This window comes from Alteromonas sp. ABM1_013 (assembly GCF_056160505.1).
The window spans coordinates 115,344-173,014 of sequence record NZ_JBSWXH010000005.1 but is presented as its reverse complement, the minus strand read 5'-3'; the positions used below and the strand labels follow the sequence as shown (position 1 = coordinate 173,014).

Here is a 57,671-nt window from a genome sequence, read left to right as displayed (position 1 = left end):
GGGTGTTAGGTTTTATTTTTAAAACCGAAGGCTCATGCTACCGCAAAGCAGGCGCCATGATGCTGTTTAGTGATGCAGGGCATCAGCTAGGTATATTAAGCGGCGGCTGCTTAGAAAGTGACATCGTTAAAAAAGCCCAGCGCGTAATGACCGACGGCGTTAGCCGTACTGCAGTTTATGACGATGAAGATGAAGAAGATATTGCGTTTAAGCTAGGTGTTGGATGCGGCGGTGTAGTGCACCTAGCACTCGTGCCAGTTAATGAAAATAATAGTTATCTATCTTTGGATGTGGTTAGTAAAACCTTATCAAGCGGAAAGGCGTGTGAGTGGCGCTGCGCTGTAGACGGTACCTTGGGTGAGTGTACGGAATTGGAAGACCATACTGCTACACCTAGAAAAGCCGTGCTAGATACTGTTAATGGCGAGCGCACATTGTCGGTTTTGATGCTGCCACCTATCCACCTACTTGTTGTTGGAGGTGGGTACGACGCTACCTTTATGACCAAACTGGCTAGTTTACAGGGTTATCTAGTAAGCCTTTGGGATCCAAGGCCCGCACAAGCAAGACTTGAACACTTTCCCGAGGTAAATTACTTGATTGAAGACCCGTCTACGGAAGGCTTACGTCTTCACATGGGCGAACATAATATTCAAGCGGCGGTGCTTATGTCCCATCATCGCGAAATTGATGCAAAGGCGCTGCAGGTGCTAAGTAAGCAGTCTTTAACCTATACGGCAATGCTTGGGCCGTTGCACCGCAAGCAAGAAATTATGGATTTAGCAGGGCTTGGTAATACCGATTTTACGCAGTATTTCGCGAGCCCTGCTGGCTTTGATATAGGCGGTGAACTACCTGAGCATATTGCACTTTCTGTTATTGCACAGTGTCATGCTGTGTTTCATACAAAACCTACGCATTTGAATCGTTAGAAAGACTTTCTAAAAGTAACGCCAAAGCTTCTAGGTGCACCCGGGTAGGCCATAATTTTTCCGGTTTGTACTGGCACATCAAACCCGCTTCGTGCAACGTACTCTTCGTCGAATACGTTGCGCGACCATGCAATAACTTCACTATCCCATTGTGGAATAGTGAAACTTACGCGAACGTTAAATAACGAAAAGTCGTCAGCGTATTTGTACGGGTCGTTGGCATCGTCAAGGAATACATCCCCCGTGTATTGGTAGTCAATACTGGCGGAGGCAGGATAATCTCCAACTTCGAAATAGTGATTCAGCATAAGTGACAGTGAATTCTGAGGTTCGAAGCCCACGCGGTCTCCGTCTCTTGCGCAGAAAGGATCGCTAGGGTTCGCACGGCCCGGGTCGTCGATGCCAGTATGCCACGTGTACGCTACCCAACAGGTGCCACGTTCAAACTCATCAAAGTTCGCTAGCGTGCGCGATGCAACGGCATGTAATTCGGTGCTCTCTGTTACCAACCACGTTGCTTCAAGCTCTACACCTTTGACTATGATATCGCCCGCATTTTGCAGGTTGAAACCTGTTCCGGTAAAGGTCGTCGCCTGAAAGTCGCTAATTTGTGTGTAGTGCGCCGCGGCATTTACGCGAACGCCGTATTCTTCAAAATCGTGTTTAATGCCTATTTCGGCACTTCTTGATTTTTCAGCATCAAAAAGCGGGCTAAGCGAAGGTAAAATTCTGTCGGTATTCGTGCCGCCTGCTTTGTAACCTGTGGCAAAACTGGCGTAGGTTAACGTGTTGTCGTTGGGGTGGTAAGCCAGTTTTACCGTGCCTGTCAGCTGGGAATCGTCAAGCTGTTCGTTTAAATCAGGGCGAGGCATAACCGCTGCCGAGCCTAAGAAAAAGTACCCCCAGCCTGCCTGCTGAAAAGGCGCAATGGCATTAAGTGATTCAGCAGAGGGCGCTTGGCCAGTAGTCAAGGCTGCAGCGATGTCTTGTAAACCTTGTACCGCACGCCCGATATTAGGCCATTGCGCAGGATTTTGACTTAGTCCGTCAATACCAGGCCCTTGCTCGTCATACGCACCGACGATCGACTTTTCTTCGCGTGTATAGCGTAAGCCTGTGGTTAGCGTAAAATTGCGGTTTAGCAGCCAATCGAACTGAGAAAATACAGCAATGCTGTCTTGTTCTTGATTAGCCGAGTGTACAAAAGCGGTACCGGACGGCGCTGGGGCTGCAGCAGGCGCAATAAAGCCTGATGTAACTGCAGATAGCTCGTTGATGGCGTTAGCCAAAGGCAGCAGATCGGGCGCGGCGGCATTAAAGAACGCACTAAAATCATCTTGCGTGGTAGTATCAAAGGTTAGATCTAAGTTTTGGCTGTAATAGTAAACACCTATTAATCCACGCACATTCTCGCTGGTGTAATGCAATCTAACTTCTTGAGAAAACGACTGCTGCCTGGCGTCGTTAGTGGCAGTGAGAAGGTCCGCATCAGAAAAGTCGGTATCTACCGTATCTAAGCTGTCAAACGCGCGGTACGCGCTTATGCTCACTAAATTCCATGCTTTGTTTAAAGCCACATCTACTTGAACTGATAGCCCTTTGTCTTCCATTTTTGAAAGGGGAGTTTGCGACAGCGATGTTCTATAGTCGTAAAAGCTATCGCGCCCATAAATAGTTGCGTTGAATGGCGGTTGAAGCAGCAGCGCATCAGTGCCGAATTTACCCGCTATGTCATTGGCCTGAATGTTATTTTGAAACGTCAGTGCGCCGCAGCACCGCTCGTCTAGCTCGCCGTAATCGGCTATCAATCTTACGCTAATGTTTTCTGTCGGTGTATAAAGCAGCTGCGCTTTTACCGCAGACCGATTACGGTTGTTTAGGGTTTGCCCACTGGCCTCATCGGTAATAAAGCCATCGCCATGGGAACTAAATCCAGATACTCGCATGGCAAGAATATCGTCGATAAGTGAAAACGACGATCCTGCACTCAAGCGAACCAAATTGTCATTGCCAATAATAGCCTCAGCAAAGCCATTACGTTCGCCGTGTGAAGGCGCTACGGTTGATACCGTCACCGCGCCAGCGGCGGTATTCTTACCAAATAAGGTACCTTGGGGCCCGCGTAATACCTCGATAGATTCAATATCAACTAGATCGCTAATTAGTGCATTTTGTCTGGAGCGGTAGACGCCGTCTACATACAGACCTACCGATGACTCGAAGCCAAAGTTTTGAGAAGAAGTACCGATACCGCGAATAGAAAAGCCTGAATTAGTCACACTTTGGTTTTGAAACGCGCCAAAAGCGGGGACGTAGTTTTGCAGGTCGAACATGTCACGACTAACGGTTTCTACCATATCTTGACCACTTAGGGCTGTGACAGCCACGGGAACGTCCTGCAAATTTTGTGATGTCTTCTGTGCCTGAACTATTATGTGTTCAAGTTTCTTGTTCGCAATTTGTATTTTTGTGCCATCGTCGGCGCTAGCGTGGGCACTAACAGAGCTAGCAGAAAATATAAGCGTAGTTAAAAGGCAATAAGTGATAGGGTTTACTGTTGCTCTTACATTTTCAGGATGGCAGGGCAAGGCGTATGTAAATGACTTCATTTTAGTTCTTTTTATCGTTTAGAAGCTAAGCGCCTCCAGCCAAACTTATCACGACAAAGTCGCGTCCATGTGCGCGCAGTCCTTTACATTTTGTCGTCTTTACTCCAATAAGACGTTTTGATTGCCTGTTATGTAGACAAATTAATCGAGCATATTCCACGCAATTGCGGCGAATAAGTCAAGTTTTGTTCAAAACGTTTGCCTCATGATCACAAAAGGCCGGTTCATAGTTTCACATGATGCATACTCATTCAAAATATTAATTAAACTTATACTGCTGTTTTACTTAGTATGTGATTTGAATTGGTTAACATATTCATAACATCAGGCAGCGGTATGACAGACATCTATTTAGTACGCCATGGCCAAGCATCTTTTGGGCAAGCGAACTATGACAAACTTAGTGAGTTAGGTGGGCAACAAGCTATCTGGCTTGGTGATTATTTTAAGCATCGAAACATTCAGTTCGATTCGGTATTTTCTGGCGATATGGTTCGCCATCACGAAACTAAAGAGGGCATTGCGAAAGGTATAGCATCTAGCGAATACTCATTGCCTGATGCAACAGTGCATAGCGCGCTTAATGAATTTAATTTTCAAGCGGTAGCTAAAGCGTATCTAACAAGATTTCCTGAAGCAAAAGTACCAGAAGGGGCATCGCCCTCTGAATATTATCGCCTGCTTAAAAAAGCAATGATTGCCTGGTCTGAAGATCAACTTGCTCACGAGTTGCTAGATGAAACTTGGAAGCAATTTGAAGACCGAGTTCACTCTATGCTTGCTCATCTTAAAACGACAGATGCTAAAAGAGTGCTGGTCGTTAGTTCTGGTGGTGCTATTGCCATGATGCTCAAACACATCCTTGGCTACGATTCTAAAACCGTTGTGAATATGAACTTACAAATTCGCAATGCCAGTTTTTCGCAATGCTTCGCCAATGCGCGAGGTGTTCACCTAAATAACTTCAACAGCGTACCTCACCTGGATGTGATTGACAGGTTACACGCCATTACCTACAGCTAAATGGGGCAGTTATGAACTTTGAATATAATGAAAAGACCCAAGCGCTTTTAGAAAAGCTAAAAGCGTTTATGAAAGAAGAAGTGTATCCGATTGAGAAAGAGTACATTCACGCCGTAGAAAATGGCTCAGCCAATGACGGTGAAGGTCGTTGGAAAACCCCGCAAATGATGCACACGCTAAAGCAACGTGCCAAAGAAGCGGGGCTTTGGAATTTGTTTTTACCTGAAGAATACAAGCCTTACGGTGCAGGTCTAACAAATGCTGAGTACGCGCCGCTTTGCGAAGAAATGGGCCGTGTATTATTCAGTGCGGAGATATTCAATTGTAGCGCTCCAGATACAGGCAATATGGAAGTGTTAGCCAAATACGGTAACGAAGAGCATAAAAAGCAATGGTTAGAGCCGCTTTTAAACGGAGAAATACGCTCAGCTTTTGCTATGACTGAACCTGCAGTTGCGTCTAGCGATGCGACTAACATTGAAACATCTATTAAACGCGATGGTGACGAGTACGTAATAAATGGTCGTAAATGGTATACCAGTGGCGCTATGAACGAAAACTGCAAGATAATGGTGGTAATGGGCAAAACTGATTTTGATGCCCCCCGTCACCAGCAACAGTCTCAAATTTTGGTACCAATGGATACAAAAGGCGTAACTATTGTGCGCCCCATGGCAGCGATGGGCTACTACGATGAGCCAGTAGGCCACGCTGAGGTCTTGTTTGAAGACGTACGCGTACCGGCTGAGAACTTATTGCTAGGAGAGGGGCGTGGTTTTGAAATTGCCCAAGGTCGCTTAGGGCCGGGTCGTATTCACCACTGCATGCGTCTTATCGGCTGTGCACAGCGTGCTTTAGACATGGCATGTGAGCGTGTTGAACAGCGTGTCGCCTTTGGTAAGCCCTTATCAAAACAGCAGTCGATAAGAGAAAACATAGCGCAAATGCACTGCGATATTGAACAGGCTCGTTTGCTTACATTGAAGGCGGCAGACAAAATGGATCGCTACGGCAATAAGGTATCAAGAGACTTGATTGCAGCTATCAAGATTGTAGCGCCCACAATGGCATGTAAAGTTATCGACCAAGCCATTCAAATGCATGGCGCTGCCGGAACCAGTCAAGACTTTGTTCTATCTGCGATGTATGCGTATGCACGCACCATTAAGCTGGCCGATGGCCCAGATGAAGTTCATATGATGCAGCTTGGACGCAATTTAATTGCTGAAAAAAACGCGTAAGGAGTAAGTGTGCCAAACGACAAAGCTAATGCTCCACATGCAATAGACTTAACGGTGCTTAACGAATACTTATCTACTGCGTGCCCGAGCGTAGGGCACGTTGAAAGCGCTGATAAATTTGCAGGCGGACAATCGAATCCTACGTTTAAGCTAACTACGGATAACGGCGTTTATGTATTACGTCGCCAACCGCCGGGTAAGTTACTGAAATCTGCGCATGCAGTAGACAGAGAGTTCCGCGTTATTAACGCCTTACAAGGCTCAGAAGTGCCAGTGCCTAAAGCGTACCATTTATGTGAAGATGCTAGCATTATCGGCAGTATGTTTTACATTATGGCGTTTGTGGAGGGGGATATTTTCTGGAACAGCGCGTTACCGGAAGTAGAGTCTTCTGCAACACGCGGTGCAATGTACGATGAAATGAATCGAGTTCTTGCTGCGCTTCACAGCGTTGATATTGAAGATGCAGGCTTAAGCGATTATGGCAAGCCTGGCAGCTACTTCGAGCGACAATTGAGTAGGTGGACAAAGCAGTACAGAGCATCTGAACTTGAGCATATCGAAGAGATTGAGCGTCTTATTCAGTATCTTGAAACTAATTTGCCTGAAGACGATGGCCAGGTGTCCTTAGTTCACGGCGATTTTCGCTTAGACAATATGATGTTCGATATGTCTAATACAGATAAACCGCAGGTGGTTGCAGTATTAGACTGGGAGCTTTCAACCTTGGGTCATCCTTACGCCGATTTGGCTTACCAGTGTATGCAACTGCGTTTGCCTTCTGACATTGCACACGCCGCTGGTCTAGGTGGGCTTGATAGAGAGCAGTTAGGAATACCTTCAGAAAAAGAGTATATCGATGCCTATTGCAAACGCAGGGGAATTGGCGCGATCAATAATTGGACATTCTATTTAGCGTTTAGCTTTTTCCGTCTAGCGGCTATCTTACAAGGTGTAGTGAAGCGCGCTCACGATGGCAATGCATCAAGTGAAAAGGCAATGCAGTTAGGCGCAATGGTGCGACCGCTCGCTCAAATTGCAAACCAAACCATACACCAAAGCGAATAAACGCCACATAACATATTTAATGACTTGCCATGCTATTTACTGCGGGCACGTCGAACAAGTTAACTGGAGACAGTATGAAAGCAATTGTATGCGAATCTTTCGGGCCACTTGATGAACTTCAACTCAAGGACGTTGCAGACCCGGAGGTTAAAAAAGGGCATGTAGTCGTAAACGTGGAAGCGGCTGGGGTGAATTTTCCCGATGGGTTGTTGGTGCAAGGTCTGTATCAAATGCAGCCAGACTTCCCGTTTGTGCCAGGTAACGAAGTGGCGGGTACTATAAGCGAAGTAGGTGAGGGAGTAAGCCATTTAAAAGAAGGGCAGCGAGTTATCGCGCTCTCTAACTTAGGTGGATATGCAGAAAAAGCGCTAATCCCAGCCACGCATGTCATGCCGTTACCCGATCCCATTCACGTAAACGAAGGGGCAGCCCTTGTAACTGCCCATGCAACAGCCCATCACGCTTTGAAACAACGGGCAAAGCTGCAGCCTGGTGAAACTTTGGTTGTAACGGGTGCTGCTGGTGGTACAGGCTTAGCAGCTGTGCAGATAGGCAAAATAATGGGCGCTAAAGTTATTGCGGTTTGCTCAACTGAAGAAAAGCTGGCGCTTGCCAAAGAGCATGGCGCTGATGTTTTAATTAACTACAAAGAAAAAGACCTAAAAGAGACGCTGAAAGAAGTGACTGGCGGCAAAGGTGTTGACGTAGTTTATGAATGCGTTGGTGGCGATACCTTCCACGCATGTAGTCGCAGTATGGCGTGGGAAGGGCGTTTACTTGTGGTTGGCTTTGCAGGCGGTGAAATTCCTAAATTTCCAGTCAATCTTGCCCTAGTCAAAGGTTATTCGGTCATGGGCGTATTTTGGGGCTCATTCACTCAGCACGATCCAAAAGGCTTTGCTGAGAACATGCAAGAGTTGCTTACTTGGTACGTGCAAGGCAAAGTTAAAGTAGTAGTTGATGAAGCGTTGCCATTAGAACAGGCCACAAAAGCCATGGCGAAGGTTATGAACCGAGAGGTGAAAGGCAAAATGGTGCTTGTGCCCTGATCCTACACGTCTGATAAAAAGACAACTTAACGAGAAAAGCCTGACCCTCCTATGGTTCAGGCTTTTTTCGTGAATCTTTGAGCAATAGTTATTCAGGAACTAGCTCTACGTTGAACTCTCTGGTCAACACATGGCACAAGTCTTTACCAATGCCTAAATTATCTACCTGATAGTCTTGATAACCCTGTTTTTGTACTGTGAGGGTGTAAAAACCAGGACGTTCGTCAAGCATTGCAATCAAACCGTCATCTGCACAATCCGTATCATCAACCATAACAGTTTCAGAATATGCGCCTTCCATTGTAGTAGCCGTAACGCCACATGCAATCGGCATTTGCGTTGTTTGATCTGTTACCGAAAGCAAGAGGCCATCTTCTACCGTTGCTGTACAGGCCACATCGCCCTCGGCAACAAGGTTACTAATTGTTAGGGTATATTCGTCGTCAGCTGTTTGCTCGTTGATATCAACGCTAATTTCGGTCGGGTAGCCGAGTTCAGGGTCGTATTTTACCGTTAGCGATTCTGCGCGGCTTTCTTCTAATGCAATAAGTTGAAACAAGCTATCAATGCTTTCTGTAGTTTCATCATCTAAGGGTAAGGCAATATTGCCTTCAATAATAGTTTGAGAGGTGACCTGACTACCTTCTACCAAGACTAAGCGAGGTAGCGTGGTTTCTTCGGTGCAAAAACATGAAACTTGATATTCAAACTGATAAGTGTCGATGTTCGCGTTTTCCCACTTTGCGCGATTAGCGTTGAGGTCGTCGAGTGCATCGTTTGAATCGCTACCACCACAACCTAACAAAAGCGTAGTAGCAGAAATCATCGCAGCAATACGTAAAATATTAGTCATAACCTTCCTTGTTTTTTATTTTTCATAATTAGCCACGATAATATGTTTCGCAGCAATGTTGTGACAATTAGAAATAAAAAAGCGGCTTTGCACTTCACGTAATACAAAACCGCTTTGAAATTTATATTAGTGTAATTGATGTAAAAGTAAACAGTTTCACTCAGGAACGTTGCGACGCTGCGTTATTCCTCAAGCCACATGCGGGCGCTTCTTCCTGGCAGATGCAATTTATGTACTGAGTTGTTTTTTACCTAAAGTTCTAAGACAGCTTTGGTGGAGTAAGAATATAAACGACCTAAGATGTGGAAGGTATAGCAGCACACAAAAACGACGCCCCGTGAAAGGGGCGTATTTTTAGATATTAGAGAGACATGTCGCCTAAAATAATATTTTCCGCGAAATTTGTGTATGCATCGCCAATTTGTTTGGCTGTGTCATCAGGGAAAGTATGAAAATCTTCACTTTCTAGCGCTTCTGCTATCGCGTTCGCTACGACTTCAGGTCCCGGAGCATCATCAAAGCCCGCATTTTTACCCATGTCAGTGCCAATAGGACCTGGGTGGATACTAATGACTGCTACCCCTTTTTCAGATAGCTTCTCACGTAACCCTTGGGTCAACGAATAGGTTGCTGCTTTAGATGCGCAGTACGTTGATATGTCGCCAAACGTTTTCACTGATGCAATTGAATTAAGTTGAACAATGGCACCTTTGTTTGCAACCAATGTCGATTCAAATGCTTGTGCAACGTGAAGTAAGCCAAACACATTTACTTCAAACTCACTACGAAGTGCGTCTTCAGCATTCTCGCTTAACGGTGATTCATGCTTCATAATCCCCGCGTTATTGATAACAATGTGAGTATCAGTTGCTTTGTCAGCGAGGCTTTTTACTGACGCTTTGTCAGTAACGTCGACTTGCAGGGTTTCCACTTTATCTGCGTATTTGTCATGAAGATGGGTAGTTGATTCAGTATCGCGTACTGCCAGATAGACCTTGCTTACGCCTTTATCGAAAAGGGCTTGTACAGTGGCTTCTCCAATCCCACGGTTTGCACCTGTAATAAGCGCTGTCTTACCTTGTAAGTCCATAATGTTCAATCTCCATTTAGTTACAGTCATAGGTTCCTTCCTAAAAATAGAGGTAAAAGATCACATATTTAGCTAAGTGGAATCAGGTATGGACCCACTAAAGTCAAGGTTATTAGCTTTACTTGGTGGTTGAATTATAAAATTGAAAGCCGATTAAGCCTTCACATTTTAAACACGAGTAAAACTAGTTATAGTCGATGTTTTCATAGTATTTTTGCCGTTAAATTTCGCGGCGTATAGCGCTTCGTCAGCGATGGATAATATATCATGTGCTGGGTCTTCAGTTACTTCGATGCCAGATAAGATGTTTACTATCCCAAATGAGCAAGTTGTACTAAATGTTTGCTCTTTTGAAACAAATTTTGTAGACGAAATTTCTTGGCGAATTCTCTCTACAATATTATCAGCATTAAGAGAAGCGTGCTCACTGGTAAACAAGATTACAAATTCATCGCCGCCCAAACGGGCGATACAGTCACTCGGACTCAGATGTTTTTTCACAATCTGAGTGATGTTCTTCAACAATACATCACCACTGGAATGACCGTAGCTATCATTGATATTCTTAAAATTATCAACATCAAATATGCATACGGCTAATCGATTTTTAGCGCTATTTTTAATCTGAAAAATAGCCTCATTGAGCTTTACTTCCATAAAGCTACGAGAAAGTGCCTGAGTTAAATGATCGTGCATCAATTGATTGTTGAGCGTGCGTCTTTCTTTATAAAGCCCATCAATGTGAAGCACTAGAACCCATGCAATGGAGCTGGTAACTACAAAGGAGCCAAGCCATGTGAGCGGTGGAAGGTCGATAATTTCGATACCGGTTAAGGTATCGCCAATACCGGTGATAAGCCATAGAGTGTTAGCTAGAAGTAACAGTAGTATAGGACCACTGTCCTCAAGTCTTGAGCGCTGCCGGACGAAGACTCGAACGAGTATATATATGCAGTATGACCCCAATACTAAGATCCAAAGACCCCAGATTTCGAAAAGTAGCCCGTACTTTAGCCCAGTATAGTATTTAGACGTAGCATAAAAGGCGTTGTCTAAAAAGTAGGGACTAGGTATAGCAGTTAAAAGAGAAAATATTCCGCAAACGACATAACACCATTTCAATAAATAAGGGGCTTTGTACTTATAAAAAGCAAGATAAAAATGCAGGCTGGTGACTAGGGTGAACATAGCACCAATAATAGTAAGCCTATTTGAAAAACTAAGAGCAAAAAGATTCTCACCTGCATTGATCAGTACACCAAAAGCCCCGAAGAAAATTGAGCTTATGAAAGCCGAAAGAGCAAATAGAAAATAGTACTTAACGGGCTCTTGGTGGTGGAAAGTTAAGCGATAATAAAGCAAAGCGAAGAAAAAGCTCATCAGCAAGCAGATGCTAGATGTCACAAAAAGCGGAAGCGACAATGTGTTGATCATGTTATAGCTATTTTCCTCAACGTGCTCATCATCTCGTTTTAGTGTAGAGCAATTATCTTACTAGAGTAACTTTTTCAATGTACTAAAACATTAATGGGTTTTAAGGCTGCAGCATTGTTTGAATTTCTTGCTGCTACCACAAACGCATGGGAGATTTCTTCCGTACTTAATTTTTCCGCAGTCATCGTGTAAAACACCGTCGTGATAACGCCACTTACCGTCTTCAATATTGAAATTTGACGTTTCGTGAAGCTGATACATGCTTTTATTTTCAAAGTAGTAAGCAGTGAATTCAACGATGGCAGTATTGGACTTGGAGTTAGCCGCTAGAGTGGGGTGTACTTTTAGCGCAAACCACGTCGCACCTTGCGCACTTTGAGCCAAATCTTCTACGGAAAGATCTTGCTGCTTTTCTTTGGTGTAGGTTTCCAGAATGTATTGATAATGCGCTGTAGCGTAGGCTGAAAATCGTGAGCGCATAAGTTGTTCAGCAGTATTAGGGTATTTAACGCCCTTAATAAAAGGTTCGCAGCATTCGTTGAAGGGCTTTGAAGAGCAACAGTAACAGCGCATAAGACAACTCGCAATTTAAGAGTATTACAAAGCGCTACAGTATAAATATAAGTGGCGTGAGCCCCAACTTTTTTAAACGTAAATGTTGTTGATGCTCGATGTTTCCATGGCGGTCTATACCAAAAAAGCTATGCCCAAAAAGCTATGCCTAAAAAGCTATGTCAAAGAGCTCATGCAAAAGCGAGTAGGACAATAAATGTATATACTTTACTTATGTGTCTATATTTCGACAAAAGCAAGATTTCGGCAAAAGCGGAATTTAGGCATAAAGAGGCGACACTTTACCAAGGGCCTAATGCAACGTTTTGCTCGTCATTAATGCTGTTAACGCGCACATTCACCAGACTGACCGAGTAAAGTTCACATAGCTTTCTGATCATCTCACTATCCGTTGGCTGCAAATCCAAATCAATGTTTTCTACATAAAGCGTTTTACACTGGCCACCCGTAATAAGCTTACTGATCCATTCTGGCATTTTTTCTTTTTCAGGCTTTTGAATACGGATAGCGTGATCTACGGTTTTCGAAAATGACACTGTATTTGAAAGCAGATAGTTCCAACCTTTGTCGTTACTTCCTTTTCCATTACCTTGTTTTTCGCTAGGAAACCCTTCTATAGGCAAAGGTAGTTGAACAACATTTGAAACCGAAGCGCGCAAAGCATTGAATCGTGAAACTGAAGATGTGTTCATAGTAAAACCCTTTATGTATTTGCTCTGAAGTTCAAATAGAAACTTCTGGAAAACGATTATTTATAAATACTGACTAGATGTACAGCATGTATGCATATACAGTATTTAAAAAAGAGGTCGTTGGCAAGCATTTAATTGTGCTTTTTTTGCGCAGCTTGAGGGTTTTTCAGTAACTATCTAAAAGATAATGGTTTTTTATGCTGTTGTGTTCTGAAGCAAGTATTCAGTTGCGGATTGAGGTAAGATGCGCGCGAATCTTATGTAGAACACTACTGTATAAAACTGGAGGGTTATTGAGCGCGTTAATACACTTGGGCTACTTGGGCATGTTCTTATCCGCATTGTTGGCTGCTACTATTTTGCCCTTTAGTTCTGAAATTGTGCTTAGTGCTTTATACAGTAGCGGCTTAAGCTGGATATCGTTGCTTGTTGTTGCTTCAGTAGGAAATGTACTGGGCTCTGTGGTTAATTATGTATTGGGCTTCAAATTCGGAAGAGAAATAGCAACGCAAAAATTAAGAGTAAGTGAAGCTGCGTTCACCCGCGCAAGTAGTACATTTACGAAGTGGGGTAAGTGGAGCTTGTTTTTATGTTGGGTACCTATTATTGGCGACCCTATTACGCTAGTGGCAGGTGTGTTTAGAAGTCCGCTTTGGTTTTTTATTCTTGCGGTAACTCTTAGCAGAACAGCGCGTTATGCTGCGCTGCTTTACGTACTTGTTTAAAAGGTTTTCGGCTTAGTTTTCTCACGCCACTGTGTTTTTGTCTCTCGACTTTTTTTGGCTTGTCTTTTGGTGCGTCACATACCACTGCTTCATTCTTGGGCTCATTAATATCAGTCCAATCATCCAATACCAAACCGGCTCTTGCCAAAACGTTTTCTGTGACCAGCTGAAATGCAGCAGTGCAAGGGGCAGTATCAAGTAAATGCTGTTATGAAGCTTTTGCCATTTTCTTCCCATCTTGCGCTGGATGCGCTTAAACGACGTTGCAGTAAGAGCAAAAAGAAGAAGTAGTGCAGCCATGCCAACGAGTATGTAGGGCCTGCTTACTATCTCGCTAGCCACCAGTGCCATATCAAGCTGGAGTTCAAACACAATGTAAGTGAGTAGGTGTGCAAAGGCGTACACAAAGGTGTATACGCCAATCATACGTCTGAATTGCATCGGTTCCGGGCTTGGTAGCCATTTAGCAAGTGGGCTAAGAGTAAGCGTTAGTAAAAGAAAGTGAATTGCCCAAGTTCCAGTCTCATTAATGAGCGTGTTTACGGGGTCTGGTCCAAGCTGGTCGTTGATCCCGGCAAAGAACAACCAAGCGACGTAGCCTAATGCGAAAAGGTGAATAAGGCCCTTCAAACTGCGACGCTGCCAAATAGATAATCGAAATGGTTTTTTTCTTAACGGCATTAAATGAACAACTTAATAATAATGTTTAATAGCTTCGGTTATAAGATATTGGTTAGAAGGGCTAGCTATTTGCTCGTAGCCCTATAAAAAGTAGCAGCTAGTAGTAACGGGATAAATCCATATCTTTGTATAGCGGCGCGACTTCGCTGTAACCGTTGAACATTTGGGTGTCGATGCGATTTCTGGCGAGTAGCCCACCTGTGGTTATTCTACGCTCGCTGGCCTGGCTCCACCTTGGGTGCGACACGTTTGGATTCACGTTGGCGTAAAAGCCATACTCGTTGGCGGCCAATCGATTCCATGTGGTAGGGGGCTTCTTATCGGTAAGACGAATTCGTACAATAGACTTAATACTCTTAAAGCCGTATTTCCACGGTACGACAAGCCTGATAGGCGCGCCGTTTTGAGGTGGCAAGGTTTTCCCGTAAAGGCCAACCGACATAAGCGTTAACGGATGCATGGCTTCATCAAGTCGCAAGCCTTCTACATATGGGTAATCAATACCGCCACCGGTAAAGCGACTTCGTTGGCCAGGCATTTGCTCAGGGTCGTATAGGGTTTCGAATGCTACATATTTGGCTGACATCAACGGATCCGCTTGTTTTAACAACGCCCCTAACTCAAACCCAATCCAAGGCACCACCATCGACCATGCTTCAACGCAGCGCAAACGGTAAATGCGCTCTTCTAAGGGAAAGCGTTTGGTTAAGGCATCGTGATCAAGCTCAATGGGGTTTTTTACCATACCGTCAATTTTTAACGTCCATGGATTAGTTTGAAATTCAGTCGCATTTTTGGCTGGCGCATCTTTCGAGGTGCCAAACTCGTAAAAATTGTTGTAGCTGGTGACTTTATCTTCAGGCGTTCGGGTTTCCGCTATTTGATACTTAGGGGGCTGACTAAACTCCAGCGCTTTTCCCTTAAACGCTGCCTTCTCTTCCTCATCTTCCCAAAACCAACCGGCAGCACTTGCCGATTTTGCAAGTAATGTAGACGCACCCACAAAGCCCATTGATTTGAGCAATGATCGACGATTCATATAAACGCTTTCATTAGTTACGTCGTTGTCAGTTAATTTTACTGAGGGTTTAAATGGTTTTGGCATTACGTCACCTAAGTTATGGTAAGACTACGAGAACTGGCCGTTACTTCAACCGATACATTTAGCTACGTTAATGTAACGAGTAAGTTCAACATAATAAAAAAGACCGAGAGTACGGTCTTTTCATTTCAATTAATTTTGGGCAAATTAAACAATCTTACATATGCAGACTATCTTGAATGCCGCCTTGTTTTGGTGAAAAGATATTGCTGTATAAGCGAGAGGCGAATTCGTCGGTCATGCCAGATATATAGTCGGCGAGAACGCGCATACCATTGTCGTTCTCACAGGCCTTACGCCAGCGCTCTTGGGTGTTTTCAGGTAGAAGGCGGTCGGGATCCGATGCAAAAGCTTCAAAAAGTTCCATAACTACCAGCTGTCCCTTGTATTCTAATAGCTGCACATCGGGGCGGCGGATTACTTTGTTAAACACAAAGCGTTTAAAAAGCTCTAGGGCTTGTGCAAATTGTTCAGGCATCACGGCGTTAAACGCAAGTAACGGATGAGCAAATCCCTCCACGCCTTTTATTTCAATAGCTGTGATAAAACTATTTACCAGCGCACCTATGGCATTTTTCCTTTCGTGATGTACTGCGCTAAATAGTTTGTTGGTTAATGTTTCTATATTGTCAGATAACCAAGGTACATCAAGGGCTTTTAGTGGAGCAGTTACATCGTCGATAAAATGATGCTTGTCGACCATATCCATAACTATGGCATCTTCCAAGTCGTGAATGCCATAGGCGATATCGTCAGAAAGCTCCATAATTGAGCAGTCGAACGATTTAAACTGCGTTTTGCTGTGGGCATTCGGTTTTGCAGTAAACTGCATAAACGCATCTTTATCTTCATTGCTAAATGGCGCAAGTAGCCAGTCGAACAGAGGCTCGTCACAGCGAAACAGTCCCTTCGGCGGGTGCCAGTCGTGGGCCTTAACCTGACGAAGTGAAGCAGGGCGCTCGGGCGTAGGCCCTTTACTATGAAGGGCATCAATAAAGTTTGGGTATTTAACCAAGCCTAACACGCTTCTTCTGCATAAATTCATGCCGTGTTCGGCCGTGTATGGCTCTAGCTGAGTTATGATCCTAAATGTTTGGCCATTTCCTTCAAACCCGCCGTATTGGTGCATCATATAATTGAGCGCGATTTCACCGCCATGGCCGAAAGGTGGATGACCAATATCGTGAGCCAAACACAGGGTTTCGATTAACGTTGGGTCAAGAGCCAACGTATTGGCAATATCTGGAAATTTCACCCAAAGCTGCGCCGTTATCCCCGTGCCAATTTGGGCGGCTTCTAAAGAGTGTGTAAGTCGCGTGCGATAGAAATCGCTTAGCCCCACACCGAGCACTTGGGTCTTTGCCTGCAACCTGCGAAAGGCAGCGCTGTGAAGAACGCGTGCCTTATCACGTTGATACGGATTACGGTGATCGCCGTCTCGTGTTTCGCTTCGGGGTAAACGACGCTCGTGTAATGCTAATTCCCATTCGCTTGTTGCCAAAAAAACCTCGCTGCCTTGCTATGTATGCTACTTCTATTCGTCAGTATAGTGATTTAAGCGCTGTTAATCGCCTTGCTTACATATCGTCTTGCGTAATTTCATCAAGACTTAAAGAAAAGCTTGGTACGTAACGCGTTAAGAAGTAGTCCACCTCTTCAGAATGATACTCTTTAAGGGTTTTATCTAATCGTTTCTTAGCCAGCTTAAACTCTTGGTTACCAGCAGCTAATTCTTCAAGGGTTTTAAGGTAAGCGCAAAGTACGTCTGCTGCTTTCACAATAAAGGCTTCTTCTTCACTATGGTAGTGATGATCAATCAGTGCCGCATAGTCTTCTCGAAATGCCTCTGGTGCCATTTCAATTAGCTTGTTCTCTGCAATTTTTTCTATTTTTTTATATTCTTCTTTAATCGCAGGGTTAAAGTATTTTACTGGGGTAGGGAGGTCGCCGGTAAGTACCTCCGACACGTCGTGAAAAATCGCCATGGTTGCAATGCGATCTGGATTTAGTGTACCGCCAAAAAATTTATTTTTAATCAAGGCTAGCGCGTGGGCGACCATAGCCACCTGCAAACTGTGCTCTTGCACATTTTCTGTACGCACATTGTGCATTAGCGGCCAACGATTAATAAGCTTTAAACGGGCTAGATGGGCAAAAAAGTGGCTCTTATCACTCACGTTAGGCCCCTTGTTTATAAGTTCTAAAGAAGTTGCCTATACGATGGAGCGCAGGTACCAATACATCGCTGTGAGGTAAAAACACTAACCTAAAATACGTGCCTTCGGTTAAGTTAAAGGCGCGGCCATGTACCAATAAAATCTTTTCAGAGCTCAATAAGTCCAGCACCATCTGCTCATCGTTTTGAATATTGAATTTCTTCTCATCCACCTTGGCAAAACAATACATGGCACCTTTAGGCTTAACGCAAGAAATACCGTCAATGCCGTTTAGCATATCTGTGGTGACGTCGCGCTGAATGCGTAGTCGGCCATTCTCATTGACTAGGTCGTTAATACTCTGATAGCCACCAAGCGCAGTTTGAATAGCACTTTGACAAGGTACGTTTGCGCACATACGCATAGAAGACAATATATTGAGTCCATCGATATAATCGGTAGCAAGACGTTTATTCCCGCTGACAACTAACCAACCAGAGCGAAAGCCTGCCACGCGATAGTTTTTGCTTAAACCACCAAAAGTAACAAAAAACACGTCATCGGCGAGTGACGCAATACTTGTATGTTGGGCTTCATCGTATAAAATTTTGTCGTAAATCTCGTCGCTAAACACCACTAAGCCGTGCTCGCGGGCGACTTCTACTACCTCTTGCAATAGGGCTTTGTCGTAAACTGCACCAGTAGGGTTATTGGGGTTGATAAGTACAATTGCGCGTGTTTTGCTGGTGATTTTACTTTTTATGTCGTCAATATCGGGGAACCAGCCAGCTTGTTCATCGCAGCGGTAATGTACCGGTGAGCCTGATGACAAACTTACTGCGGCCGTCCAAAGCGGGTAGTCAGGGCTTGGAATGAGCACTTCATCACCATGATTAAGTAGCGCCTGCATTGCCATCATGATTAGCTCAGATACACCATTACCTATATAAACATCGTCAACACGAATGTCTTTAATATTACGCTGTTGGTAATACTGCATCACGGCCACGCGGGCAGCATAAATTCCTGTCGAGTCTGAATATCCTTGAGACGTAGGCAGGTTATGAATAACGTCTTTTACGATATCGTCAGGGGCTTCAAATCCAAATGGGGCGGGGTTACCGATATTCAGCTTTAATATACGGTGTCCTTCGTCTTCCATTTTGCGTGCTTGCGCAGCGATTGGGCCTCTAATGTCGTAACAAACGTTATCTAATTTATGTGAGCGAGATACAGTTTTCATGGTCTATCTGGTTGATTTACATACCCTGAGATTATCGCAATACAAAGTTATATGCGATGGCCTTTTTGCAGTATTTCTGCTTTAAGCACGACTTTTTTCATCAAGTGGCTAATTATTAAACATATAACGAGATAAATGATCCGCTTGTCACTTAAGTATAAAATTTATGTTAATGACTTGTGAATTTTTCATTCTGCGCCTATCGTAGTAGTAAGGCGTGTATAAAAAACGCGTTAGCAACAAACAGGCTAACAAGCAGAGGTGATAAGAATATGTCCCACCATTTCAAAGAAACACCAGAGAATGCGATCACGCAAAGTGGTATAGCACGCGTTATTCCCTGTAAAGAATTAGACGTCGGCGACCCAATAAAGTGGTTGTCATTGGCATTACGAGACGCCATGCGCGCACCGGGACTCACCTTATTTTATGGCGTACTTTTCGCGGTTATCCCGTGGTTCATTATGTATTTAGTTGAAATGACTGGTTGGCACTTGGTCATTCTACCCGCCATTGTTTGCTTTATGTTGGTAGGGCCATTTTTAGCGGCGGGCCTTTACGATGTAAGCTGGGAGATGGAGAAAGGTCATAAGCCTTCACTTCGTCATTCGCTGCGCGCAATGCGAAGAAACGCATTTAACGAGTGGGGCTTTGCCATACTGCTTATGGTAATGATGATATTTTGGTTGCGTGTGGCATCGCTGATTCATGCACTTTATCCGCCTTATATAGAGAACGACTTGGAAAGCTTGTTACCGTTTTTAGCATTAGGCACTATCGTTGGAGCGGGTTTTACCCTGGCAATGCTATTTATTACGGCGTTTACCCAACCGATTTTAATGGAACGTAAGGTAGATCTTGCAACTGCAGTGCTTACCAGTGTGAATGCGGTATGGTTAAATAAGGTACCCATGCTCATTTGGGGGGCTATCATTTTCACTACAGTAGCAATTGGTTACGTGACCGGTTTCGTGGGTTTCATCGTGCTCATGCCGATTATCGGCTATGCATCGTGGCATGCTTACATTGATGCAATTGAGACTAAGCGAGAGCGTAAATACGAATAGTTCACTCCAATTCATGTAATTAAATTACGTAAATTGGCTTTAATTTGTACAATAAGTAAGCGTTAATATCTTTAATTTTGTTAAAATTACACTTTTAAAGCCCCGAAAGGGGCTTTTTTATACTTAAGTCTTATACTTCTTTCTTCCTACAAGTGCTATCGCTAGATACATTAGTAATATGCAATTTATATTATTCCAATTAATTCAAGGGGTTAGTGCCGTAACAACAACGTAACAACTTGATTTACCAAGCATTTACCCAGGTTACACAATCATTCAACAGAAAAATTTTTATTCTTGATGCATAAATAAAGGGCGTTGAGCAAATTGTTGATTCATTCAACTTTGCTCAACTTAACTAGAGAGTTTGCCACAAACTTGCACAGCACCCTTAACCACACATTGAGGATTTTAAAATGAAATTATCTAACTTACTTAAAGTTTTTGCAGCTACAGCGACTGTCGCTTTTAGCATCAATGCAAATGCAGCAGCAGAGTCAAAAGACATTCGCTTCGTTGGTGAAACCCAGTTCGCAGGGTTTTGTAAAGCGATAATCAACGACGATGTAAGAGTTCTTCGTTCTAGCCTCTCACGTAACGTGGGTCGTATTGGCGCTAGCCAACGTGAAGTATTGCGCATGGTAACGTCTGAAGAAGGCCTAACATGTAATGGAAGTAGCCTTATTAAGTTTTCTGAAGAGCGTCACGCAGATGCGGTACACGAATACTTAACGTCGCGTAGCTAAGGCCTTGCTTGCGGTTACTACAAATCCAGAAAAAGCGGGCTAGCTTACACTTTTCGTCAATCACGTGACGTAAATGTTGAAAACTAGACCCGCTTTTTGTCTTTTTGCTCGTGCAAATATGCGTCTTAATTAACGATTTTTATATACGTGGCTACACGCGCTTTACTGGTTTTGAACAGACGTTGGGTTTTAAACCTAAGTTTTAGCAGCAGCACGTAAGCAAGAGGTACTAAAAACAAGCTGGTTAGGGTAGAGAATACCAGCCCGCCAATGATTGCTATGGCCATCGGAGAGTAGGGAGGGCCGTCGCCACCAATTCGAGTACTTCCCATAGCGAGTGGAATAAGCCCCAAGACCGTTGTGGCTACTGTCATCAGAATAGGCCTTATACGCGTTAAACATCCTTCAATTACTGCGTCATACAGCGACAAGCCTTCGTTAATTAACTGATTGATTCTGTCTACCAATACAATGCCATTGTTAACCACAATGCCCATCAATATCAGCATGCCGATCATCCCCATAATAGACATAGAGGTACCTGTTACCATGAATGCCCAAAACACACCGGTGAAAGAAAACAGTAACGATGTGATCACAGACGTTGGAAGTATCAGCGATTCAAACAATGCAGCCATCACAACGTATATCATACAAAGTGCTAGTAACATGTTCATTTGCATGACCGCATTGGCTTCATCCTGGCGAGAGAAGCTGCCATCTAGTGTCCACTTATACCCTGTAGGCAATTCAATATTAGCTAATGCGTTCTCGATACGTTCTCGGGCTTGTTCTGTGGTGGTTTCCCCTTCTAGGTTTGCGCCAATAGCGAGCGCGGTCTGACGATAGTTTCGATTAATTTGCGATAGCTGTGGCACCACAGAGAAATCTGCAATCATATTCAGCGTTACCGATTGACCTTGCGTAAATCCGATATTGATGTTTTTAAGGGCGTTTAGCGAGGCTTGAATATCGCTACCGAATTTAAGCTGAACTGCTACTTCTCCGGCGTCACCATAGCGGAATGTCCGTAAATTACTGCCCCGTAGTGCTGTAGAGATAAGTTTAGCTACGTCGTTGACTTGAATACCTAAGCGGTTCGCCTTCTCTCGGTCAATGCGGATTTGTACCTCATCTCGGGTAGAGCCAGTGTCGGCTTTCACATCTTCCAATCCTTCTATAGTTGAAAGAATAGGAACTATTTGCTCTGAAATATTTAGCAAGGTTTCTGACGATTCACCCAATAGCGTAACTCTTACGCCACCACCGTTGCCGCTATCCCATTGAAACGAGGGACGGGCACGCACAAAAGAGGGCATGTCTTTACGTATATCCTCTTTAATTTTACCCACACTTACGGGCAGTTCGTCATTAAGCGTTATACCGCTTACAGCATGTCCGGCAGTAAAATAGGTATACACCTGTTTAATGTGAAAGCGTTCTTGGTTTTCATAAAGGTAAGCTTCCATTCTATCGACAGTTTTTTCCACCTCATCAAGCGTAAAATTCTGCGTTACGTGATAGTTAAGCCAAATACGCTCTTGGTTATTATTGCCCTCATCATCTGAAGTAACCACCTGCATGGGCACAATGGTCGACGCAAGCAGCAATAGAGCAATAACACAGGTTATTCCCTGGTGTTTTAACATCCAGTTAAGTGCACGGCCATAGCCTTTTATGTAAGACGGTGTTTTAGGCGTTTTTACAACTGGGATCTTTACCTTGGTCGTCAGTAAGGGAATAAGGGTTTTAGCAATGAAAAGCGACGCGAAAAGGGATATACAGATAGCTACAGCAACGTGCTCTAAGAAGATAGTTACGTCTATTTTTACTCCAATAATATTGGGTAAAAATACAATGGCCGTGGTAGCTGTACCAGCAATAACGGCAAGGCTAACTTTATTGACCCCAACTTGGGTTGCACGTTTAGCATCGCTCTCTTGTTGGCGTTCTTGGAATACGCTTTCGGTGATTACAACGGCATTATCTACCAGCATACCTACCGCCAACATCAGGCCCATAAGGGACAGAATATTAAGGGTATAACCCAAAAGATACATTACGCCTAAGGCGATACAGATAGAAAACGGCACCGACAACACCACAATCAAGGTGGTGGTAAGCTGTCGCAAAAATAAGTACAGTACAATGACAGATAACAGGGCGCCTAAAAGGCCAGCATTTAGCAAGTCGCTAAGCGATGATGTTACGCTTTTAGCGGTGTCGTCCATTACAAACAGACTAATGCCTGTAAATTCAGGGTCTTCTTTGGCTTTTTCGATAATTTTCATTACCGCATCAGAAACTTCAACTAGGTTGCTGCCCGATTCGCGAAATACGTTAAAGCCTACCGCAAAAGTGCGATCTAGGTGTCGTCCTTCGTTGCGCTGAGGAAGCTCGTAGGTCACGCTGGCAACATCAGATAAGCGCACGCTTCGAGTAACCCACATGTTTTTGAAGTCGTTTACATCGGTGAATTCGCCAGTTGGGTTAACCAGAACTTTTTCACCGTTGTTGTACATATAGCCCGCGGTTAGCGAGAAGTTTGCGTTTTGAAGCTGCTGCTCTAAGCGTGTACCGTCTATTTGGTAAGCCGCCATTTTCTTGGGATCTAAGCGAATAGTAATTTGGCGTTTCATGGTGCCGTATAGCTCAACTTTAGATACGCCCGGTACTCGCTCTAGCGGGCGCTTGAGGTTGCGCTCTAGCAAGTCATAGGCGTTCGATAAGTCGCGGTCGCTCGATACGCGCAGCTGGAATATAGGCATATCGTTGGTGTTAAATTTATACACCATGATCCGCTCTATATCGTCAGGGAGTTCATGGCGAATAGCGTCAATCTTCTCCCGCGCTTCAATACTTTTGGCTTTAAGGTTTTCATCCCAATCGAACTCTACAATGACCTCAGCCATATTGTCGTACGAGCGGGCCCTTAAGCGCTTTATCCCCGACATGGTAGCAACGGCCTCTTCAACCGGACGAGTGATCATGGTCTCAATTTCAACGGGTGTCGCATCAGGGTAGGGAATCTGCACTACCATTTCTGGAATATCAATGCCGGGGAACTTCTCTAAAGGAAGTAAGCGGCCAGATACAATACCGAACAGCAGCATAGACAAAAACAACATACCGATGGTAACCGGCTTATTCAGCGCAAAGCGTGCAAGCCCAGCGCCTATACCTGCAATTTTCGAAAGGTGCGGTGAAGCTATATCTGTCTCGCGTTGACTCGGCTCACGTGTTTGGCGCTTTTCAGTATGGGTTTCAGAACTGTTATTAGCGTTGTGAGAAGGTGTACTCATAGTACACCTCCTTTTGGCATTGCTTCTTCGTCACCAAAACCCGCACTGGCTTTAACAGTCGCTTTATGCGCAACGTTTTTCTTAACGTCGAACAGGCTGTAAAGCACTGGCAGTAAAATGAGGGTTAGCAAGCTTGCAAACAGAAGGCCGTAAATAACGGTGATGGCCATAGGCGTGCGAATTTCAGCTCCCTCGCCAAACCCAAACGCCATAGGTAATAACCCTAACACTGTAGTAAGTGTGGTCATTACAATTGGGCGTAGGCGGGTCTTTGCAGCCTCTAGAATAGCCGTATCTTTATCTACGCCTTGACGGCGTAACTGATTTATACGGTCAACTAATACAATAGCGTTATTCACAACAATACCGCATAGCATGATTAAACCAATAAATACCACTACGTTAAGCGGCGTATTGGTAAGCCACAATCCGTATACTGAGCCCGCACCGGCTAGCGGCACTGCGAACAAAATAAGCAGAGGGTGCAGCAGCGATTCAAACTGAGACGCCATAACCAGATACACCATAAACACCGCAAGTGCTAGGGCAAACTGTAGCGAACGGAAGCTGCTTTGCATGTCTTCACTTTGTCCAGTTACTGTTGCACTTAAAGATAGAGGAAGTTGGGTTTCATCAATGACTTTATTAGCAACGGCAACGGCTTCATCAAGCTTACCTTTGGCTAAATTTGCCGATACCAATGCTACACGCTGCTGTCCAACGCGGGTGATTTCGCTAGGGCCTACACTCATGTACACGTCTGCCACGGCGCTTAATGGAATAGGTTGCGCAGAGCCTGGGTTAACAACAATGGCACGCACGCTGGCGATGTCGTCTCGCTGGTTTTCTTGGGTTCTTACCAGTACATCCACCTTTCTGTCTTCAACACTATACTGTGTAGCGACACGGCCACCTACTTTGGCCGCAATAAGCTGAGAAACGGTTGATGCATCAAGCTCAAGGCGAGCAAGTTTTGCGTGATGGAAGGCTATTTTAAGCTCTGGGTTTCCGTCACGAATGCTGGTCGTTACGTCTGCAAAATTATTAAAACTGGCTAGTTTGGTCGCAATGGCGTCGCCATATTGTTGTAACTGATTTAGGTCGTAACCCGCAATTTCAATTTGAATAGGCGAGGCAAAGCTAAATAGCTCTGGCTCTGAAAACGTTGCCTGAACCTGAGGTTTAAAGGCTAGGTAATCACGAAGCGCACGCTTCACATCGTCCATATCGCCAGCGGTCGCCGTAGGCTGCATTACAATGTTTAAGCGGCCCCAATGATCGCCACCCTGATTAGGCGCGGCGCTTATCAGGCTACCAGTACCAGACATGGCATAGGTGCGAAGCACCTTGGTTTCGCCGCCATCATTGTTATTTACTGCAACCGCAGCAAGCTCGCTGATAATAGCGTCGGTACGCGCTAGTGGCGAACCCGCAGGGAGGGTCACTTCTACCGAAAATTCTCCTTGTGACAGGGTAGGGATAAGTTCCATACCTAGTCTTGGTACCAGCATTATCGCGCCAGCAGCAAGAATAAAGGCAGTAGCTAACACCAGCGCTTTGGCTTTAAGGCTTACGCGCAGCAGCTTTTCATAAGCATAAGCAAGAAGGTCAAACCCTTTGTTAAATACCCAGATAAGTGGTTTAAACGCAACGCTTAATAACTTGCTAACGATATGCCATGCGCCAATCACCAAAGTTACAAAGGCTGCAGGTAAAAAAACAAAGATAAGTCTGAATACCCACCGAATTGGCAGGGTAACGTAATACATAACTTTGCCAAACGTTGACGTAGGAGGGGGAGGCGCTGGTGTAGTGAACACTTCTTCGTGATCCAGCTGTTGCTTTTTCTTCTTATGTGCCATCGCAGGGATAAGTGTGAGCGCAACAACAAGCGATGCAGCTAAAGCGAACGACACGGTTAACGCTTGGTCTTTAAACAGCTGACCTGCAATACCTTCTACAAATATTAGCGGCACAAACACGGCCATAGTGGTCAGTGTCGAAGCCACAATTGCGCCAGAGACTTCTTTTGTTCCTTCGCTAGCGGCAGATGCTTCAGCTTCTGTGGCTTCTAATGTTGTTTTTTCATTAACTGTAGCGTTACCACTCCCAGCTATTTTTAATTTCTTATGGCGATCGATATTTTCAAGCACAACAATGCTGTTATCTACCAATAACCCAACAGCAAGTGCGATACCACCTAAGCTCATCATGTTTAAGCTTATGTCGTTGGCATACATTAGGTTAAAGGTCGCAATAACAGACACCGGAATAGAGATTGAGATAATGACAGTAGCCCAAAAGTCTTTTAGGAAAAGGTACAGCACTAGCATGGCTAAAATACCGCCCATTACTGCCGCTGATTTTACATTATCTATGGCTTGCTTGATGAAGACGCTTTGGTCATAAATTTCGCTAAGCGTGTAGTTAGAAGGCAGGTTGTTGTTAACTTCATTTAAACGGTTAGCCACTTTTTGCGCAACGTCAACTGCGTTAGCGTCGCCTTCTTTATAGATGGCAATCTCAATGCCTTCACTACCATTAAAGCGTGTTACCACATCACGGTCTTTGTACGCATTTTCTACCGTAGCCACATCTTTAAGTTGAATGTTTCTGCCTTCGAAGCGACCAATGAAGAGGTTTTCAATATCACTGAGCGTTTCAAATTGATTCAAAGTTCTGACCAAAAACGCCTGAGCTGCATTATCGATTCGACCGCCTGCCGCGTTAATATTTTCAGCTTTCACCCGGTCGATAATTTTAGTAATAGGAATCGACAGTTGACTGGCTTTTTGCTGGTCAATAAGTATATGAATTTCGTTTTCTAAACCACCGCCAACACGTACGGCAGCTACGCCTTCTACCGATTCGAGCGCACGTTTGACCTGCTGTTCGCCATATAAACGTAAGCGCTTCATTTGCGCCACGCTTAGCGTTGATGTGTCGCTTTGAGTGGTGAGGCCCAGTTTAATAACAGGGTCTAAACTTGGGTTAAACCGAAGGAGTCTTGGCTTTTCAATATCCAGGGGAAGCTGCAACACATCAAGCTTTTCGCGTACTTCTAAGCTCGCGAAATCCATGTCAGTACCCCACGAAAAAGAAAGCACCACGTCAGACTGGCCAGCTCGCGATGTGGACGTGACTTTACGTACACCTTTTACTACGCCGATGGCTTCTTCAATAGGTTTTGAAACCAATTGTTCGACTTCGCCTGGCGCTGCACCGTTGTAGTCAGTGCGAATGGTGAGAGTCGGGTAAGATAAGTCAGGCAGTAGGTTAACCGACAGTCTGCCTAACGACACCATACCAAAGAGCAATACCGCAAAAGTGAACATACTAACGGCAACAGGGCGCTTTACAGCAATATCTACAATACGCATTGTGTGAATTCCTTGTTAGGCCGAATTAGCTGTTAACTACTTCAACAGGGGCGCTGTCTTTCAAATTCTGGTGGCCTGCGGTAACCACTTCTTCATTGCCGCTTAAACCATTGGTAACTTCGATTACTTCGTTGTTTTCAAAGCCAGTAGAAATATCAACTTTCTTAACTTTGCCGTTATCAACAACGAATACGCTGTGGCTATTATCAATGGTAACTAGCGCTCTACGAGGCAACAACGTGGCGTTAGCATGTGTTGCGTACTCGAGTGACACATCGGTAAACATGCCGGCTTTTAGTTTGTTATCTTCGTTAGGTACTTTCAAGGTAACTTTAAACGTCCCTGTAGTCGCATCGATGACTGGGCTTATGCGCTCAACGCTCGCCGTGATACTTCTATCTCCTAAAGCCGTCACGGTAAGCATTGCACCTTGTCCAATCACTACGTTAGGTAGCTCATTTTCAGGCAGGTAAACAATGCCTTGAAGATTGCGCTGCTGAACAATATGGAACATTCTCTCCCGTTGGAACGATTCAGTTAGGTTGCCTACTTTTGCGTTTCTTTCTGCAATGTATCCATCAATCGGCGCCGTGATCGTAGCTTCTTTCAAATCAAGCTCAGCTAAGCGTACAGACGCTTTAGCTGATTCAAATTGCGAGGTAAGTTTGTCGTAAGTGTCATCGCTGATAAGCTTTTTCGAATAAACTTTATTAACCTTTTCTAGTTCGCTTTCAATGCCGGCTAAATCAGCCAGAGCTTTTGATAAGTTAAGCTCGTAGCGGCGTTTATCTAGCTGCGCAAGAACTTGGCCCTTCTCAACGTAATCACCTTCTTCTACGAAGATTTCTTCGATAATTCCAGATGCTCTCGCAACCACAAATGCTTCTTCACGTGCTTCTAAAATAGCGGTTGTATCGTAAGTAGACGTAATGTCTCCGGTAACAATGGTTTGGGTTTCAACAGGGATAGCAAAAACGGTTTCTTCAACTTCGGTGGCGTTAGCTTGGTCGTTAATGGCATCAGCATCGGAACAGGCTGACATCGAGAGAGTAAGGGCGATGACCCCGCTTCCAACGAGCAGTTTGAGCGATGTTGGTGAAAACGGAATTGAAGATTGTACTGATGAAAGAATGGTGTTGCTGTGTGTTGTAGATTCCATGGTCAATAACCCTAACGTAATTATCGTTATATAATAATGACCGTATACAGCAGCTAATGTGCCAAAGACATTAACATATGGCAAATCGTATGCTTTTCAATGTGTTACAAGTGAGAAATGCAGTTTAAATAAAAAAGCCAACCTGATTGGTTGGCTTTTTACGCTAATGCTTAGCGAGAATTGCTAATAAGCGGTGAGTTCTACAATAGTCTATTAAACCAAAGTATAGCTTGTGGTGATATCAACATTACCCGTTAACATCAGCATGACAGAGCAGTATTTTTCTGCCGACAACTGCACAGAACGGGCAAGGGCCTTTTCGCTAATGCCTTCACCTGACACCGTGTAATGTGCGTGAATTTTAGTAAATACTCGAGGTGGCTCTTCAGCACGCTCAGCTTCCAACTCACAATTACAGGCTTCAATGTTAAAGCGGCCTTTTTTAAGAATGTCTACCACGTCGATACTTGAGCACGCACCAACCGCTAATAATACTGACTCCATTGGTGACACGGCCTTGCCGCTTCCGTCCATCACTGTTTTGTAGCCGCTGTCTGTTGTACCTGTAAAAGTTAAATCTTGATCCCAAGAAACACGTGCTTTCATTGTTTGTCCTAATGTCATAAGAATAAAAAAAAGAAGCTGCAATACAGGCTAATTTAGCGCTTCAATGCAGCTGTGACATGTGTGTTTATTTGTTAAGGCGGACTGCATCTGGGCTAAGCGAGATTTTCTTTTGCTTATATAACGCGCCTAACGCTTTTTTATATGCCGCTTTACTTACGTTAAAATGAGAGTAAATGGCTTCTGGTGCACTCTTATCTGTCAGCGTAGAAATGCCGCCGTGGGCTTCCAAATCATCCAAAATGGCTTGTTGAAGTGCATCTCGGCCACCTTTATCTATGCGCTGAAGGGCAACATCAACCTTACCATCTTCGCGAATCGTTTTTATTACACCCTCAGTGGCTTGCCCGACTTTAAGCGGCTTAAAGGCATCGCTGTGGAAAATTAGCCCTAAGCTTTTTTCATTGATAACCACCTTAAAACCTAAATCAGTTTTGGCGTAGACTAAGCAATCAACTGTATCGCCTTCGTTGAGATAGGCGCTACTTTCCTTTAAGAAATAGTGAAGCTTGGTGGCCCCTAAAATACGCTGGGTTTTATCATCAAAAAAGGTGTGAACTACGTAGTACATACCTGGATTTACAGGTTGGGCTTGGTAGTCGTTAGGCATTAAAAGATCGTTCTCTAAGCCCCAATCGAAGAATGCCCCAAAATTAGTGGCAGACACCGCTTTAAGTACCTTGGTTTCGCCCACTTGAATAAGTGGTTTCTTCATGGTTGCATAAAGGTCACCGCGCTGATCCGTAGCCACAAATACGTCAACCTGTTGCCCTTCGGTTAACGGCGTCTCTACTTCGTCAATCGCAAGTGTAACGGTTTGCTGCTCATCTGCATCATCTATTTCTATTACGCTGTCGTTCTCGTCATTGTTTTCGACAAGTGGCGCTAAAGCGTAGCCAAAAGGGTATTGGGCTACCACGCGTAATGTATTAATTTTTCCAATATTTATCATCAGCACTGACTTTTTAAAAAGAACAGGTAACATGATACTGGAATGAAGGTAAGAGCTAAACCATTATGAAGTTAAATTGCGATTTAGGTGAAAGTTTTGGCGCGTGGTTAATGCCAGTGGAAGCGGCCATAATGGCAGAAATCGATCAGGCGAACATTGCGTGCGGTTTTCACGCTGGCGATCCATTAGTCATGAAGCAGGCTATTTTGTTAGCCAAAAAGCATGATGTAGCCATTGGTGCCCATCCGGCTTATCCCGATCTACAAGGCTTTGGCCGCAGAAGTATGGCGATTGCCGCTGACGAACTTAAGGCTATGATTCAATATCAGGTCAGTGCCTTAAGCGGTATGGCGAAGATTTGTGGTGCTAAAGTCAGCTATGTGAAGCCCCATGGTGCCTTGTACAACGACATGATGAAAGATACTGCTATCATGCGAACAGTAATGCAAAGCATAAGTGAAATAAACGAACAGTCTTCACACGCCCCCCTAGCGTTAATGGTGCAGGCTAGGTCGCAAAATGCGGCGCTTAAAGAAGCAGCGCAAAATTGGGGTCTGCCTTTGTATTTTGAAGCGTTTTCTGACAGACGGTATACCGATGAAGGCTTACTGCAATCTCGAACTATAGAAGGTGCCGTGTTGAACGAAAGCGACGCTCTGCTTCAAGCTAAACAGCTTATTTCATCGGGAACGGTAACTACGTCATCGGGAAATACACTTGCAGTAGAAGCTGACTCTTTATGTGTACATGGCGATACTAAAGGGGCGGTAAGTATTGCGAGTAAAATCAGAACATTTCTATAAACCTGCCATATAAAAAACACAATTTAAAAGAACAATACACAAGGCTATTAACCTTTGTTGTGCCGAGCGTCGAATACATAATGCACATCACAACTCGTTATGGCTATTAAGACAGCAAGGACAGTAGATGCAAGCTTTCGGTCGTATTAAACGAATAGTTACAGCAAGTGCAGACGCCATCATCTTGTATTTTGACGGCGCAAATTTGGATGACGCGAATAATGCCTGCCACAACATGCTGGCAGCTATCGATAGTAACAAGAGTAAAAATTCGTGGTGTTGGTTACGCGAATGCGTGCCTTCTTACGACAGTTTGTTAATCGTTTTTGATATGGCATTAATTGACAGCCACGGTGTATACCGTGCCTTGAGCAATTTAGACGCTGAAGGCATAAATCAGCAAACCGAATCAATACAATTTAACAGAAACGAAAGTAGCGCAGTGATTGAAATCCCTGTGTGGTATGGCGCGCCAAATGCCAGTGATTTGAGTGTAGTGAGTAAGAAAACGTCGCTGTCGATTGAAGAAGTTATCGAATTGCACACTAGCACAACTTATAAAGTATACGCAGTGGGATTCTCTCCAGGCTTCGCCTATATGGGGGATATTCCAGAAGCGCTCAGCTGTGCGCGGCTTGGTACACCGCGTAAACGCGTTCCCAAAGGCGCGGTCGCAATCGCTGACAGGCAAACTGCCGTTTACCCCAGTGAATCACCGGGGGGATGGAATTTATTGGGGCTTACGGCATTCGACATGCTTTTACATAGCGATGAGCACAGTGAGTCGCGGTTAAAAGCGGGTGACGCTGTTAAATTTGTTTCGGTTACTGAACAGGAATACAAAGCAGGATTGCAGGTTAAACTATGAAAATTGAAGTGCTCAGTAAAGGGTTATTTAGCCTTATTATTGATAGCGGAAGAGTAGGGCGACAACGAGATGGTTTTTGTGAATCAGGCCCTATGGACGGCAATGCCTATGACTGGGCTAATTTTCTCGCCTTCAACCTTGATGGTACGCCCTGCATAGAGGCCATTGGCGAAATGCGATTGCAGGTTGATGAAGATTGCATAGTTGCCGTTACTGGTAGGGAGCCGACCCTTAATATAGATGGCAGTCTTAGAGAGCCTTATCATAGCCATAAGGCAACCGCAGGGTCTGTAATCACATTTTCAAGTGGGTTACTTGGGAGCAAAGCTTATTTAGCCATAGGCGGAAACTGGCAAGTACCAAAAGCCGTAGGGAGTGCTTGTACAGTAGTGCGTGAGCAGCTAGGTGGGTTAGATGGTCAAGGCAGCGCCTTAAAAGACGGCGATTTAATCGAGGTTTTAGCTAACACCAGAAACCAAGACAAGGCTAAAATGCGCAGGCTTCCACACCAGCACATTGATGAGTATGGCTTCATAGAGTCTATTCGTGTGATCCCTGGTTATCAATTTTCAAGCTTTAGCAAAGTTGCGTTACGCACGTTTGAAACAAGCAGCTATACGGTTTCATCAGCTATCGATCGCATGGGCTTTAGGTTGACCGGCGAATCAGTTACCGCCGATATAGAAAACATGCGCTCAGAGGCAATTCATTTAGGGGCCATTCAAGTGCCTGGTGACGGCCAGCCAATTGTGATGATGCGCGACAGGCAAACACTGGGAGGCTACCCTAAACTCGGCTGTGTAAGCCCCTGTGATATAAGTCGCTTGGCCCAAGCTGTACCAGGTGAAAAAGTGAATTTCGTATTTCAAAACGAAGAAGAAGCAAGGGCGGATTGGCTACTAATGACAAGTAGGCGTCGTCGATTACAAGGAGAAATATTGTGACAATTGCGTTTTTAAATGGTGAGTATATGCCTCTTTCTGAGGCGAAGATTTCTCCGATGGACAGAGGCTTCCTTTTTGGCGACGGTATTTATGAAGTTATTCCAACCTATTCAGGCAAAGCTGTAGGATTTAAAGGGCACACGTCTCGCATGTCGCAAGGCCTTAAAGCTATCGAAATCGCTAACCCATATACGGTAGAAGAATGGCAAACCATTTTGTCCAGTTTGGTTGAGAAAAACAAAGGGTTTATTGAAAGTGGAAACATAGGTGTTTATTTCCAGGTAAGTCGGGGTGCAGATACAAAACGACTTCATGCATACCCAAAGAACATCGAGCCAACGGTGTTTGGGTTCGCCTTTGAAATAGCGCCACCTCAGCCTAAAGCCAAGGCTGATGCTAAGCCTTTCAAAGTTGCGCTTCAGCAGGATAAAAGGTGGCAACGCTGCCATATCAAATCTACTTCCTTGTTAGGCAATGTCATGCATTATCAAGCGGGTGTTGACGCAGGTGTTAATGAAACTATTTTGTACAACGGCGAAGGTATGATAACTGAGGCAAGCTCATGTAACGTCTTTATGGTGAAAAATGGGTGTATTTTTACGCCTCCATTAAACCATGAACTGCTTCCCGGTATTACGCGTGCCATTGCCATTGAGGCATTCAAACAAGCAGGGCTGGTGGTAACGGAAACCTGGTTCAGTAAGGATGATTTGCTAGAAGCTGATGAAGTGTGGTTAACATCGTCAAGCAAAGAAGTTGCCCCGGTAGTCGAAGTAGAGGGCAAGCAGATAGGTTCCGGAGAAGTGGGCAATGTATGGGAAAAGGCAATCAACGCCTACCATGCATACAAATTCAAAGCCTAATAAATTGAAAAAGCCCGCTCAAGCGGGCTTCTTACTAATTAATATTGCAACTTATTCAGGAGCGTTGTCGCAGTTACCGTCTGTACATTCGCCATAGAGGTAAAGGCTGTGATGGGTAAGCTTCATTTTATGCTGCTTAGCAATCATCTCTTGGCGTTCTTCGATAATTTCATCTTCAAATTCGATCACTTTGCCACACTTAAGGCATACAAGGTGGTCGTGGTGATCTTTATGACTGATTTCAAATACTGACTTTCCACCTTCAAAGTGGTGGCGGTTAAGAATACCTGCATCATCAAATTGGTTTAATACGCGGTAAACGGTCGCAAGACCTATCTCTTCACCCTGTTCAATTAGGATCTTATAGACGTCTTCAGCGCTGATATGTTGGTTTTCTGGCTCTTGCAGAATTTGTAAAATTTTAAGGCGAGGCAGAGTGACTTTTAGCCCTGCTTTTTTCAATTCTTTATTTTGATCCATTACAGCCTACTAAGAACGAGTGAATAAGTATTTGGTGGTTATTATAGGTAAGTTGAAACAATTTAAAAGTAAAACCGTGGAAACTTTGTCTTCTCGCCGAAAATTTGCCCAAGGCGCTAATTGCAAAAAATATTGTACTTAAGTGTGGGCTTTGCAACATGTGGCCTGACCAGAATGTAAGTGCTCGATTTATCTAGTAAATAAGTAAAATAAATAGAATTCCTGATGCATTGATTTAACATCCTGTTAAACTAAACTTAAAGAGTTGCATTCATTTGGTAGTTTTTTGCACGTATTTAAGTGGAAGTGTTCATGCGGTTAACAATTATAAATAAAATCACTTTAGGCTTCGGCTTATTTGGCTGCTTGCTATTGCTTACAAGTATTCTTTCCTATTTCGGTTTAACTAGCATTAAAGACTCTGCACAAGACGTTGTAGAGCAAAAAATGCCAGTACAGACCAGTATGGTAAAAGTAAAAACTGAAATATTGTCTTTATCGGTAATAACGGCCAATGGTTATCACGTAGAAAGTAGAGACGAGCTCGATGCTAATAAGCAAACATTTGATTCGCTGTCATCAACCTTTTCTAACGATTTGTCGCGACTGAAATCTCTCATGCCAGAAAACTCGATAGCTAAAAATGCTGTTGAAGTAAGTTCGAGCTATGTGAGCGACAGTAATGAAATGTACATTGCAATTGATGAAAGAATGAATATTGAAAAAGCGCTTGCTACGCAGCTTGAAAAAGTACTTATGGCGGCAGACGAAGCAAGCGCATTGATGCTCGACCTTTCTTATTTGGAAAGTAATGACCCTAGTCTAGATACGCTTATTGGCGCTGGCACCGCCATTGATAATAAGTTGCTTACCATGAACGACTCTTTCATTGAGTTAGCTGAATCTATCGATGAAATCCAAAGTGCAAATATCATTGAAGACCTTGAATACCAGCTAAGCAATTTACAGGTAGATAAGGATTATGTGAACCGTTTGGCTACAAGCGTGGATGATGGGGGCACAATAGAGGCGTTTAATGAACAATATGATTTATTAATAGACGCCGTAAACGGTTCAAACGGGCTAATAGCGTTGCAACGACAAAAACTTGCTGAAGTAGATAAAGCGGCGCAAGCACAAAAACAAGCAAAGCAAGCATTAGAAACCGCGCTTACTGATATAAATACTCTGTTTGATACCGTTCAAGCGCAATCCCTCGAAGGGCAAAACGCTATACTCGAATCGGTACAGGAAAATTTAGTTCGCAATACTGTTGTTGCAGTTTTAGGACTTACGGCTGCCATTTTTTTAGCGGTAATAGTAACGCGCAGCATTTCAAAGCCACTTAAGCATATAAACAAAGGGCTAAACCAGTTAAGCCATGGGGATTTAAGTACCAAATTACCCGAAGAGGGCAACGATGAGTTTTCTGCTCTTTCTGCAAAAGTTAACAGCTTGACCGATAGCCTGCGAGAACTGGTGGGTAATATCTTAGATCAGGAAAAGCGCTTAATTGAAATCACAAAGGAAAGTGTTGAGCTTGGTAACAAGAGCTTGTCTGAAGTGGACAAACAGCGAGAGCAGGTAACTGTTACCTCCACCAACACTAAGAATGTTCAAGACAAAAGTCGTAGTAATCTTGCGCAAATCAATGAAGCGATGGAGGCATTACGTACTATCACAAGACAAAGTACTGACATTGGGCTGCTGGTTCAAAGAAGTAGTGAGCAAGTTAGCAATCAAGCCGATCAGGCTGAGTCTTCAGCCCAGGTTATTGCGCGCTTAGATGACAACTCTAGAAGTATTGGTAGTATTTTGGACGTTATCAAAACCATCGCAGAGCAAACTAATTTGTTAGCGCTAAACGCCGCTATTGAGGCTGCTCGGGCAGGCGAGCAGGGAAGGGGGTTTGCAGTAGTTGCCGATGAAGTGCGAACATTAGCCAACCGTACGCACGATTCCACGGAAGAAATCGAGCAAATGATTGGCAACTTACAAAAAGATGCAGCGCAGGCTGTAAAAGCTATTAATGCAGGTCGAGAGCAAGCGCAAGCAGGGGTAGAAATAACCCAACAGGTTTCTCAACAAGTAGAAAGCATTAGAGAAATTATTGAGCGTCTGAGCGACATTAACGAACATATTGTTGAAGATACAGAGCAGCAAGATGTGTTGCTCGGTGATGTGGCCACAAGTTTAAACCGCATTGTAGCGCTGGCAGATTCAAGTGCACAAAGCACAAGGCAGTCGAACGAATCGACAATGATGCTAGATGCGCAAACAGAGAGCTTAAGGAAGGCCGTAGAGCGGTTTCAGCTTTAGTTAGTTCAATCGGCTAAGCTAATAATTCAACGAGTACTTCTATATAACAAAAAACCGCTCTATTAGAGCGGTTTTTTTCAATTGCTAACTAGTTTGTATTTACTTTATAGCTTCTTGATAGCCAATTTATGGCTGACTCAGCTATGTCTACGCCAATTCTGCCAAGCAAAGCTCGTCATGAATTTGCTTACACCAGGCTTTAACGCGAGAGTCTGTTAGCTCTGGTTGACGGTCTTCGTCAATACCAAGACCCACAAAGTGATTGTCGTCTGCCATGCCTTTAGATGCTTCAAAGTCATAGCCTTCCGTAGACCATTGACCTACTAAAATAGCGCCTTTGGCTTCTACGATGTCGCGTACCATGCCCATCGCGTCTAGGAAGTATTCCGCATAGTCTTCCTGGTCGCCACAACCAAAAATAGCAACTAGCTTGTCGTTAAAGTCTATCTGCTCTAATTCAGGAAAGAAGTCATCCCAGTCACACTGTGCTTCACCGTAGTACCACGTAGGGATACCGAAGATAAGCAAATCAAACTCAGCGATGTCTTCTTTACTGCTCTTGGCAATATCTTTTACATCAATTAGCTGTTTACCCAATTCCTTCTGGATCATTTTCGCAACATGTTCGGTGTTACCCGTGTCACTTCCGAAAAATAGGCCAACGCTTGCCATATCTAACCTCTATTAATCGTTACTAATTAAACGCCTGTGCTTAGCCAAAACCATTCAATAATGCCTTTCGCAAGAAATCCCAATGCGCCTAAACCTAGCACACCGTACGTGACCACTTTTCCAATAAGAGGAACATCGTTCTTACGTAATACATCGTGTACAGCAAAACCCATCAGTCCAAAAAGAATAGACAAGCCGCCATACAGCATTATGGACTCAATGAGTTCGTAATTTTCTGCAAGCATAGTGTTGTTACTTAAAAATTTCTGGCGCAACTATATCACAGTATAAACGCCTGTAAGAGCCTAAAACGTTCAAAAATATGTAATAATAGTCATTCTCATCCTGTTGAATGAGAAATATTCCACTTTATGACGATTTGTTGAGCGTTCTCTTTACAATTCCGTTAAATGCAGCTGGCTTTTCAGCGTGTAACCAATGCCCCGTACCTTCAATAATATGCGCTTTCGCATTTGGAAAGTAGCGAGCTATCGCATCGCGATAGGCCGGTGTAATGTAGTCGGACTCGCTGCCCTTAATAAATAAGGTTACGCCATCGAACGTTTGATTTGTTTGTTCCCAATCAATAATGTGCGAGTAACTTTTGATTAGTCCGTTCACATTGAAGCGCCACTTCCATGCTCCGTTTTCATCTTGATACAGGCTTTTTAACAGAAACTGTCTGACGCCCATTTCTTTAACGTGGGCAGCCATTTGTTTTTCAGCGTCCTTTCTACTTTCAATGGTATCCAAAGAAACAGAATTCAACCCATCAAATACAGCTTGGTGGCTGTGGTCATAACTTACTGGGGCAATATCAGCTACGATTAAATGTGTGATATTTTCGCTGTGATTTAAGGCCAGCTTCATTGCAACCTTTCCGCCAAGGGAATGGCCCAATACAGCGCTTTTTTCAATATTTAAAGATTGCATGATGTCGTAAATTGCAACTGCGGCAGCTGATATAGAAAAACTATCAGTCCACGGAGACTCACCGTGATCCGGAAGGTCTACACTTATAATATTAAAAGCTGATTCAAAGTGCCGTTTAACAACGGCTAAATTATCCGCATTGCCAAAAAGACCATGGATTAAAATTAACCATGGTGATGAAGAATCTCGCTTAGAAAGTTTATAATTTAACTTCACGACTTATTTACCCATGAATAATTGTCTGATAGACATAGTTTGAGTCTTAAAAACAAAATAAGGCCTGTAAAAACAGACCTTATTAGCAGGTTGAATAGTAATATTAATTAATAGCGTAATCGTTGAGTGATTTGCCGCTATCTAGAGCATCTTTATAAACGCGAGGCATACGACCAATGCCTGTCCACAAATGCTCTTCGCCATCGTCATCGACAAGTTTGTATTTAACAGGGCGCTTCTTACCTACGTTTTTATTTGTGCCGGTATCCAAAGCTTGTAAATCTTCTACGTTAAGCCCAGCTTCTTCCATTTGTTGTTTAATAGCAGCCAGTTTTTCTAACTTTTCTTTTTTTAGTTGTTCTTGCTCTAGTAATTTTTCTTTTCTTTTTTCTATTATACCGTTAAGTTTTTCCTGAACTTGTTCAAGTTCTTCTACGCTTAATTCCTTAACAGCACCTTGTAAACGTCTTCCATGGGTTAAAATATCTAAAAATTCGCTCATTAATTAACCTTAATACGTTGTACTAAATTCTCATAAGATAATAATTAAAAGTAGCACAAAAAAAAAGCGAGCTAGGCTCGCTTTTAAAAAATATCAGTTAAATAACCAAATAATGCTTTAAATTACATATTTGGGTAATTCGGACCTCCAGCACCCTCTGGTACAACCCACTTAATATTCTGACTAGGGTCTTTGATGTCGCAAGTTTTACAGTGAACACAGTTTTGCGCATTAATTTGGAAGCGTTTTTCACCTTCTTCTTCAATAACCTCATATACGCCAGCAGGGCAATAGCGTTGTGCAGGTTCTGCGAATTTAGGTAAATTGACCTGTAAAGGAATAGACGGGTCTTTTAATTTTAAATGACACGGCTGGTCTTCTTCGTGGTTTGTATTAGATAAAAACACGGAAGATAACTTATCAAAGCTGAGTACACCGTCCGGCTTCGGATATGAAATTTCTGTAGCATCTTTAGCTTCTTTAAGCTGCGCGTAATCTTTGTGTTCGTCTTTCATAGTGAAGAACAAATTACCGTTAAAGAAATTTTGTTCTACCGTATTGAAAGCACCGCCCCAGAAATTACCTAGCTTATGAATAGCCGGGCCGAAGTTACGAGAACGGAATAACTCATCATACAACCAAGACGATTTAAACTTATCTGTAAAGCTCGTTAGCTCTTTTACTGGCGCTTCTGCATTTTCTGAAATCGCTTCAAAAATGCTTTCAGCGGCTAACATACCTGACTTCATTGCTGTATGGTTGCCCTTGATTTTGGCGAAATTTAGGGTACCTGCTTCACAACCTACCAGTAAGCCACCTGGGAAAGTCATCTTAGGTAAAGAGTTAAACCCACCTTTGGCAATTGCACGCGCGCCATAAGATACACGTTTACCGCCTTCAAGGTACTGCTTAAAAACAGGGTGGTGTTTTAAGCGTTGAAATTCGTCAAACGGGCTCAGATAAGGGTTGTCGTAGTTAAGGTCAACAATTAAGCCTACAAACACCTGATTATCTTCGGCGTGATACAGATAGCTGCCGCCTGTGGCGTCATCCAGTGGCCAGCCTGCGCTATGAACCACTAGGCCTGGCTGGTGTTTCGCTGGATCTATATCCCAAATCTCTTTAAAGCCAATAGCGTAATGCTGAGGTGAGCTGTCTTCATCTAGTTTGAAGTGAGAAATGAGCTCTTTGCCTAAATGGCCACGACAGCCTTCTGCAAACACGGTGTATTTAGCACGAAGCTCCATTCCCGGCATGTAACCGTCTTTTGGCTCGCCGTCTTCACCAATACCCATGTCGCCGGTAAGCACGCCGCCAACGCTACCGTCTTCGTTATAAATAACTTCAGAAGCTGCAAAGCCGGGGAATACCTCAACGCCTAGCTGTTCGGCTTGTTCTGCTAGCCAACGGCTAACGTTCCCCATAGATACGATATAGTTACCGTCATTGTGCATAGTTTTGGGCGTAATGCCGTTTGGTAACTTCTTCGCTGACGTTTCATTATTAAGCAAATAGATGTGGTCTTCGGTTACCGGCGTGTTAAGTGGCGCACCTTTTTCTTTCCAATCGGGAAATAGTTCGTTTAGCGAACGGGGCTCAAATACCGCGCCTGAGAGAATATGTGCACCTACCTCGGAGCCCTTTTCGACCACACAAACCATAAGTTCTTGGTCTTTTTCATTTGCAAGCTGCATCAGCTTACAAGCAGTTGATAATCCAGCTGGGCCGGCACCGACGATGACTACGTCAAACTCCATCGATTCTCGTTCCACGGGAGGCTCCTTATGTTTGTATTTTTATAGTGCACTATTGATGAAACAAATAATGCTTTGTGTCAAAAACATGTAAATTAATTGTCGTTTTGCAAGGTAATGCAGGTTGACGTTTACGTCAACAGTAAGTACATTGCAAAGCAGTTTACGTTAACGTTAACTGGCAGCGCATTATACCTGCTCGTAAACGTGGTGTTAACGTCGTTTTAAGGCTAGCCTTTAAAGAACGTACGTTCCACAGTTTCTTTTTTAACGTATAAGCATTGTTAAAGTTTCAAAAAGCGTGGTGATGTAATACGTTTTTAATTATTAATAGTTAATTATTAATGAAACGTAATTAGCACTGACGAACTCAACAATTGAGGTAAATATGAAAATACTCGTACCGGTCAAACGCGCGATCGACTACAACGTTAAGGTAAGAGTGAAGGCTGATGAATCAGGCGTAGATCTTACAAACGCGAAAATGGCGATTAATCCTTTTTGCGAAATTGCTGTTGAAGAAGCCGTTCGATTAAAAGAAAAAGGCGTGGCCACTGAAATCGTTGTTGTTTCAATTGGTGACAAAAGCTGCCAAGAACAAATACGTACAGCACTAGCCCTAGGCGCTGATCGTGGTATCCAAATTGATACCGACCAAAATCTTGATTCACTTCAAGTGGCAAAGCTTTTAGCGAAAGTGGTTGAAGAAGAACAACCTCAACTTGTTATTCTTGGAAAGCAGAGCATTGACTCTGACAACAACCAAACTGGTCAAATGCTGGCAGCGCTAACAGGTATGCCTCAAGGTACCTTCGCATCAGAGGTGGTTGTAGATGGCGAGAAGGTGAATGTAACACGTGAAATTGACGGTGGCCTTCAAACGGTTGCACTTTCGCTTCCAGCTGTTGTAACGACAGATCTTCGTTTGAACGAACCGCGTTATGCATCGCTTCCAAATATTATGAAAGCAAAGCGTAAACCGTTAGATGTTAAAGCTGCGGCAGATTTTGGTGTTGCGCTAGAATCAAACGTTAAGGTACTGAAAGTTACGCCTCCGCCTCAGCGTGAGGGTGGTATTAAAGTAGCAGACGTTGCTGAATTGGTAGACAAGTTAAAGAATGAAGCAAAGGTGATCTCATGAGCGTACTCGTATATGCAGAACACGACAATGCAAGCTTAAAGACGGAAACGCATAAGCTTGTTAACGCCGCACAAAAGATGGGTGGCGATATCCATGTATTAGTAGCGGGTGAAGGTTGCCAAGCAGTTGCTGAAGCTGCATCGCAAATCGACGGCGTTACAAAAGTGCTTGTTGCTGATAATGCTGCTTATAAAAATCAGCTTGCAGAAAATACGGCTGACCTAGTGGTAGAGCTTGCAGGCGACTACAGCCACATTGTTGCTGCCGCGACCACAACAGGCAAAAACTTTATGCCTCGTGTAGCTGCACTGCTAGACGTAGCGCAAATTTCAGACATCATTGGTGTAGAGAGCGAAGATACCTTTGTTCGTCCAATTTATGCAGGCAACGCGATTGCTACCGTTCAATCATCTGATGCAAAAAAGGTGATTACGGTTCGTGCCGCATCGTTTGATGCAGCTGCAACAGGTGGTAGTGCTGAAGTAACCACAATTGATGTGGTTAAAGGCAGTGAGAAGTCTGATTTCGTTTCAGCAGAGCTTACCGAATCTGAGCGTCCTGAACTTACTGCTGCAGAAGTCGTTATTTCAGGTGGCCGCGGTATGCAAAATGGTGATAACTTCAAGCTTCTTGAAGGTATTGCTGACAAACTTGGTGCTGCTATTGGTGCATCGCGTGCAGCGGTAGATGCTGGCTTTGTTCCAAATGACATGCAGGTTGGCCAAACAGGTAAAATTGTTGCGCCTCAACTTTATATTGCAGTCGGCATCTCGGGCGCTATTCAGCACCTTGCAGGTATGAAAGACTCTAAAGTTATTGTTGCTATCAACAAAGACGAAGAAGCGCCAATTTTCCAAGTTGCTGACTATGGTTTAGTGGGCGACTTGTTTGAAGTACTTCCAGAGCTAGAAGGCTCTCTTTAATTGGAGTCTTGAAGCTAGATAAGACAAAGGCTGCAGTTTTGCAGCCTTTTTTTACTGTACATATGTTGCGCCAAGCAAAATTTGCATGATATTGGGTTAACAACTCAAACACGCACAACCGAATTATCTTCGATGCTAACAGGTGAAGGGATATAAGCGTCGGCTTCCCAGTCGTTTTCCCATTTTTCGCCATCGATAAGGTAACGAAACTGGTATTCGTTATCCTTTTCCAAATCCACGGTTAATGTGAAATCACCGCTTTTAAGCTTTTTCATCGTCAGTGGCTGTGTTTTCCAATCAGTGAAATCTCCACATAGTGCAGCTTCTTTAGCATCTTTTGCTGCTTCCGCATTCAGTCGAAATGTCACTTTGCACAGAGGTTTTGATTTAAGGTATTGTTTCTTAAGACTCATAATGTGTTTTCCCTTCAACGTAGCGAAATCATTCCCGAGGCTATTTCCTATTAAAGACTTAGCTTAACCAACAGCCGTCGGTTAACTCATAATCAATGAGTGCTTAAATAATCAACGAAAACCTGATAATTATCAATCTTACTTTGTATTCTTTTAAGAATTTTCTATATTAGGGCTTCAGATTTTTGCGTGTATATTAAAAACGATAAACAGACACAAAATTTAACAATCTTAACTGAGCATACAAAACGCAAAATCAGTACACTAGTGTTGAAACAATAATAATAGAATTTAGTGGGTAATCAGGTGGTAAGTGATTAGCGCAGTAATTTACTGTTTAAACTTCACTAACTCGGATGCCTTCTCTTCCAGGGATAGTAAATGAAAAACTCCATGTTAATGAAAAGTGGTCTTCCATTAGTCATCGTGCTAGTCGCCTTTATCGCCGCGACGGTTATGATCAAGTCACGCAAGCCGCCAGAGCAGGTGCCCGTGGAAATCCCCGCTTTTCTTGTTGATGCTAAGGAAGTAACAGCAGAACCCGTAAATTTTGTTGTTAAATCTCAAGGCAATGTGGTGCCACAAAATAAAACATCGTTAAGTGCACAGGTCAGTGGTCAGGTTATAAGCCTGTCGAAAGTTTTTGTTGCTGGTGGAACTTTTAAAAAAGGCGATGTACTTGCCACGTTAGAACAAGATGATTACCGCACAGACCTCAAACTAGCTGAAGCTGAATTAGCACAGGCGCAAGCGGCACTTCAAGAAGAAATAGCTCGCGGTAAAGTGGCCGAGCAAGAATGGCGTTCGGTAAGCAGCGTAGCGCCGCCCGAGTTAGGCTTAAGAAAGCCTCAACTAGCGAAAGAACAGGCCAACGTAAAAGCGGCAGAAGCTAAATTAGAGCGCGCTAAACGCAACCTAGCAAGAACCCAAATTACTGCGCCGTACAATGGAATTGTGGTTGAAAGAAATATAGACCTTGGTCAGTTTGTGGCGATGGGTTCTGTACTTGGCACTATTTACTCTACCGATACCGCTGAAGTTAGGTTACCTATTACTGACAGCGATTTGATGTTTATTAATATTGCGGGGCAGTCAAGCGATGGTGCGCCAGTATCCTTAACAGCCTCGGTTGGCGGTGTGAAAACTACGTGGGAAGGTTCGCTGGTGCGTTCAGAGGGCATCTTGGATACAGGTAGCAGAGTAGTGTACGCCATTGTCGAAGTGAAAGACCCTTATAACTTGAAGTCTTCACACAAAGCCCCACTGCGTTTTGGGCAATTTGTTGAAGCAGAAATTACCTCACGTCAAGACGAAGAACTTTTAGTATTACCTCGCAGCATTTTGCGTTTAGACAACACCGTGCTGACGGTGAACGACAATCGCGAAATTGAAATTAAACCCGTCGAAGTAGCCCGTACTACAGCAAAAGATGTGTTTATTCGCTCAGGTATTGCAGAAGGAAGTTTGGTTGTAACCAGTGCCGTGCCTAACCCTTACGACGGCATGAAAGTACGCCTGCCAGGTGACGAGCCGGTACTTGCTGACACAGCGGAAGCAGACACTACCGATAGCGCAGACATCGTGGAAAGCGAATCATCGGAAGGTGACAACTAATGAGTCGCATCGATACCCACAAAGGCTTAATTGCTTGGTTTGCGCGTAATAATGTTGCGGCAAACTTATTAATGATCTTGCTTATCGTTGGCGGGCTGTTCAGTGCGTTCAGTATACAAAAGCAGGTGTTCCCAAGCTTTGAAATAGATGTTATCAGCGTCCGCGTACCTTATTTAGGTGCTGCACCTCAGGAAGTAGAAGAAGGTGTGCTTCTTAAAATTGAAGAGGCCATAAAAGATTTAGAAGGCATCAAACAGCTAAACTCAACGGCCGTAGAAGGCATGGGTACGGTAAGTATTCAAGTTGAGGAAGACTACGATGTTCAGTCTCTACTTGATGAAGTAAAGGTTCAAGTTGATGCCATTCCAAGTTTTCCTGCGGATACTGAAAAGCCCGTTATTTATCGTCAAAAAATTCAACAGGATGTGATATGGCTATCGGTTTACGGTGATGCTTCTGAAAGAGAACTCAAGGAGTTTGCTAAAGACTTACGCGATGACATCGCTAACTTGCCGGGTATATCAAGTGTTCAGGTTGTAGGTGCAAGAGATTATGAAATTTCTGTAGAACTTTCTGAAGTTGATTTGCAAAAGTATAACCTGACGTTTGCTGATGTAGTGGCGCGTTTAAGCCAAACCAGTGTTGACTTACCAGGTGGTTCAATCCGCACCGAAAATGGTGACATACTGCTAAGAACAAAAGGGCAGGCTTATACCGGTTGGGACTTCTCCCAGATAGTATTAGTTACGAATTCAAACGGTACCCGCGTTACGCTGGGTGATGTTGCCTATATCAACGATGGCTTTATTGAAAACAATCAATACGCGCTGTTTGATGATAAACCAGCGGTTAGCTTGCGCGTGCAGGCTGTAGGCGATCAAAATGCCCTAGAGATCTCTGAGCAGGTTAATAATTACGTTGACAGTAAAAAGTCTGAGTTTCCTGCGCATATTACTGCGGATACGTGGGGCGATAGCTCATTCTATCTGGCTGACCGACTTAACATGATGCTTGAGAACATGTTCTTCGGTGCGCTGCTGGTATTTTTAGTTCTTTCTTTGTTTTTGAAAATTAAGCTCGCATTCTGGGTTATTGTTGGCTTGCCAGTCTGCTTCCTTGGCACCTTGCTTGTAATGCCGTTAGATATGGTTGGCGTTTCCATCAACATGCTGAGCCTGTTCGCATTCATTCTTGTACTAGGGATTGTGGTAGATGACGCAATTATCATGGGTGAATCGGCTTACTCTGAAATAGATAAAAAAGGGCACAGTGCTGATAACGTTATTGCGGGCGTTAAAAAAGTTGCTATGCCGGCAACTTTTGGTGTCTTAACCACCATTGCCGCTTTTTCACCCATGCTTATGGTATCTGGGCCGTTCGGCATAATTTGGAAAACCATCGGTATGGTGGTTATTGTTTGTCTTATTTTCTCGCTTATTGAATCGAAGTTAATCCTGCCGGCGCACTTAGTGCACATGAAGCTTAAGCCTTATGATCCGGAAAAAGCCAACGCGTTCCAAAAGTTCCGAGACTTCTTCAGTGAAGGAATAAAGACATTTATTAATAATAAGTACGCGCCGTTTTTAGCAAAAGCAATACGCAATCGCTATACAACAGTGGCCGTATTTTTGGCGATGCTGATCCTTACCGTGGGGCTATTCGGTGGTGGCATCGTGCGCTTTGTATTCTTCCCGAATATTCCAAGTGACTTCATGATGGCCAGCTTTGAATTAGAGCCCGGTTCGTCATTAGAGCAGCGAGACAAGGTACTCACTACACTTCGCGAAGCTATGCACCGCATGGATGACAAGGTCGCAGAAGAGTCGGGCGAAAATGTCATTAAGCACGCGATTGCTTTTGACAATGGTAACTTAGGTGGTGAAATATTTGCTGAGCTTACGAAAGGTGAAACCCGCACGCTTACAGACTTTGAGATTCAGGATATGTGGCGTCAAGAGGTCCCTGAAATCCCTGGCGTGAAGTCATTTAATATTAGCTCTCCGGGCGGTCCTGGCGGCGGTGCTGACCTTAGCTTTGAATTTAGCTCCAGCGATATTAAAGCATTGCGCGCTATTAGTGACGATATAAAAGAAGCTTTAGATAAGTACGAGGGCGTTACCGATATCAATGATACTTTCTCTGGCGGTAGCGAAGAAATTCAGCTAGCGCTGAAACCTCAGGCCGATGCGTTAGGCATTTCGCTTCGCGATTTAGGTCAGCAAGTTCGCTTTGGTTTTTACGGTGCAGAAGTGCAGCGTATTCAGCGCGACGATGAAGAAATAAAAGTTATGGTGCGCTACCCGAAAGCGGAACGTAGCTCTATAGAGCACCTTGAAAATATGCGTATTCGTGCGCCAAGTGGTCAAGAGATCCCGTTCGAGCAGGTGGCTACATTCACCGTAGGGCAAGGGTTCGATTCAATCATTCGTGTAGATGGAAAACGTTCAGTCACCGTAACGGGTGTCGTGGATAAAGCATTGCTTGACCCATCAGAAGTGACTAACGATGTCATTGAAAACTTGATGCCAGACTTACTGGCGCGCTACCCAAATGTTGAGTTTCAGCTTCAAGGAAATTCAAAGGAGCAGGCTGATGCTATGTTTAGTTTAATGCAGGGGCTCTTGTTTGCGTTATTTGCTATTTATGCCTTACTCGCTATACCGCTTAAATCTTACAGCCAACCCTTAATTATCATGTCGGTGATCCCTTTTGGTATTGTGGGCGCCATAGTCGGTCATTTGGTATTGGGCATGGCGGTAAGCGTTTTGTCTGTCTGCGGCATCATCGCTTTGTCGGGTGTTGTGGTGAACGATAGCTTGATTATGGTTGACTTTGTGAATCGCGCGCGTAAAGAAGGCATGTCGCTTATGGATGCGGCTATTAGCGCTGGTACGCAGCGTTTTAGAGCTATCATCTTGACGTCACTAACAACCTTTATGGGTCTTATGCCGATAGTATTTGAACGCAGCCTACAGGCTCAGGTTGTTATTCCAATGGCGGTTTCTCTGGCTTTCGGTATTTTATTTGCCACAGTGATCACCTTGCTACTTGTTCCTGCACTGTACTTAATTTTAAACGACATTAAAAATGTGTTTAAAGGTCGAAAACACGCAGAACTTACGACAGAAAGCTAAATAGATAATGCCGGGTAACACCGGCATTTTTCTTTTAAGGAATAAAACATGAAGAAAAAGCTAATATACGCTGCGGTGGTTGCAGCATCTGCAGGCTTAACTTTTGCCTGCACAAGTTCAAATACCGCCGATACTAAATTGGTTGAAAATAAAACCCAAAGCCTTGCTATGCCGAAAGTTCATGGCTATCCATCAACCAAAACCGTTGCGCAACAAGATAACTATCACGGCACTATGGTAAGCGACCCCTATCGTTGGTTAGAAGACGAAAAGAGCGAAGAAGTTAAAGCTTGGGTCGATTCGCAAAACACTTTGGCTCGTCCTTATCTAGCGAATTTACCCTCTAGAGAGCTTTATAAAGAGCGTTTAACCGCGCTGTGGGATTATGAAAAGTATTCGACACCTTATATGGTGAACGGCAAGTTGTTTTATTCTTATAACGACGGCCTACAAAATCAGTATGTACTTTATATGGCCGACGGCGTGAACGGTGAACCTGAAGTACTTATTGATCCGAATACGTTGAGTGACGACGGCACCGTGTCAATGGCGTCGACTGAACTCAGCCCTAAAGCGTCTTATCTTGCCTATATGCTGTCAGACGGCGGCACCGACTGGAAGACCATCCACGTTCGTAACACCAACAGTAAAACAGACTTAACCGATACCATTGAGGGCATTAAGTTTTCAAATATTGCATGGCTTCCCGATGAAAGTGGTTTTTTCTATTCTCGTTATCCAAAAAATGAGGCGGGTAAATACGATGATAGCCAAACTGTATCTATCTATTTTCACGCGATAGGTACAGAACAAAGTGCAGATAAAAAGGTCTTTGCATTTGAAAATAAACCCACTTGGAACCCGTACCCATCAGTTGTGCAAGACGGAAATACTTTGCTTATATCCGTTTTCGAGGGGTACCAGGCTAACGGTGTCTACGCTAAATCTCTTGAAAAAGAAAACAGTGAGCTTGTTGCCGTTTTCGACCAATGGGATGGGCGATACGATCTAATTGGCGAACACAAAGATGCGCTATTTTTTAAGTCTACTGCAGGCGCGCCAACAGGTAAGGTTATTAAGGTTGATTTCGATGGTGGCGTTAAAGCAACGGAAACCGTAATTGAAAGTACACCTGATACCTTGTCCAGCGTGTCACTTTTAGGTGAAAAGCTTTTTGCTCAGTATCTAAAAGACGTTAAAGGGCAGGTGAGTGTATTTGATTTAAGCGGCAAAAAAGTCGATGAGATTGCGTTTTCCGATATCGGGAGCGTGAGCGGTTTCTATGGCGGTAAAAATGCAGGTACCACTTTTTATAAACTTACTGGGTTTACTAACCCGGGTCAGGTCTATGCCTATGATGTTGAAAGCGGTGAGTCATCACTATTTAAAACTATCGACACGGGTATTAACTACGACGACTATGAAACCAAGCAGGTGTTTTATACCAGTAAAGACGGCACTAAAGTTCCCATGTTTATTGTGCACAAGAAAGGCTTGAAGCTAGACGGAAACAACAAAACCCTATTGTACGGTTATGGTGGTTTTAATATCTCACTGCTTCCACGGTATTCAGTGTCACGCATGGTTTGGGTAGAGCAGGGCAATGTACTGGCCATAGCTAACTTACGTGGTGGTGGTGAGTATGGGCAACAATGGCACAAGGCTGGGACTAAGTTAGATAAGCAAAACGTATTTGATGACTTTATCGCAGCGGGCGAGTATTTGGTTGAAAGTGGCTACACCACGCCTGATAAAATGGGTATTCAAGGTGGCTCGAATGGCGGTTTGCTTGTTGGTGCGACCTTAACACAGCGTCCGGATCTCTTCTCTGCAGCCTTACCTGCAGTTGGCGTGTTAGATATGCTTCGCTATCACACACCTAGTGCAAATGCGCGAGCATGGTCCTCTGATTACGGGTTAAGTGAAAACAAAGACGAATTTGAAGCGCTTTATGCTTATTCGCCACTTCACAACACCAAGCCGGGCACGTGCTACCCGGCTACATTAGTCACTACAGGTGATCACGACGACAGAGTAGTACCGTGGCATAGCTATAAGTTCGCGGCGCAATTACAGGCAGATCAAGGATGTGATAACCCAGTACTTCTTCGTGTAGAAACCCGTGCGGGTCACGGCGCAGGCACGCCAACGTGGATGAGAATTGAGGGGTATGCAGACCAGTGGGCGTTTTTAGAATCGGCGCTTAATTAACTTCTCATTATTTCGAAAGAAAACAAGCCGCTGTAAAAAGCGGCTTTTTTGTTTGCATTTTAAACAAATGACCATATACTGTATAAATATCAGTATGGTTTATTTTGAGTCTTATTCGGTTGGGCTACTTCGAACAACCTTTAGGAGAAAATTATGCAAACAGGCATTAAAGCGGTTGATCAACTTATTTCAAAACACGGCATTATGGCTGATTTAGGTGCAGACACGTTTCAACGCCGTACTCGCCTAACCGGTGGCGATGAGCGCGCAAACGCACTGCCTTTTTGTATGTATCAAAAAGTGGCACACGCTCCTTTATCAAAGCAATTTACCGTGCACCATTTTTATATGCCCGCAAATAAAGGGAAGTTAGCGAGCTTTTTGTTTGATGAAAAAGGGCAATTGATAGAGCAAGTCTACTATCAAAAAGTCGCTCGCTGGGTGCAGGTGTGTAGAAAACTACAGCAGTTAGTGCAGGCGCCGACCTCAGACGTTCACATGGCGGCATAAAAGACATAAAAAAAGCGGTGCCGTTTTTCAACGTCACCGCTTTTGATAAATAATGTAGCTACTGTAAATAAAGTAGCTACTTATCTTGGTTTAGTAGTAAGTGTACTTAAACTCAACACCCCAAACGCGTGGCTCGTTTACGATACCTGTTAGGTTGTTAAAGTCGATTGCACCCTTAACATTGTCTTCATCAGTAATGTTACGACCAAATAGCGCTACAGTGTAGTTGTGCGCGAAGTTTTCGTAACCAATGCGTAGACCGCCTTCAAAATTGTCGTCAGTAGTGAACTCAACCGCTTCGTATAGGAAGATGTTGGTTTCACCTTGGAACGCCCAATCAGTAAATACGAAGAATTCGCCATCATCACCCATAGGGATGGTGTAGCGTGCTGTGAAGTTAAAGATAGACTCTGGTGCCTGAGGGAATGGGTTGCCGTCGATAGAGGCAACAAAACCGTCTGGACGAGGGTCTGTTACTGTACAGTTACCGGTAAATCCATCAGCAGCACTTGTCCCACACGGTGAAACAGTCAGAGAATCATCTTTGATTTCAGTGTGGTTGTAGCTGTAGCCTGCTGTAAACGTAAGCTCATCAGTCGCTAGCCATTGCGCGTCTACTTCAAAACCGTACGCTTCACCTTTGTCTGCGTTTACAAGGGCAGTAAAGTTGTTGCCACCACCAATAGCTGAGAACTGCATGTCATCAACGGTATAGTAGAATGCAGCAGCGTTTAGACGCAATGAATCATCAAATAAGTCAGACTTAATACCAAGTTCAAATGAGTTGATCGTTTCTGCATCTGCAACTGAAGGCGAGCCTTCGAATGCAACGTCGCGGCCTTGAATTGTTTGAGCACGGAAGCCATTAGCGTAGCGAGCAAAAACAGACATATCATCAGTAACGCGATAGTTTGCACTTAATTCAAAGCTAGTTTGACCGTCATCTACGTCAATATCGTCATAGTCTTGAACTTGAGCTGCGCCAATTACTAGAGCAAAACCGTCAACGTTTTGGTCGCCGACTACTAAACTTTTAGAGTCGTGGGTGTAACGAATACCTCCCGTAACGTTTAGTTTTTCGTTAACTTGATAAGACGTCTGACCGAATACTGCCCACGTTTGGTTTTCGTGGAATACGGTTGTTGCACCAAAGAACCCGTCGATGCTGGTAACGTTAAATGATGCGTCATAGTAGAACGCACCTAGCTGCCAGTTCAAAGCATCGCGCGTGTTGCTAGCAAATCTGAATTCTTGGGTGTATTGCTCTAGGTCATTTAGGTTATCTTGCGTTACCGCAGAGAAAGGAATAAAGCCTGGGCCTGTTTCTTCAGCAACACCGTCGAAATTAGTATCGATGAAGTAGCCACCATCAACGTCGCCTAAGCTTGAACCCTCAGCAGTCTCAATCGCTGAGATTGACGTGAAGGTAACCTCATCCATGTCGTACTCTAGTTTAAGTGAAGCACCAAAACCGTCGTATTCTTGTGGGTTGTTATCAATACCATCGCCTTCTAGATCACCATCGTAGTATACGGTTTCGCGGTCGTAGTTTTCGTTAAGCTCGTTGCTGCCTTTAGTAAATACGTTCGCGCGGAAAATAGACGCTGTGCCTTCAAGCTCGCGGCCGTGTACGTTTAGTAGGGCAGAGAAGTCAGCTGATGGCTCCCAAAGAAGCTGTAGACGGTAGGCTTTTTCGTCGTAGCCACCGATTGCATCGTTTTCACCTGTGAAGGCATTATCAATGTAGTCATCGCGTTCTTGTGATAGCAATGATAAACGCGCAGAAAGCTCGTCAGTAAGACCACCGCTAATTGCGCCTTCAAAATTCATAGTACCGTAAGAGCCAAAGCCAGCTTTCGCGTAACCTTCAACATCTTGTGTAGGCTTTACGGTATCAAATTTAATGATACCTGCTGTGGTGTTTCGACCGAAAAGAGTACCTTGTGGACCACGAAGTACTTCAACTTGCTGAACGTCGAAAAGCGGGAAGCTTTTAAGTACCACGTTTTCCATTACCACTTCGTCCATGATAATAGAAACAGGTTGTGATGCAGCAAGGTCGAAGTCGGTGTTACCTAGACCACGAATATAAAAACGCGGTGCAACACGACCATTTGATGACTCAGCATAAAGACCCGGTACGCGAACCGCTAAAGCAAGAATATCTTCACCGCCTGAGAAAAGGCTTTCGAATTTTTCACCGCTTAATGTCGCAACAGAAATAGGTACTTCCTGTATTGATTGAGTACGCTTTTGCGCAGTTACGGTAATCTGTTCAAGTGAGGCTTCTTTTTTTTCTGTCGATGCGGCCTCTTGTGCAAGAACTGAAGAGCTGAACGCAGCACTAACGGCTAACGCTAGCGTGGCGATTTTGTGTGTTCTCATGTTTCCACCAAGATGATTTATAAATTATACTTTTGTAGTGTTTTTAGCACAAAAATTAACAATCTATGCTTGGCGTTGCATTTTACACAAACTTTTAAATAAAAACTTCATATTTGTGCAAAAAAAGGTGTGAGTTAGTCGAAAGTGCACAATATTAGGTACTGCTAATGTGGCCTGAAAAGTGTGATGCACGGTCTTAGAGCAATCATTAGGGAAAATGACATTTTTTGGTGCTTGTTTGCAAAGCGATTTAGGCGTCCTCACGCGCGCTTGAACTTTGTTCGATATTGAGAAGGCGACAGCCCCGTATTCTTTTTAAACAACCGAGTGAAAGAACTCAGGTCTTCATAGCCTACCGAATTGATCAATTGCTCTAGCGGCATGCTGGATGTCTCGAGTAGTTTCCTTGCATGTTCAATTCGCAGCGATTGTAAATACTGGCCGGGCGTGGTGTCGCAAGCACTTTTGAAACGTCGTATCAATGTACGTTCTGTCATATTGTGCCGCAATGCTAGATCATGAAGCGTACATTTGCTTTGTAAGTTTCGTTCCAAAAAAGATTGGACCGCTTTAATAACTTTGTCGTTGTGGAATCGTCGTTGACGACTACTTGCATACACTGTTTGGCTGGTTCTGGACACATCCAACACATGAGACTTTGCAGTATCGCTGGCAATTTGGTGACCACAGTAACGCTCTATTAAGAGGATCGACAGGTCAATCCATGCCATACCGCCGCCCGCGCAATAGACGGAGTCGTCCTCTGTCACCATTTTTTCTGGCTGCAGGTTTACGCTCGGAAACATGGTTTCGAATTTATCGGCGTAACCCCAGTGAGTCGTAGCGGTTTTATCGTTAAGTAAACCCGTCTGCGCTAATAAAAAGTTACCGGTGCAATTAGCTGCTATATCCGCTCCCATTTTTTGAAGGCGTTTTATATGAACCAGCAGCGGCTGTGTATCATTCAGTACCTCATCAATATCACCACCGATAGTTGGAATAAGCAAAACATCGGTGTGAGATACATCTTCAATAGCAATATTCGGCTGCAGCACAACTTGATTAGAGCAGAGAATAGACTGCCCATGATGACTCGCCAGTTGAACTTTAAATTGTGGTGCAGTGGGCAAATTGTGAATTCGCTGCCAACTAATACCAGCAAACGCAAATACATCAAGTGCACCTGTAATGGCAGATGCCAAGGCTTGATCGAAACCGAGAACGGTAACAGTGAATTTAGCGCTATTCATAAAAATAATTAAATTTATAAAACAAAATAAAATACAGTGATTGTTGGCGGTATTGGCCATTATTGTGTCATAAATGACAATAATGGCATGATAACGAATATGACACAATGCGTTAACAATTATTCGTAGGGGACAGAACAACATGGCCGACCAACTTATTCCACGCCGTGAAATGCAATTTCAGCTGTACGAGGTATTGAACACAGCAGTACTGTGCGAAAAGCCACGTTTTGAAGAACACAATGTTGAAACCTTTAACGCCGTTATAGATATGGCAGAAAAGATGGCAGAAGAGCTGTTTCTTCCTCATAACGCAGTAGCTGACAAAAATGAGCCTACGTTTGATGGCACCAAAGTATCTATGATCGACGAAGTAAAAGTCGCTTTCGATACCTACAGAGAGTCGGGCTTTATTGCGGGTCATTTCGACTTTGAAGATGGTGGCATGCAGCTTCCCGTCACCGTAATGAATGCCTGTGCGGGCTACTTTTTAGCGGCAAATCCGTCGTCTACCGCTTATCCCTTTTTAACAGCGGCTGCTGCCAACGTTATAAAGCATTTTGCCTCAGACGATATCAAAAGCGCTTTTCTATCAAAAATGCTAGCAGGTGACTTCACTGGAACAATGGCGCTTACAGAGCCTCATGCGGGTTCGTCCCTTGCCGATATTCGCACCTCTGCGAAGCCTCAGGACGACGGTACGTACCGCATAAAAGGTAGTAAAATCTATATCTCAGGCGGTGAACATGAGCTTTCCGATAATATTGTTCATTTGGTACTAGCAAAAATTCCTGGCGGTCCGGCTGGTGTTAAAGGCATTTCACTATTTGCCGTACCTAAGTACCGACTTGATGCTGACGGTAACCCAGATGTACGCAATGATGTAACTCTTGCCGGCCTTATTCATAAAATGGGCTATAGAGGTACCACTTCAACTGCATTGACCTTTGGTGAAAATGGCGATTGCCACGGCTACCTAATCGGAGAAGCCCATCAAGGTTTGCGCTATATGTTCATGATGATGAACGAAGCGCGCATTGGTGTGGGCTACGGTGCGGCAATGATTGGGTATCGCGGTTATCGCTATTCACTAGAATATGCTAAAGACCGTACACAAGGGCGCGCCGCCCCGAATTTAGCTCCTGAAGACGATCCAACCCCTATTATTAATCATGGTGATGTCCGTCGTATGCTCTTGGCGCAAAAGGCTTACTGCGAAGGCGGTATGTCCCTTTGCTTATACGGCAGCATGTTAATTGATGAAATGGAAACCGAAGCAGACAGTGAAAAACGTACCGAACTTTCTCAGCTTCTCGATCTATTAACCCCTGTGTTTAAGGCGTGGCCATCAGAGTTTGGCCCTAAAGCTAACGACTTAGCTATTCAAATTTTAGGTGGTGCTGGCTACACCCGCGAATACCCGGTAGAACAGTGCTGGCGCGATAACCGCCTAAACCCAATTCACGAGGGTACTAACGGCATTCAGGCGTTAGACCTGCTAGGAAGAAAGCTGTGGCAGCACGACGGTAAAGGTTTGCAAGTGCTACTTTCTCGTGTCACGCGCGATTTGAAGCGAGCAGAAACCCCAAGAGCACAGGCGCTGGCAGCAAAATTAAAACCTTACTTGGACCAGCTTGGCGCACTTATACAACAAGCTGCTGCAGATTTGCGTTCTGACAAACAGTCTGTGTTGTTAACCAATGCTAGCTGCTTCTTAAATATCTTTTCAAGCTGTGTAGTGAGCTGGATTTGGCTGCGCCAAGCTAACGTTGCCGAGCAAGCGTTAAGCAAGGGTGCTGGCGAACAGGATGTTGACTTCTACGAAGGAAAGCTTGCCGCAGCAGAGTATTTTTTAAATTGGGAACTACCGCTAGTAAGTCGCGATATAGAAGTACTGACGTCACGAGAAGCATCTTGCAACAACGTTAAGGCAAGCTATTTCTAAATTTATATCATTACTATGTGCGCAATTGGCATTGGAGAAAATGCAGCGTACGCAAATTAAACTGGAGTACAGCTAATGAATGTAGCTGCAAATGTTGAAGGTAAACATATTCTTATTACTGGTGGCGGGTCAGGTATTGGTGCCGCGTCAGCTCGCGTTTTAAGTGCACGTGGTGCAATAGTAGGTATTGCCGATCTAAACGAAGAGAACGCCAAAACACTGGCTGAAGAAATTATTGCATCAGGTGGTAAAGCCTATGCAGTGGCGGTTGATGTTACCGACCCTGCTCAGGTTAAGGCGATGTTCGAAACGGCCCTTTCTCATCTTGAAAAGATAGATGTGATCATAAACAACGCGGGTATCGACCATTTTCCTGCGCCACTTACCGAAGTCGACGACGCGATGTTTATGAAAAACATTCAGGTCAACTTAGCTGGTGTGTGGTACTGCATGAAAAACGCACTGAAGCACATGACAGTAACCGGTGGCGGTCACATTATTAATATCGCCTCCGTAGCGGGTTTACGTTCAGCGCCGATGATAAGTGCTTATAGTGCGTCTAAGCACGGAGTAATAGGGCTGACAAAATCGGCAGCGGTGGAGTACGCGCGAGCGAATATTCGTATCAACGCGGTATGCCCGAGCTTTGTTGATACGCCTATGGTTCAAGGCGTTTTATCTAAATTAGATGAACGCGGTCAAAAAGGGTTAATTGCAGCCAACCCAATGAAACGCTTGGGTAAGCCTGAAGAAATTGCAAATGCTATAGCATGGCTTTGTAGTGACGAATCGTCATTTATGACGGGGCAGTCTGTGGTACTTGACGGCGGTATGTTGGCATGAGTGCCAAGTGTGATGAAGATACAGCGATAAGCTTTTGGGGGAGCGTATTTTTAAAGCCTTTAAAAGACTTATTACACGACAAATGCAGCTATCGTAGATAGGACACTGAGATACGTAGTTTGCGTAAAAACGGCAAGAGAAGGAATGTTTGATGAACAACCTATTTGATTTAACAGGAAAAGTTGCACTGGTTACAGGTGCTAGTCGCGGTATCGGCGAATCTATTGCTCGGTTGCTGGCTCAATATGGCGCCCACGTTATTGTATCAAGCCGCAAAATTGACGGCTGTGAAGCGGTTGCTTCTTCAATTCGCGACGCAGGTGGTAAAGCCACAGCGCTGGCGTGCCACGTAGGTGAGATGGAGCAAATTACCGAAGCATTTGATGTCATTAAACGTGATTTCGGCAAGCTGGATATTCTGGTAAACAACGCGGCGGCAAATCCTTATTTTGGTCATATTTTAGATACTGACTTAGGCGCTTATAACAAAACTGTAGATGTAAACATTCGTGGCTATTTCTTCATGTCGATTGAAGCGGGCAAAATGATGAAAGAGCAGGGCGGTGGCGTCATACTCAATACCGCTTCAGTAAATGGCGTAACGCCGGGCGATATGCAGGGTATTTACTCTATTACTAAAGCAGCCGTTATTAGCATGACTAAATCGTTCGCAAAAGAGTGCGGTAGCTTAAACATTCGCGTAAACGCATTACTGCCAGGTTTGACCGACACTAAATTTGCCTCGGCATTAACAACCAACGAGCAAATATTAAAGCACGCGCTTAAAGTAATACCGTTAGGTCGCGTAGCCGACCCAGACGAAATGGCGGGCACAGTACTATACTTAGTTTCAGATGCATCAAGCTACACGACAGGCACGACAGTGGTAGTAGATGGTGGTATGCTAGCGTAATTAGTTTCAATTACGAGATACGACCATGCATATATGGGTTGACGCCGACGCGTGCCCTGCAGTGATCAAAGACATTCTTTTTAAGGCAGCCAGACGTACCAAGCTGCCTTTGTCTTTGGTGGCTAACCATTCTATGTCTGTACCACCAGACAAGCACATCACTTTAACGCAAGTGCCTTCTGGCTTCGATGCTGCTGACGATTACATTGTAGAAAAGTGCGAAGCCGGTGATTTAGTGATTACCAACGACATTCCATTGGCCGCTGATGTATTGGCAAAAAATGCGTTAGCAGTGAATAACCGTGGTGAAGAATACGACAAGTCGTCTATCAAG

48 protein-coding genes (2 of these 48 cut by a window edge) are annotated in these 57,671 nt (G+C 44.1%); 23 read left to right on the top strand and 25 right to left on the bottom strand.

The genetic code is table 11. The features are described 5' to 3' along the window. Nucleotides 1-932: the 3' portion of an XdhC family protein gene (locus ACXAGK_RS15500; RefSeq protein WP_474856912.1), read on the top strand. It extends 61 nt beyond the left edge of the window; the window shows 932 of its 993 coding nt (coding positions 62-993); its start codon lies beyond the left edge, outside the window; the stop codon is at nt 930-932. Here the strand turns inward: ACXAGK_RS15500 and ACXAGK_RS15495 are convergent. Then, nucleotides 929-3,541 (bottom strand): TonB-dependent receptor, encoded by a 2,613-nt coding sequence (locus tag ACXAGK_RS15495; protein ID WP_474856911.1) that lies wholly within the window; start codon nt 3,539-3,541, stop codon nt 929-931. The genes ACXAGK_RS15500 and ACXAGK_RS15495 overlap by 4 nt on opposite strands. A gap of 336 nt (nt 3,542-3,877) precedes the next feature. On the opposite strand from ACXAGK_RS15495, the gene ACXAGK_RS15490 reads away from it, so the two are divergent. The 4 genes from ACXAGK_RS15490 (at nt 3,878) to ACXAGK_RS15475 (ending at nt 7,922) form a co-directional block, all read left to right on the top strand. After that, nucleotides 3,878-4,564, top strand: coding sequence for a histidine phosphatase family protein (locus tag ACXAGK_RS15490; RefSeq protein WP_474806347.1), 687 nt, complete (start codon nt 3,878-3,880; stop codon nt 4,562-4,564). A gap of 11 nt (nt 4,565-4,575) precedes the next feature. Next, complete coding sequence (locus tag ACXAGK_RS15485; protein WP_474856910.1) at nt 4,576-5,805, top strand: acyl-CoA dehydrogenase family protein; 1,230 nt, start codon at nt 4,576-4,578, stop codon at nt 5,803-5,805. 9 nt (nt 5,806-5,814) lie between these two features. Beyond that, nucleotides 5,815-6,873 (top strand): phosphotransferase family protein, encoded by a 1,059-nt coding sequence (locus tag ACXAGK_RS15480; protein WP_474856909.1) that lies wholly within the window; start codon nt 5,815-5,817, stop codon nt 6,871-6,873. Between the two features lie 74 nt (nt 6,874-6,947). Beyond that, nucleotides 6,948-7,922 (top strand): NADPH:quinone oxidoreductase family protein, encoded by a 975-nt coding sequence (locus tag ACXAGK_RS15475; RefSeq protein WP_474856908.1) that lies wholly within the window; start codon nt 6,948-6,950, stop codon nt 7,920-7,922. Nucleotides 7,923-8,010: 88 nt separating this feature from the next. Here ACXAGK_RS15475 and ACXAGK_RS15470 read toward each other — a convergent pair whose 3' ends face one another. The 5 genes from ACXAGK_RS15470 to ACXAGK_RS15450 all read right to left on the bottom strand — a co-directional run bounded on the left by ACXAGK_RS15470 (nt 8,011) and on the right by ACXAGK_RS15450 (nt 12,564). Beyond that, nucleotides 8,011-8,775: a DUF6174 domain-containing protein gene (locus tag ACXAGK_RS15470; RefSeq protein WP_474806356.1), complete on the bottom strand. Its 765-nt coding sequence runs from the start codon at nt 8,773-8,775 to the stop codon at nt 8,011-8,013. Nucleotides 8,776-9,136: 361 nt separating this feature from the next. Further along, nucleotides 9,137-9,895, bottom strand: coding sequence for an SDR family oxidoreductase (locus tag ACXAGK_RS15465; protein ID WP_474856907.1), 759 nt, complete (start codon nt 9,893-9,895; stop codon nt 9,137-9,139). A 138-nt stretch (nt 9,896-10,033) separates the two neighbouring features. Beyond that, a complete protein-coding gene (locus tag ACXAGK_RS15460) occupies nt 10,034-11,299 on the bottom strand; it encodes a GGDEF domain-containing protein (RefSeq protein WP_474856906.1) in 1,266 nt (421 codons plus the stop codon). A 90-nt stretch (nt 11,300-11,389) separates the two neighbouring features. Then, nucleotides 11,390-11,872, bottom strand: a complete 483-nt coding sequence (locus tag ACXAGK_RS15455) for a YchJ family protein (RefSeq protein WP_474856905.1) — start codon at nt 11,870-11,872, stop codon at nt 11,390-11,392. A 281-nt stretch (nt 11,873-12,153) separates the two neighbouring features. Continuing rightward, nucleotides 12,154-12,564, bottom strand: a complete 411-nt coding sequence (locus ACXAGK_RS15450; protein ID WP_014949757.1) for a hypothetical protein — start codon at nt 12,562-12,564, stop codon at nt 12,154-12,156. Between the two features lie 326 nt (nt 12,565-12,890). On the opposite strand from ACXAGK_RS15450, the gene ACXAGK_RS15445 reads away from it, so the two are divergent. Beyond that, on the top strand, nt 12,891-13,289 hold the full coding sequence (locus ACXAGK_RS15445) for a YqaA family protein (RefSeq protein WP_474857172.1): 399 nt from the start codon (nt 12,891-12,893) through the stop codon (nt 13,287-13,289). 21 nt (nt 13,290-13,310) lie between these two features. On the opposite strand, the gene ACXAGK_RS15440 is transcribed toward ACXAGK_RS15445, so the two are convergent. From ACXAGK_RS15440 to ACXAGK_RS15420, 5 genes are all read right to left on the bottom strand, one after another. Then, a complete protein-coding gene (locus ACXAGK_RS15440; protein ID WP_474856904.1) occupies nt 13,311-13,970 on the bottom strand; it encodes a protein-methionine-sulfoxide reductase heme-binding subunit MsrQ in 660 nt (219 codons plus the stop codon). Between the two features lie 97 nt (nt 13,971-14,067). Then, nucleotides 14,068-15,075 carry a protein-methionine-sulfoxide reductase catalytic subunit MsrP gene (gene msrP / locus ACXAGK_RS15435; protein ID WP_474856903.1) on the bottom strand — a complete coding sequence of 336 codons (1,008 nt, stop codon included), beginning with the start codon at nt 15,073-15,075 and terminating at the stop codon, nt 14,068-14,070. Nucleotides 15,076-15,229: 154 nt separating this feature from the next. Further along, on the bottom strand, nt 15,230-16,573 hold the full coding sequence (locus ACXAGK_RS15430; RefSeq protein ID WP_474856902.1) for an anti-phage deoxyguanosine triphosphatase: 1,344 nt from the start codon (nt 16,571-16,573) through the stop codon (nt 15,230-15,232). Nucleotides 16,574-16,649: 76 nt separating this feature from the next. Further along, nucleotides 16,650-17,249 (bottom strand): 5'-deoxynucleotidase, encoded by a 600-nt coding sequence (yfbR, locus tag ACXAGK_RS15425; protein ID WP_012519109.1) that lies wholly within the window; start codon nt 17,247-17,249, stop codon nt 16,650-16,652. A 1-nt stretch (nt 17,250) separates the two neighbouring features. Next, nucleotides 17,251-18,471, bottom strand: coding sequence for a pyridoxal phosphate-dependent aminotransferase (locus ACXAGK_RS15420; RefSeq protein WP_474806368.1), 1,221 nt, complete (start codon nt 18,469-18,471; stop codon nt 17,251-17,253). A gap of 272 nt (nt 18,472-18,743) precedes the next feature. Between ACXAGK_RS15420 and ACXAGK_RS15415 the strand changes: the two genes are divergently transcribed. Further along, nucleotides 18,744-19,538, top strand: coding sequence for a DUF2189 domain-containing protein (locus tag ACXAGK_RS15415; protein ID WP_179983653.1), 795 nt, complete (start codon nt 18,744-18,746; stop codon nt 19,536-19,538). A 416-nt stretch (nt 19,539-19,954) separates the two neighbouring features. Then, a complete protein-coding gene (locus ACXAGK_RS15410; RefSeq protein WP_014979515.1) occupies nt 19,955-20,284 on the top strand; it encodes a DUF3718 domain-containing protein in 330 nt (109 codons plus the stop codon). A gap of 125 nt (nt 20,285-20,409) precedes the next feature. Here ACXAGK_RS15410 and ACXAGK_RS15405 read toward each other — a convergent pair whose 3' ends face one another. The 5 genes from ACXAGK_RS15405 to ACXAGK_RS15385 all read right to left on the bottom strand — a co-directional run bounded on the left by ACXAGK_RS15405 (nt 20,410) and on the right by ACXAGK_RS15385 (nt 29,701). Continuing rightward, complete coding sequence (locus tag ACXAGK_RS15405; RefSeq protein ID WP_474856901.1) at nt 20,410-23,586, bottom strand: efflux RND transporter permease subunit; 3,177 nt, start codon at nt 23,584-23,586, stop codon at nt 20,410-20,412. Continuing rightward, nucleotides 23,583-26,966, bottom strand: coding sequence for an efflux RND transporter permease subunit (locus ACXAGK_RS15400; RefSeq protein WP_474856900.1), 3,384 nt, complete (start codon nt 26,964-26,966; stop codon nt 23,583-23,585). Before ACXAGK_RS15400 ends, ACXAGK_RS15405 begins: the two co-directional genes overlap by 4 nt. Nucleotides 26,967-26,991: 25 nt before the next feature. Further along, on the bottom strand, nt 26,992-28,125 hold the full coding sequence (locus tag ACXAGK_RS15395) for an efflux RND transporter periplasmic adaptor subunit (RefSeq protein ID WP_474856899.1): 1,134 nt from the start codon (nt 28,123-28,125) through the stop codon (nt 26,992-26,994). Between the two features lie 213 nt (nt 28,126-28,338). Beyond that, a complete protein-coding gene (locus ACXAGK_RS15390; RefSeq protein ID WP_474856898.1) occupies nt 28,339-28,731 on the bottom strand; it encodes an OsmC family protein in 393 nt (130 codons plus the stop codon). A gap of 85 nt (nt 28,732-28,816) precedes the next feature. Beyond that, complete coding sequence (locus tag ACXAGK_RS15385; protein WP_474856897.1) at nt 28,817-29,701, bottom strand: CvfB family protein; 885 nt, start codon at nt 29,699-29,701, stop codon at nt 28,817-28,819. A 65-nt stretch (nt 29,702-29,766) separates the two neighbouring features. On the opposite strand from ACXAGK_RS15385, the gene ACXAGK_RS15380 reads away from it, so the two are divergent. The 4 genes from ACXAGK_RS15380 (at nt 29,767) to ACXAGK_RS15365 (ending at nt 33,179) form a co-directional block, all read left to right on the top strand. After that, nucleotides 29,767-30,504, top strand: a complete 738-nt coding sequence (locus ACXAGK_RS15380) for a 5-oxoprolinase subunit PxpA (protein WP_474856896.1) — start codon at nt 29,767-29,769, stop codon at nt 30,502-30,504. 127 nt (nt 30,505-30,631) lie between these two features. Continuing rightward, on the top strand, nt 30,632-31,372 hold the full coding sequence (locus ACXAGK_RS15375) for a 5-oxoprolinase subunit B family protein (RefSeq protein ID WP_474856895.1): 741 nt from the start codon (nt 30,632-30,634) through the stop codon (nt 31,370-31,372). Then, entirely contained in the window at nt 31,369-32,316 is a 948-nt protein-coding gene (locus ACXAGK_RS15370; RefSeq protein WP_474856894.1) for a 5-oxoprolinase subunit C family protein, read from the top strand. Before ACXAGK_RS15375 ends, ACXAGK_RS15370 begins: the two co-directional genes overlap by 4 nt. Then, nucleotides 32,313-33,179 carry a D-amino acid aminotransferase gene (locus tag ACXAGK_RS15365; RefSeq protein WP_474856893.1) on the top strand — a complete coding sequence of 289 codons (867 nt, stop codon included), beginning with the start codon at nt 32,313-32,315 and terminating at the stop codon, nt 33,177-33,179. The genes ACXAGK_RS15370 and ACXAGK_RS15365 overlap by 4 nt, the downstream gene beginning before the upstream one ends. A 51-nt stretch (nt 33,180-33,230) precedes the next feature. Here the strand turns inward: ACXAGK_RS15365 and fur are convergent, their stop codons facing one another. After that, nucleotides 33,231-33,659, bottom strand: a complete 429-nt coding sequence (gene fur, locus ACXAGK_RS15360) for a ferric iron uptake transcriptional regulator (RefSeq protein WP_179983643.1) — start codon at nt 33,657-33,659, stop codon at nt 33,231-33,233. Nucleotides 33,660-33,971: 312 nt separating this feature from the next. Between fur and ACXAGK_RS15355 the strand changes: the two genes are divergently transcribed. Next, the gene (locus ACXAGK_RS15355; RefSeq protein WP_474856892.1) at nt 33,972-35,978 is read left to right on the top strand and encodes a methyl-accepting chemotaxis protein; all 2,007 of its coding nucleotides are present in this window, start codon (nt 33,972-33,974) and stop codon (nt 35,976-35,978) included. Nucleotides 35,979-36,125: 147 nt separating this feature from the next. On the opposite strand, the gene fldA is transcribed toward ACXAGK_RS15355, so the two are convergent. From fldA to ACXAGK_RS15330, 5 genes are all read right to left on the bottom strand, one after another. Continuing rightward, entirely contained in the window at nt 36,126-36,650 is a 525-nt protein-coding gene (fldA, locus tag ACXAGK_RS15350; RefSeq protein WP_014949739.1) for a flavodoxin FldA, read from the bottom strand. Between the two features lie 26 nt (nt 36,651-36,676). Further along, nucleotides 36,677-36,895 carry a DUF2788 domain-containing protein gene (locus tag ACXAGK_RS15345; RefSeq protein ID WP_474856891.1) on the bottom strand — a complete coding sequence of 73 codons (219 nt, stop codon included), beginning with the start codon at nt 36,893-36,895 and terminating at the stop codon, nt 36,677-36,679. A 124-nt stretch (nt 36,896-37,019) separates the two neighbouring features. Continuing rightward, nucleotides 37,020-37,799, bottom strand: coding sequence for an alpha/beta fold hydrolase (locus ACXAGK_RS15340; RefSeq protein ID WP_474856890.1), 780 nt, complete (start codon nt 37,797-37,799; stop codon nt 37,020-37,022). Nucleotides 37,800-37,902: 103 nt separating this feature from the next. Next, nucleotides 37,903-38,301 carry an H-NS histone family protein gene (locus tag ACXAGK_RS15335; RefSeq protein ID WP_474856889.1) on the bottom strand — a complete coding sequence of 133 codons (399 nt, stop codon included), beginning with the start codon at nt 38,299-38,301 and terminating at the stop codon, nt 37,903-37,905. A 122-nt stretch (nt 38,302-38,423) separates the two neighbouring features. Continuing rightward, on the bottom strand, nt 38,424-40,073 hold the full coding sequence (locus ACXAGK_RS15330; protein WP_474856888.1) for an electron transfer flavoprotein-ubiquinone oxidoreductase: 1,650 nt from the start codon (nt 40,071-40,073) through the stop codon (nt 38,424-38,426). A gap of 370 nt (nt 40,074-40,443) precedes the next feature. On the opposite strand from ACXAGK_RS15330, the gene ACXAGK_RS15325 reads away from it, so the two are divergent. Beyond that, on the top strand, nt 40,444-41,196 hold the full coding sequence (locus ACXAGK_RS15325; protein ID WP_039216447.1) for an electron transfer flavoprotein subunit beta/FixA family protein: 753 nt from the start codon (nt 40,444-40,446) through the stop codon (nt 41,194-41,196). After that, nucleotides 41,193-42,119 carry an electron transfer flavoprotein subunit alpha/FixB family protein gene (locus tag ACXAGK_RS15320; RefSeq protein ID WP_474856887.1) on the top strand — a complete coding sequence of 309 codons (927 nt, stop codon included), beginning with the start codon at nt 41,193-41,195 and terminating at the stop codon, nt 42,117-42,119. Before ACXAGK_RS15325 ends, ACXAGK_RS15320 begins: the two co-directional genes overlap by 4 nt. 104 nt (nt 42,120-42,223) lie before the next feature. Here the strand turns inward: ACXAGK_RS15320 and ACXAGK_RS15315 are convergent, their stop codons facing one another. Further along, nucleotides 42,224-42,532: an isoamylase early set domain-containing protein gene (locus tag ACXAGK_RS15315; RefSeq protein ID WP_474856886.1), complete on the bottom strand. Its 309-nt coding sequence runs from the start codon at nt 42,530-42,532 to the stop codon at nt 42,224-42,226. Between the two features lie 381 nt (nt 42,533-42,913). Here ACXAGK_RS15315 and ACXAGK_RS15310 point away from each other — a divergent pair, with 381 nt between their 5' ends. The 4 genes from ACXAGK_RS15310 (at nt 42,914) to ACXAGK_RS15295 (ending at nt 50,001) form a co-directional block, all read left to right on the top strand. Continuing rightward, a complete protein-coding gene (locus tag ACXAGK_RS15310) occupies nt 42,914-44,146 on the top strand; it encodes an efflux RND transporter periplasmic adaptor subunit (protein ID WP_474806398.1) in 1,233 nt (410 codons plus the stop codon). Beyond that, entirely contained in the window at nt 44,146-47,280 is a 3,135-nt protein-coding gene (locus tag ACXAGK_RS15305; protein ID WP_474856885.1) for an efflux RND transporter permease subunit, read from the top strand. Before ACXAGK_RS15310 ends, ACXAGK_RS15305 begins: the two co-directional genes overlap by 1 nt. A 48-nt stretch (nt 47,281-47,328) precedes the next feature. After that, the gene (locus ACXAGK_RS15300) at nt 47,329-49,491 is read left to right on the top strand and encodes a prolyl oligopeptidase family serine peptidase (protein WP_474856884.1); all 2,163 of its coding nucleotides are present in this window, start codon (nt 47,329-47,331) and stop codon (nt 49,489-49,491) included. 153 nt (nt 49,492-49,644) lie between these two features. Then, complete coding sequence (locus ACXAGK_RS15295) at nt 49,645-50,001, top strand: hypothetical protein (protein ID WP_474856883.1); 357 nt, start codon at nt 49,645-49,647, stop codon at nt 49,999-50,001. A 90-nt stretch (nt 50,002-50,091) separates the two neighbouring features. Here the strand turns inward: ACXAGK_RS15295 and ACXAGK_RS15290 are convergent, their stop codons facing one another. Both ACXAGK_RS15290 and ACXAGK_RS15285 read right to left on the bottom strand, forming a co-directional pair. Beyond that, entirely contained in the window at nt 50,092-52,386 is a 2,295-nt protein-coding gene (locus ACXAGK_RS15290) for a TonB-dependent receptor (protein WP_474856882.1), read from the bottom strand. Between the two features lie 260 nt (nt 52,387-52,646). Next, nucleotides 52,647-53,636: a GlxA family transcriptional regulator gene (locus tag ACXAGK_RS15285; RefSeq protein WP_474856881.1), complete on the bottom strand. Its 990-nt coding sequence runs from the start codon at nt 53,634-53,636 to the stop codon at nt 52,647-52,649. A 142-nt stretch (nt 53,637-53,778) separates the two neighbouring features. Here ACXAGK_RS15285 and ACXAGK_RS15280 point away from each other — a divergent pair, with 142 nt between their 5' ends. The 4 genes from ACXAGK_RS15280 to ACXAGK_RS15265 all read left to right on the top strand — a co-directional run. After that, nucleotides 53,779-55,581: an acyl-CoA dehydrogenase gene (locus ACXAGK_RS15280; RefSeq protein WP_474856880.1), complete on the top strand. Its 1,803-nt coding sequence runs from the start codon at nt 53,779-53,781 to the stop codon at nt 55,579-55,581. 75 nt (nt 55,582-55,656) lie between these two features. Then, on the top strand, nt 55,657-56,424 hold the full coding sequence (locus ACXAGK_RS15275; protein WP_474856879.1) for an SDR family NAD(P)-dependent oxidoreductase: 768 nt from the start codon (nt 55,657-55,659) through the stop codon (nt 56,422-56,424). Between the two features lie 151 nt (nt 56,425-56,575). After that, complete coding sequence (locus ACXAGK_RS15270) at nt 56,576-57,337, top strand: SDR family oxidoreductase (protein WP_474856878.1); 762 nt, start codon at nt 56,576-56,578, stop codon at nt 57,335-57,337. 25 nt (nt 57,338-57,362) lie between these two features. Then, nucleotides 57,363-57,671 carry the 5' portion of a YaiI/YqxD family protein gene (locus tag ACXAGK_RS15265; protein WP_474856877.1) on the top strand. Its footprint extends 150 nt past the window's final position, so only the first 309 of its 459 coding nucleotides appear in the window; the start codon lies at nt 57,363-57,365; the stop codon falls past the right edge of the window.

Bases quoted from the DNA above. Each gene is read 5' to 3' on its own strand.
- ACXAGK_RS15495 (WP_474856911.1), bottom strand. From the start codon at position 3,541: ATGAAGTCATTTACATACGCCTTGCCCTGCCATCCTGAAAATGTAAGA.
- ACXAGK_RS15490 (WP_474806347.1), top strand. From the start codon at position 3,878: ATGACAGACATCTATTTAGTACGCCATGGCCAAGCATCTTTTGGGCAA.
- ACXAGK_RS15485 (WP_474856910.1), top strand. From the start codon at position 4,576: ATGAACTTTGAATATAATGAAAAGACCCAAGCGCTTTTAGAAAAGCTA.
- ACXAGK_RS15475 (WP_474856908.1), top strand. From the start codon at position 6,948: ATGAAAGCAATTGTATGCGAATCTTTCGGGCCACTTGATGAACTTCAA.
- ACXAGK_RS15470 (WP_474806356.1), bottom strand. From the start codon at position 8,775: ATGACTAATATTTTACGTATTGCTGCGATGATTTCTGCTACTACGCTT.
- ACXAGK_RS15465 (WP_474856907.1), bottom strand. From the start codon at position 9,895: ATGACTGTAACTAAATGGAGATTGAACATTATGGACTTACAAGGTAAG.
- ACXAGK_RS15460 (WP_474856906.1), bottom strand. From the start codon at position 11,299: ATGATCAACACATTGTCGCTTCCGCTTTTTGTGACATCTAGCATCTGC.
- ACXAGK_RS15455 (WP_474856905.1), bottom strand. From the start codon at position 11,872: ATGCGCTGTTACTGTTGCTCTTCAAAGCCCTTCAACGAATGCTGCGAA.
- ACXAGK_RS15450 (WP_014949757.1), bottom strand. From the start codon at position 12,564: ATGAACACATCTTCAGTTTCACGATTCAATGCTTTGCGCGCTTCGGTT.
- ACXAGK_RS15445 (WP_474857172.1), top strand. From the start codon at position 12,891: ATGTTCTTATCCGCATTGTTGGCTGCTACTATTTTGCCCTTTAGTTCT.
- ACXAGK_RS15440 (WP_474856904.1), bottom strand. From the start codon at position 13,970: ATGCCGTTAAGAAAAAAACCATTTCGATTATCTATTTGGCAGCGTCGC.
- msrP (WP_474856903.1), bottom strand. From the start codon at position 15,075: ATGCCAAAACCATTTAAACCCTCAGTAAAATTAACTGACAACGACGTA.
- ACXAGK_RS15420 (WP_474806368.1), bottom strand. From the start codon at position 18,471: ATGAAAACTGTATCTCGCTCACATAAATTAGATAACGTTTGTTACGAC.
- ACXAGK_RS15415 (WP_179983653.1), top strand. From the start codon at position 18,744: ATGTCCCACCATTTCAAAGAAACACCAGAGAATGCGATCACGCAAAGT.
- ACXAGK_RS15410 (WP_014979515.1), top strand. From the start codon at position 19,955: ATGAAATTATCTAACTTACTTAAAGTTTTTGCAGCTACAGCGACTGTC.
- ACXAGK_RS15405 (WP_474856901.1), bottom strand. From the start codon at position 23,586: ATGAGTACACCTTCTCACAACGCTAATAACAGTTCTGAAACCCATACT.
- ACXAGK_RS15400 (WP_474856900.1), bottom strand. From the start codon at position 26,966: ATGCGTATTGTAGATATTGCTGTAAAGCGCCCTGTTGCCGTTAGTATG.
- ACXAGK_RS15395 (WP_474856899.1), bottom strand. From the start codon at position 28,125: ATGGAATCTACAACACACAGCAACACCATTCTTTCATCAGTACAATCT.
- ACXAGK_RS15390 (WP_474856898.1), bottom strand. From the start codon at position 28,731: ATGAAAGCACGTGTTTCTTGGGATCAAGATTTAACTTTTACAGGTACA.
- ACXAGK_RS15385 (WP_474856897.1), bottom strand. From the start codon at position 29,701: ATGATAAATATTGGAAAAATTAATACATTACGCGTGGTAGCCCAATAC.
- ACXAGK_RS15380 (WP_474856896.1), top strand. From the start codon at position 29,767: ATGAAGTTAAATTGCGATTTAGGTGAAAGTTTTGGCGCGTGGTTAATG.
- ACXAGK_RS15375 (WP_474856895.1), top strand. From the start codon at position 30,632: ATGCAAGCTTTCGGTCGTATTAAACGAATAGTTACAGCAAGTGCAGAC.
- ACXAGK_RS15370 (WP_474856894.1), top strand. From the start codon at position 31,369: ATGAAAATTGAAGTGCTCAGTAAAGGGTTATTTAGCCTTATTATTGAT.
- fur (WP_179983643.1), bottom strand. From the start codon at position 33,659: ATGGATCAAAATAAAGAATTGAAAAAAGCAGGGCTAAAAGTCACTCTG.
- ACXAGK_RS15355 (WP_474856892.1), top strand. From the start codon at position 33,972: ATGCGGTTAACAATTATAAATAAAATCACTTTAGGCTTCGGCTTATTT.
- fldA (WP_014949739.1), bottom strand. From the start codon at position 36,650: ATGGCAAGCGTTGGCCTATTTTTCGGAAGTGACACGGGTAACACCGAA.
- ACXAGK_RS15345 (WP_474856891.1), bottom strand. From the start codon at position 36,895: ATGCTTGCAGAAAATTACGAACTCATTGAGTCCATAATGCTGTATGGC.
- ACXAGK_RS15335 (WP_474856889.1), bottom strand. From the start codon at position 38,301: ATGAGCGAATTTTTAGATATTTTAACCCATGGAAGACGTTTACAAGGT.
- ACXAGK_RS15325 (WP_039216447.1), top strand. From the start codon at position 40,444: ATGAAAATACTCGTACCGGTCAAACGCGCGATCGACTACAACGTTAAG.
- ACXAGK_RS15320 (WP_474856887.1), top strand. From the start codon at position 41,193: ATGAGCGTACTCGTATATGCAGAACACGACAATGCAAGCTTAAAGACG.
- ACXAGK_RS15315 (WP_474856886.1), bottom strand. From the start codon at position 42,532: ATGAGTCTTAAGAAACAATACCTTAAATCAAAACCTCTGTGCAAAGTG.
- ACXAGK_RS15310 (WP_474806398.1), top strand. From the start codon at position 42,914: ATGAAAAACTCCATGTTAATGAAAAGTGGTCTTCCATTAGTCATCGTG.
- ACXAGK_RS15305 (WP_474856885.1), top strand. From the start codon at position 44,146: ATGAGTCGCATCGATACCCACAAAGGCTTAATTGCTTGGTTTGCGCGT.
- ACXAGK_RS15300 (WP_474856884.1), top strand. From the start codon at position 47,329: ATGAAGAAAAAGCTAATATACGCTGCGGTGGTTGCAGCATCTGCAGGC.
- ACXAGK_RS15295 (WP_474856883.1), top strand. From the start codon at position 49,645: ATGCAAACAGGCATTAAAGCGGTTGATCAACTTATTTCAAAACACGGC.
- ACXAGK_RS15290 (WP_474856882.1), bottom strand. From the start codon at position 52,386: ATGAGAACACACAAAATCGCCACGCTAGCGTTAGCCGTTAGTGCTGCG.
- ACXAGK_RS15285 (WP_474856881.1), bottom strand. From the start codon at position 53,636: ATGAATAGCGCTAAATTCACTGTTACCGTTCTCGGTTTCGATCAAGCC.
- ACXAGK_RS15280 (WP_474856880.1), top strand. From the start codon at position 53,779: ATGGCCGACCAACTTATTCCACGCCGTGAAATGCAATTTCAGCTGTAC.
- ACXAGK_RS15275 (WP_474856879.1), top strand. From the start codon at position 55,657: ATGAATGTAGCTGCAAATGTTGAAGGTAAACATATTCTTATTACTGGT.
- ACXAGK_RS15270 (WP_474856878.1), top strand. From the start codon at position 56,576: ATGAACAACCTATTTGATTTAACAGGAAAAGTTGCACTGGTTACAGGT.